Raw genomic sequence first — 55,288 nt, 5'->3', positions numbered from 1 at the left:
CGCTCCGGTACCCTGACCTATGAGGCGGTCAAGCAGACCTCGGATGTGGGTCTGGGCCAGTCTTCGGCCGTGGGCATCGGCGGCGACCCGATCAAGGGGATGGAACATATCGACGTGCTGCGCATGTTCCTTGACGATCCCGAGACCGAGTCGATCATCATGATCGGCGAGATCGGTGGCTCTGCCGAAGAAGAAGCGGCCGAGTTCCTGGCCGAGCAGAAGAAGAAGGGCAAGTGGAAGCCCACCGCCGGCTTCATCGCTGGCCGCACGGCTCCTCCGGGTCGGCGCATGGGCCATGCAGGCGCCATCGTCTCGGGCGGCAAGGGTGACGCGGAATCGAAGATCGAGGCCATGAAGAAGGCCGGTATCGTCGTCGCCGACAGCCCGGCAGGTCTGGGCGAAGCCGTTCTGAAAGCCATTAAGGGCTGATGATTTGACATGCCGCATCCCCATCCTAACTATGGGGATGCGGAAAATTTGTGCAGCAGGTTGAGATGACCGAAGCCAGCCACGCTTATGCCGACACCTCCCCCGCGCATGCGGGCGGGCGGCTTGCGCCCTCGGCGCTGATCGCGGCGACGTTGCTGGCGCTGACCGCCTGCGGGCCGCGCAATACCGACGAGATCCTGCGCGGCGGCGTCCCTGCCCGTACCAACCTGCCCCACGCGACCACCCTGCCGATCGAGGCTGTGCGCACCGTCTCGCGCCGGGATTTCGGCTGGCGGGTGATCTACCATCCGGTTTCGGCACCGAGGGATGCCGATCAGCAAGCGGCCTATGCCCTGTGCCGTCTGGAAAGCCGGCGCGTGGACCGCATCGAACACGTCCCCTCGACCGCACCCCAAGACGACCCCGGCACCCGCATGATCGACATTTTCTGTGCGTGAGGCCTGACATGACCTACGCCACCCGACCAAACCAAAACACCTACGGACCCAACCCCTTCGAGGTTCATCAATGAACGAGCAACCCAAAAACGTCGATTTCCACGACACGTCCTTCCTGCAGGGGCACAACGCAACCTACGTGGAACAGCTGCACGGCCAATGGGCCCGCGACCCGCAGGCGGTGGATGCAGCCTGGGACCGTTACTTCGCCGCCCTCGGCGACAGCGCCGCCGATGCCGTGGCCGAAGCCGAAGGCCCCAGCTGGAAGCGCAGCGACTGGCCGCCGATGCCGGCGGGCGAGAATATCTCGGCGCTGACCGGCGAATGGCCGATGACCTCGAAGGCCGAGGCCAATGCCGCAATGGAAAAGATCGCAGCCAGGGCCGCGGAAAAGGGTAAGGAGCTGGACCCCGAGCAGATGCGTCAGGCAGTGATGGATTCGATCCGCGCGCTGATGCTGATCCGCGCCTATCGCATCCGGGGCCACCTGCATGCGCATCTGGACCCGCTCGGCCTGCGCGAAGTTCCCTATCCGGGGGAGTTGCTGCCGGAAACCTTCGGCTTCAACGCCAGCGACATGGACCGCCCGATCTTCATCGACAATGTGCTGGGCCTTGAACTCGCCACGATGCGCCAGATCAAGGAGATCATGGACCGCACCTATCTGGGCACCTTCGCGCTGCAATACATGCATATCTCGAACCCCGAGGAAGCCGCCTGGCTGAAAGAGCGGATCGAGGGCTATGGCAAGGAAATCGAGTTCACCCAGAACGGCCGCCGCGCCATCCTGAACAAGCTGGTCGAGGCCGAAGGTTTCGAGAAGTTCCTGCATGTCAAATACATGGGGACCAAGCGTTTCGGTCTGGACGGCGGGGAATCCCTGATCCCGGCGATGGAACAGATCATCAAGCGCGGCGGCGCGCTTGGCGTGCAGGAAGTCGTCATCGGCATGCCCCACCGCGGCCGTCTGTCGGTGCTGGCAAACGTGATGTCAAAGCCGTTCCGCGCCATCTTCCACGAATTCCAGGGCGGCAGCTACAAGCCCGAGGACGTGGACGGTTCGGGCGACGTGAAATATCACCTCGGCGCGTCGTCTGACCGCGAATTCGACGGCAATAACGTCCACCTGTCGCTGACCGCCAACCCTTCGCACCTGGAGGCCGTGAACCCCGTCGTGCTGGGCAAGGCCCGCGCCAAGGGCGACCAGCTGGGCGACCGGGGCGAACGTACCGCCGTGCTGCCGATCCTGCTGCACGGTGACGCGGCATTCGCCGGTCAGGGCATCGTCGCCGAATGTCTGCAACTGTCGGGCATTCGTGGCCACCGCACCGGCGGGACGATCCACATCGTCGTGAACAACCAGATCGGCTTTACGACCGCGCCGCATTTCAGCCGCACCTCGCCCTATCCGACGGATATCGCGCTGATGGTCGAAGCGCCGATCTTCCACGTGAACGGCGACGACCCCGAGGCGGTCGTCCACGCCGCCAAGGTGGCGACCGAGTTCCGCCAGCAATTCCACAAGGACGTAGTCATCGACATCTTCTGTTATCGCCGCTTCGGCCATAACGAAGGCGATGAGCCGATGTTCACCAACCCGATGATGTACAAGGAAATCAAGGGTCACAAGACGACCCTGCAATTGTACGCCGAACGGCTGACAAAGGACGGGCTGATCCCCGAAGGCGAGATCGAGGACATGAAGGCCGCCTTCCAGGCGCACCTGAATGAAGAATTCGAGATAGGCAAGAACTACAAGCCGAACAAGGCCGACTGGCTGGACGGCAAGTGGTCGGGCCTGGAAAGCGAAAGCGCCGAATATGTCTCTGGCCAGACCGGCATCCCGGCCGCGGACATGGCCCAGATCGGTCGGGCGCTGACCACGCCGCCCGAAGGCTTCAACCTGCACAAGACCGTGGGCCGCCTGATCGAGGCCAAGAAGGAAATGTTCGAAACCGGCAAGGGTTTCGACTGGTCCACCGGCGAGGCTTTGGCCTTTGGTTCGCTGCTGCTGGAAGGAAAGCCGGTCCGCCTGACCGGGCAGGATTCGACCCGCGGCACCTTCAGCCATCGCCACTCGGCCTTCATCGACCAGATGAACGAACAGCGTTACTATCCGCTGAACAACATCCGCGAAGGTCAGGCCGCCTACGAAGTCCACGACTCGATGCTGTCGGAATATGCGGTATTGGGCTTCGAATACGGCTATTCGATGGCCGAACCGAACGCACTGACACTGTGGGAAGCGCAGTTTGGCGACTTCGCCAATGGCGCACAGATCATGTTCGACCAGTTCATCTCCTCAGGCGAGAAGAAATGGCTGCGCATGTCCGGTCTGGTGATGCTGCTGCCCCATGGCTTCGAGGGTCAGGGGCCGGAACATTCCAGCGCCCGTCTGGAACGCTTCCTGCAGATGTCGGCCGAGGATAACTGGATCGTCGCCAACGTCACCACGCCGGCGAACTATTTCCACCTACTGCGCCGCCAACTGCATCGCAGCTTCCGCAAGCCCTTGGTCATCATGACGCCGAAATCGCTGCTGCGTCACCCGCTGGCGGTTTCCACGGCAGAAGAGTTCCAGACCGGTTCGACCTTCCACCGGGTCCTGCACGATGACGCCGAACGCGGCAATTCGGCGACCGAACTGGTCAAGGACGACAAGATCAAGCGCGTGGTGATCTGCTCGGGCAAGGTCTATTACGACCTGCTCAAGCAACGCGACGAACGCGGCATCAACGATGTCTACCTGATGCGTCTGGAGCAGTTCTATCCCTTCCCGCAGCAGTCGCTGTTGAAGGAAATGGGCCGGTTCAAGAATGCCGAATTCGTCTGGGCTCAGGAAGAACCGAAGAACCAGGGCGCCTGGAGCTTCGTCGAGCCGAACCTTGAATGGGTGCTGGACAAACTGGAACACAAGCACAAGCGCGCGCGTTACGCGGGGCGGGCTGCGGCGGCTTCGGTCGCGACGGGCCTGGCTTCGCGGCACAAGGCGGAACAGGACGCGCTTGTGAACGATGCACTGACCATCGGGGGGGGGAAATGACGACCGAAGTACGCGTGCCCGCACTGGGCGAATCCGTCACAGAGGCCACCGTCGCCACCTGGTTCAAGAAACCCGGTGACGCCGTCGCCGTGGACGAGATGCTGTGCGAGCTGGAAACCGACAAGGTGACTGTCGAGGTTCCCGCCCCCGCAGCCGGCGTCCTGGCGGAAATCATCGCCACCGAAGGCACCACGGTCGCGCCCAACGCGCTGCTGGCGCAGATTGACGAAACCGGCAAGGGCGCAACCCCCGCGCCCGCAGCCGAAACCCAAAAAGCTGCCGAGCCGGCCGCGAAACAAGAACAGGCCGCAGCAACGCCGGCCAATGCTCAGGAAGGACAGAAGATGAGCGGTAAATCAGTTGACGTGATGGTCCCTTCGCTGGGTGAATCGGTGACCGAGGCCACCGTCGCCACCTGGTTCAAGAAAGTTGGCGACGCCGTCGCGCAAGATGAAATGCTGTGCGAGCTGGAAACCGACAAGGTGTCCATCGAAGTGCCCGCCCCTGCCGCTGGCGTCCTGGCCGAGATCCTTGCGCCCGAAGGTGAAACCGTCGATGCCAAGGCGCGTCTGGCGATCATCACCGAAGGCGGCGCGGCGTCGGCCTCTGCCAATACTCAGCAGCCGAAGACCGAGGACCCAGAGGTCAAGGAAGCTGGTGAAGTCGGTTCTCCGGGTGCAGGCCCCGAAGATGTGAAGCCGCGCGGCGATGTCGAAGACGCGCCCTCGGCCAAGAAGGCCATGGCCGAAAAGGGCATCAGCCGCGACGCCGTGCAGGGCTCGGGCAAGGATGGCCGGGTGATGAAGGAAGACGTGGCCCGCGCCGCTTCTGCCCCGGCAGCAGCCCCGGCACCCTCTGCCGCACCCCGCGCGCCTTCCGCCCCGCAGGACGCGGCGCGTGAAGAACGCGTCAAGATGACCCGCCTGCGCCAGACCATCGCCCGCCGCCTGAAAGACGCGCAGAACACCGCCGCCATGCTGACCACGTATAACGAGGCAGACATGAAGGGCATCATGGACCTGCGCAACGAATACAAGGACGCGTTCGAGAAGAAGCACGGCGTCAAGCTGGGCTTCATGTCCTTCTTCGTGAAGGCCTGCGTCCATGCGCTGCATGAAGTGCCGGAAGTGAACGCCGAAATCGACGGCACCGATGTTGTCTACAAGAACTTCGTCAACATGGGCGTGGCCGTCGGCACCCCGTCCGGTCTGGTCGTCCCGGTCGTGAAGGACGCCGATCAGAAAAGCTTCGCCGAGATCGAGAAGGAAATCGGAGAGCTGGGCAAGAAAGGCCGCGACGGCAAGCTGACCATGGACGAGATGCAGGGCGGCACCTTCACCATCTCGAACGGCGGCGTATACGGCTCGCTCATGTCCTCGCCGATCCTGAACCCGCCGCAATCTGGCATCCTTGGCATGCACAAGATCCAGGACCGCCCGGTGGTCGTCGGCGGCGAGATCGTCATCCGCCCGATGATGTATCTGGCGCTGAGCTATGACCACAGGATCGTCGACGGCAAGGGTGCGGTGACATTCCTCGTGCGCGTCAAGGAAGCGCTGGAAGATCCGCGTCGCCTGCTGATGGATCTGTAAGCAGAGAAATTATACACGTTTAGGTTGCAAGCTATTGTGTGGCTTGCAACCTATAGTTATAGGCTGACGCTATCTGACCGTTATCAGTGAAAGCCTATAAATGTATCGTTTTGTTGCCGCTCTTCCTCTGTTTTCACTTCTTGCTGCCTGTTCATCTTCGCTGGAAATCACCCAGCCGCCCGTTGCATACAAGACCGTCAAGCAACTGCCCGCCCAAAGCTATCGCGGCGACGCGGAAACGACGATCCGCACCCGGACGAAAACGAATGAAGGCACCCGCGAACTGGCCGGTGCCAGCTGCACCCTTTCCACCACCTACACGGAATCGCAGTTTCAGACGCCTGCCCGCGTCCTGACACCGAATCTCGGCCCCGCGACACCGACGGCGCATCTCAAATGCAGCACCGGTGAGCGCGCGGTCCAGAAGAACCTCAGCTCTCATAATATCTCGATGGCCGAAAGGTCGTCGAAAGTGCGCGCATCCGGCGCCGGTGCAGGCATCATCGGCGCAGTCGTCAGCGGCATCGTCGCCGGGGTCAATGAAGGCAGGGGCGACCAGCCGACGGATGTGCATGGTTACGCATCGACCACGCTGGACATGAGTGCGACGGCTGATGCCGGGGTGAAATGATCCTGCAGCCCATCGCCCGGCGGCACCGCCGGGCAGCCCCTGCCATGGGGGCGGGCGGGGGCAGCCCTCTGCTCTGCGAACCTGTTGCCCCCTGCCCCCTCCAAAACCCTCAGAGATCCTCTGCCAGCCGTTTCGCATCCCCCATCTGATACAGCTTCACCTCGCGCCAAGCGTTCAGTGTCGGTTTGATTGCGAACACGACAGAGCCGAAGATGAACATCCACGTCGTCAGCGTTCCGGTCGAGGGCCAGAACGCCATGATCGACCCGATCAGGAAGAAAATCGCCGCAACGAAATTCGCAATCGTATAGGCCACCTCGACTTTGGCCTTGAGGATTCTGGCCTCTTCAGACCGGGCATTCAGGTCGGGCCGAAAGGCTTGGTCCCAGAATTTCATACATCCTCTCCTTCAGGTCAAACTTGCGTTTAATCAAAGGCGAACGCGACATCAGCACGCTGCGTTCCGCCCGGCCGACTGCCCGCAACGCCGCTACTCCCTGCTTGGGGCAGTGCCGCCCACGTGATTTTGGTAAGCTTGAAGACGCGGTGACCTTCCACGTGGGGGTCAAGGAAGCGCTGGAAGATCCGCGTCACCTGTTGATGGACATCTGACGCAGGGAAGAAAGCCTGACCCGTTCAGTGCAGCCCGGCGAAATTTTCGCCGGACTTTATTCATCGCGAACAATTTTCTTCGACTTCTTGCTTCCGCCAAAACCCGCGACTACATTTTGTTCAATTTGTAACCCGTAAAACTAAAGACCGAGTCCCATGCCAGACCGCCCTACACGCAGCCACTATAATGACCACAGCCCTGGCGGCTTCAGCCCGTCGATCGCGGCGATGAACGCCGATACCCGCAGCGGCATCGCCGATCCAAACGATACCCCGAGGTTCATCATTGGCAGCTGGCTTGTGCGGGTGGCGTTCATGGCGGTGGCTATTTGGCTGGTGAACTGTGCCTTCGGACCGTTTGGATGGAGCTGGGCGGCGTTGGTGGCCTATGCCATCATGTCGCTGGCCTTGAACCTGGCGCCGAGCAGGTTGAAGGACAGCCAGGTCGACCGGATCGGACATGGCTACTTTCAGGACGACGCCCGCCACCCGCGCTGAGGAGTTCCGCAGATGCGTTACTGGGTCGGGACCGTTAGCCGCGAACACGTGCTGATCGGTGTGGCGGGCGGGTTTGCGATGATAAATCACGGCAAACTGACGCCCCTGCAGCGGCTTAGCCCTGGTGACGGACTGGTCTATTACTCGCCCCGGACCGCCTATCCTGACGGCGCGCCGCTGAAAGCCTTCACCGCCATCGGCCTTGTGCGCGACAAGGATCCCTACCCAGCGATGATGCCAACCGGTCAAACCGGGTTTCGGCGCGATATCGACTGGATGACGGCAACCGAAACGCCCATTCAGCCGTTATCCGAAGGGCTTGAATTTACCCGGGGAAACTGGGGTATGCTGGCCCGCAGAGGGCTGTTTGAAATCAGCGGCGTCGATTTTCAGACCATCCGCGCCGCCATGATGAAGGATTGAAAGATGCAGATGCTCGTTCACTACACCGTCGCCGATTACGCGACCTTCAAACCGGCATTCGACAGTGATGCCGAGGATCGCGGCAATAACTCGCTGAACCTTCTGCAACTGTGGCGTGAAAGCGATACCAGCGCCTGGGCCCTGTTCGACGTGGCCGACCCCAAGAAGGCCCGCGCCTATCTGGACGGGGCCGCCGGCGTGTTCAACTCGCTCGGCGGGGTCAGCAAAGCGGACGCGCACCTGCTTGAAACCGCCTGATGCGTCGGCGCCTGATTGGCGTGGTCCTGCTGCTGGCCGCGATCCCGGTCGCGGCGGCAGCATATACCCGCGCCATGCGGGCCGCGCACGGAATCCCTCCCGCCATGGCAACGGCCACGGCGCAGGCTGATCGGATCGTCGTCGACAAACCTGCGCGGCTGATGCAGCTGATGCGCGGGGACGAGGTGATCGGCAGCTATGCGATCAGCCTTGGCGCCGCGCCCGAAGGCCATAAGACCCGTGAAGGCGACGAGAAAACGCCCGAGGGCAGCTATGTCATCGACTGGCGCAATGACAGATCGGCGGCGCATCTCAGCCTGCATATCTCCTATCCGAACGCGGCGGACAGCGCGGCCGCGGACGCACGCGGCGAAAGCCCCGGCGGGGCAATCATGATCCACGGTATGCTGAATGGCTGGGGCTGGCTTGGCGGCCTGCATCGTGCCTGGGACTGGACCAACGGCTGCATTGCCGTCACTGATGCCGAGATACGCGAAATCTGGTCGCTGGTGCCCAACGGCACCCCGATCGAAATCAGAGGTGCGACGTGACCCCAGAACTGACGGTATTGGCGCTGGCAGCGATTCTTCAGGCGCTGCAGATCGGGCTGGCGGCAGTGGTGATGAATTCCGATGTCGGCGCGCAATGGAATGCCGGGCCGCGCGACCATCAGCCGGATTTCTCGCCAATGACTGGTCGCTTGCGGCGGGCGGTGAACAACCATTTCGAATCGCTGGCCTTCTTTACCGTCGCGGCACTGGTGACCAGTGTGTCGGGGCAAGGGACGGCGCTGACGGCCTGGGCGTCCTGGATCTATCTGGGGGCGCGGATCCTGTATGTGCCGGCCTATGCGCTTGGCTGGACGCCATGGCGTTCGGTCATCTGGGGCGTGGGCTTTGTGGCGACGATGATCATCATCGTTGCTGCGCTGTTCTGACCGGCAGATATGCGCGCCGCGCCTGCGTTTTCCGGGTGAATCCGTGCCCAAGCTTGTGTATGCCGAGGTATATCTTCGCCGCCTCGCCGCGGCTGCCGAATTCTGAAGGAGACTTGAATGTCCAGCTATGACCTCATCGTTATCGGCGCCGGTCCCGGCGGCTATGTCTGCGCCATCCGCGCCGCCCAGCTGGGCCTGAAGGTCGCCGTGGTCGAAGGCCGCGCCACGCTGGGAGGGACCTGCCTGAACGTGGGCTGCATCCCGTCCAAGGCGCTGCTGCATGCCTCGCATATGTATCACGAGGCCGGGCATAACTTCGAAAAGATGGGCCTGATGGGCGAGCTGCCCGCGATCGACTGGACGGTCATGCAGGGCTACAAGGCTGAAACGGTCGAGACCAATACCAAGGGCATCGAGTTCCTGTTCAAGAAGAACAAGATCGACTGGATCAAGGGCTGGGGCGTGATCGAAGGCCCGGGCAAGGTCAAGGTCGGCGACGAAACCCATGACGCGAAAAACATCGCCATTGCCACCGGGTCCGAACCGAGCCCGCTGAAGGGCGTCGAGGTCGACAATGATGCTGGCGTGATCGTCGATTCGACCGGCGCGCTGGTGCTGGCCAAGATCCCGGAAACCATGGTGGTGATCGGCGCGGGCGTGATCGGGCTGGAACTGGGTTCCGTCTATGCCCGCCTTGGCACGAAGGTCACGGTGATCGAATATCTGGACGCGATCACGCCGGGCATGGATGCAGACATCCAGAAGCAGTTCCAGCGGACGCTGACCAAGCAGGGCCTGACCTTTGTGCTGGGTGCTGCCGTGCAATCGGCCACCGCCAAGGACGGCCAGGCGACCGTCACCTACAAGCTGCGCAAGGATGACAGCGAACAGCAGGTCGAGGCCGATGTCGTCCTGCTGGCCACCGGTCGCCGTCCCTTCCTGAACGGGCTGGGGCTGGAAGCCGCGGGGGTTGCGCTGACCGATCGCGGCCAGGTTGCGATCGACGATCACTGGCGCACCAACGTGCCGGGCATCTATGCCATCGGCGACGCCGTGGCCGGGCCGATGCTGGCCCACAAGGCCGAGGACGAAGGCATTGCAGCCGCCGAGGTTATCGCCGGCAAGGCGGGCCACGTGAATTACGACGTCATCCCGGGTGTGATCTATACCAGCCCGGAAGTCGCCAGCGTCGGCCTGACCGAAGCGGCGGCAAAGGAAACCGGTCGCAAGGTCAAGGTCGGCAAGTTCCCCTTCATGGGCAATGCTCGCGCCAAGGCCTTGTTCCAGGGCGACGGCTTCGTCAAAATCATCGCCGATGCGGACACCGACCGGGTTCTGGGCTGCCATATCATCGGCCCCAATGCCGGCGAGATGATCCACGAGGTCTGCGTGGCAATGGAGTTCGGCGCCTCGGCCGAGGATATCGCAATGACCTGCCACGCGCATCCGACCACCTCGGAAGCGGTGCGCGAGGCGGCGCTGGCGCTTGGTGGCGGCGCGATTCATGTCTGACGGTCTGGACAGGGGGGCGCTGCCCCCCACCGGCCTTGCGGCCGCCCCCCGGGATATTTCAGCCAGAATGAACGGCATCTCGCGGCGCGGGGCGCTGTTGGGGGTGTTGGTGCTGGCCGCTTGTGGCGGCAGCCCGGCGCGTCGGGTCGAGGATACCCCGCCCGCTGATCTTTATGCCGGCGAGACGCCCGAGATGCGCCGCAAGATCAATTACTGGGCGGCGCGGCACCAGATCCCCTCTACGCTGCTGCACCGCGTCGTGCAGCGCGAGTCGGGATACAACCCGTCGGCGCGGAATGGCCCTTATTACGGCTTGATGCAGATCCTGCCGCAGACGGCGCGGACCATGGGCTATCGCGGATCGCCGGCCGGATTGCTGGATGCCGATACCAATCTGGAATTTGGCGGCCGCTATCTGCGGGGGGCTTATCTGGTCGCGGATGGAAATCACGACAAGGCGGTTCAGTGGTATGCGCGCGGCTATTACTATGAGGCCAAGCGCAAGGGACTGCTGGAAGAAACGGGGCTGCGGAGCTGATGCGCCTGTGGCCCGCCCTGATGCTGGCCCTGACCCTGCTGGCACCTCCGGCGGGCGGCCAGGAGGTGACATTTTTCCGTATCGGCAATGGCTCGACCGCGGGGACCTATTACCCAATCGGGGGGATCATCGCGACGGCGATTTCGAACCCGCCGGGGGGCGCGCCTTGCGCCGAGGGCGGGGCCTGCGGGGTGCCGGGGCTGCTGGCCTCCGCCGTGGCGTCGGCCGGATCGGTCGAGAATGTCGAGAATGTCGGCAAGGGCGCGTTGGAATCGGGCTTTGCCCAGGCCGATGTCGCCTATTGGGCGCAGACCGGGACGGGGAATTTCGCCGGCCTTCCCGCGATCGAGAACCTGTGCGCTATCGCCAGCCTGTATCCTGAGGCGCTGCATATCGTGGCCCGGCGCGAGGCCGGCATCGACAATATTGCCGATCTGCGCGGCAAGCGGGTGTCGCTGGACGAGCCGGGCTCTGGCACATTGGTCGATGCGCGGCTGGTGCTGGATGCGGCGGGGCTTGGTGATGCCGACCTGACTGTCATGCATCTGCCCGCAACCCGCGCCGCCGCTGCCATGCGCGAGGGCAAGCTGGACGCCTTCTTTTTCGTTGGCGGTTATCCCTCGCCTGCGATCAGTCAGCTTGCAGGACAGGCCGAGGTCAAGTTGATCCCCATCGACGACGCCATCGCCACCAAGCTGACCGGGGCCGAGACCTTCTTCATCCGCGACATCGTGCCGCAAGGCACCTATCGCGGGATGGAGGAGGATGTCAGCACCCTGTCGGTCGGTGCGTTGTGGATCACGCGGGCAGACCAGCCAGAGGATCTGATCCATGCCGTCACCCGCGTGTTATGGAACGACAACACCATGCGCCAGCTGAGCTATGGCCATCCGATCGGCCGCCGCATCCTGCGCGAGAATGCGTTGAAAGGCGTCGCCATCCCGCTGCATCCGGGCGCCGAGCGGTACTATCGCGAGGCAGGTTTGCTGCGCTGAAAAAGCCGCTTGCCGACTTGCATGTTTGCGCTATCTGGGCCTATTTTCACCCATCCCAAAGGAGATCCTGCCATGATCCCGCAAACCCAATCCGAACGGACCCGCGCGCTGAGCGCGCTTGCCCCCGTCATTCCGGTTCTGGTCATTGACGACGCCGCCCGTGCCGAACGTCTGGCCGAGGCGCTTGTCGCCGGCGGGCTGCCCGTGCTGGAGGTGACCCTGCGCACCGATGACGCCCTTGCCGCCATCAAGGCGATGTCGCGTGTGGCGGGCGGTCATGTCGGCGCCGGCACCGTTCTTACGCGCGAACAGGTTTACCGCGCCAAGGATGCAGGCGCGTCCTTTGCCGTTTCGCCCGGCGCGACCGAAACACTCGTCCGCGCCTGCGAGGATGCCTCGCTGCCGCTGCTGCCGGGCGCGGTCACGGCGTCCGAGGTGATGCTGGCAGCCGAGTATGGCTATGACATGCTGAAATTCTTCCCGGCAGAGACCTCGGGCGGGGCGGCGGCACTGAAGGCACTGGCGGCGCCCCTGCCGCATATCAGCTTCTGCCCGACCGGCGGCATCACCCCGGCAAATGCCGACAGCTACCTGTCGCTGCCGAATGTGGTTTGCGTGGGATCGAGTTGGGTTGCCTCGGCGAAAGCCGTGAGCGAGGGCGATTGGGCCGGGATCGAGGAGCGCGCCCGCGCTGCCTTCCAACTGCGCGGCTGACATGACTGACGCGCCTGCCCCGAACATGCTGCGGCAGGCGCAGCGCAATCTGGCGGTGCTGGTCACCGCACAGGCGCTTCTGGGCGCCCAGATGTCGATGATCTTCATCTTTGGCGGGCTGGTCGGGCAGACGCTGGCCCCCAATCCCTGCCTTGCCACCCTGCCCTTGTCGATGATCGTGCTGGGATCGGCACTGACGGCGCGTCCGCTGGCGGGCTTCATGCAACGCCATGGCCGCCGGGCCGGATTTCAGCTGGCGGTGCTGGCGGGGGCACTGGGGGCGGCCATATGCTTTGTCGCGATGGCGCTTGGCAGTTTCGCGCTGTTCATGCTCGGCTCTGGCCTGACCGGCATCTATATGTCAGCGCAAGGCTTTTACCGTTTCGCGGCGACCGATACCGCGCCCGAGGCTTTCGAGGCCAAGGCGATTTCATGGGTCATGGCGGGCGGGCTGCTGTCGGCGATCATCGGGCCGGCACTGGTGCGCGCAACGGGCGAGCTGACGGCGGTGCCTTTCATGGCCAGCTATCTTGCAATCGTTGGGCTAAACCTTGTCGGGCTGTGGCTGTTCATGGCGCTGGATATTCCAAAGCCGCAGCAGGCCACCGCGCAGGCGGGTCAACCGGGTCGCCCCATCGGGCAGATCCTGCGTGACCCGGTCATTGCCGTGGCGATGGTCTGTGGCATGGTCAGCTATGCGCTGATGAACCTGGTCATGACCTCCACCCCGCTGGCCATGGTCGGCTGCGGGATGAGCAGCAATGACGCCGCCAATGTCGTATCGGCCCATGTGCTGGCGATGTTCATTCCTTCGTTCTTCACCGGCCATCTGATTGCGCGCTTTGGCGCGCCGGTGATCGTCGGCCTTGGCCTGACGATCCTTGCCGCCTCTGGTGCCGTGGCGCTGAGCGGGGTCGCGTTGGGTCAGTTCTTTGCCGCGCTGATCCTGCTGGGCATCGGCTGGAACTTCGGCTTTATCGGTGCCACCGCCATGCTGACCCGCGCCAGCCCGCCGCAGGAACGCGCCCGCATTCAGGGGGTGAACGATCTGGTGGTGTTCGGCGGGGTGTTCCTGGCCTCGCTGTCATCGGGCGGGTTGATGAACTGCGCGGGCGTCACCGATGCGGCCGCGGGGTGGAGCGCGGTCAACCTGGCCATGGTGCCATTCCTAGTCCTGGCCGGCGGTGCGCTGATCTGGCTGGTCCTGCGCCCGAAGGCGGCCTGAGGACCGGACTTCGCCCCGGTCCTCAAGGTATTTGTCACACTGAGGCTGCGCGCATTTTCAGGATGTCACCTGCCAAGGCGAGCGTCGATGGATCGTGGCCGGGCGCGTCCTTGCCATCCAACAGCGGTGCAACCGTCAAGGCCAGTTCCTTGCCCAGCTCCACGCCCCATTGGTCAAAGCTGTTAATGCCGAAGATCGCCCCTTCGACGAAGACGCGATGTTCATACAGCGCCACGATCTGACCCAGCGTGAAGGGCGTCAGCTGTTCGATCAGCAGCGTGGTTGACGGCCGGTTGCCGGGGAAGACGCGGTGGCGGGCCTGACGCTCCAGTTCATCGCCGGTCAGCCCTTTCTTTTCCATCAAGGCGCGGGCGGCATCCAGACTGCGGCCGCGCATCAGCGCCTCGGATTGGGCAAGGCAATTGGCCAGCAGCAGCTTATGGTGGTTGTCGAGGCCCGGTTCATGGCCGCGTGCGGCGGCGATGAACTCGCAGGGCACGACCTGCATGCCCTGATGGATCAGCTGGTAAAATGCGTGCTGGCCATTGGTCCCGGGTTCGCCCCAGACGACGGGGCCAGAGGGGCGCGGCAGGTCGTTGCCGTCCATATCGACGCGCTTGCCGTTCGATTCCATTTCCAGCTGTTGCAGATAGGCCGGAAGGCGCGACAGGCGGTTGTCATAGGGCAGCACCGCGCGGGTCGGATAGCCATTGATCTGGTAGTGCCAGATGCCGACAAGCGCCAGCATGACGGGCATGTTCTGCGCCAGCGGCGCTGTACGGAAATGCGCGTCCATCGCGGCTGCCCCGCGCAGGAACTCGCGGAAATTTTCCGGCCCGATGGCGATCATCACCGGCAGGCCGATCGGTCCCCAAACCGAATAACGCCCGCCGACCCAATCCTCGAATCCGAAAACGCGGGCGTCATCAATGCCCCAGGCGGCGGTCTTGTCTGTCGCCGAGGACAGCGCCGCGAATTGCGCCGCCGGATCCTTGACCGAAGCCTTCATCCAATCCAGCGCGGTCTGGGCGTTGGTCATCGTCTCGATGGTGGTGAAGGTTTTCGAGGCCACGATCACCAGCGTGGTTTCCGGGTTCAGCCCGGCCAGCACATCGGCAATATCTGCGCCGTCCACATTGGACACGAAATGCGTGCGCGGCCCGTCGTGATAGGGCGACAGCGCAATCGTCACCATTTTCGGCCCAAGGTCCGAGCCGCCAATGCCGATATTGACCACATCGGTGATCTTGCCGCCCTGCCCCTTGAAGCTGCCATCGCGCACCGCCGCCGCAAATGCCGCCATGCGGTCCAGCGTGGCCGAAACCTCGACGCTGATATCCTTGCCTTCGACCGCCAGCGGCCTGTCGTAATTGCGCAGGGCGGTGTGCAGGACGGAACGGTCCTCGGTCTCGTTGATGCGGTCGCCGGCGAACATCGCGTCACGCTTGGCGGCAACGCCCTGCGCCAGCTCCAGCAACTCTGCCCGGCTGGTCGCGTCGATATTGGTCTTGGAATAGTCGAAGATCAGCCCGTCAGCGCGCACGGTAAATTCCTGCGCGCGTTCCGGATCGGCGTCGAACAGATCGGTGATCCGCCGCTCGCCCGAGGGCAGGCTGGCGTGAAGGCGGGTCCAGACTGGGGAAAGGTCATTCGGCATAATGCACCACCGCGTTGCGAAGGAAGGCTGAAATCGGGGCCGTGACCGGGTCGGCCCCGGTCGCAGCTTCAAGGGCGGCGCGTTTCTGCGCGCCCTTGATCATGATGTGGATATTCAGCGCCGATTGCAGCGCCGGCGCGGTCAGCGTGATGCGGGGTTCCGCCCCACCTGCCGCCGCCATGACCGGGGGCGCGTCGCTGGCCAGCAGCGCCTCCAGCCCCGGGGCTTGGGGGAACAAGCTGGCCGTGTGCATGTCATCACCCATGCCCAGCACCAGGACGGTGATCGGCAAATGCGGCTTGATCTGTTCGGATAGCGCCGGCGCCGCCCCTTCGGGCGTCGGATCGCCGGTATACAGATCCAGATAGGTTGCCGCCGCTGCCGGACCCACCAGCAGCGACTTGCGCAGCATGGCCGAGTTCGAGCGCGGGTTATCCCCCGGCACCCAGCGTTCATCGTTCAGGAACACCGTGACCTTGTCCCAGTCCAGCGGCAGGCCCGAAAGCGCCCGAAACATCCCCGCAGGGGTAGAGCCGCCCGGCACACACAGACTGGCCGGGCGCTGCGCGTCCAGATTCACCCGCAACTCGCCCGCGATGCGGTCGGCCAGCGACAGCGCCATCAGCTCGGCATCGGGATAGGTGACGATCTCGGCGCTCATGCCCGGATCTCCCGCCAGCGACGATTGTCGCGATGCATCAGGCGCAAGGCTTCTTCGGGGCCGGAGGAGCCCGGGTCGTAGGGTTCGGGCCGGGCCTTTCCGGCCTCCCATGACTTGATGATCGGATCGGCCCAGGCCCAGGCGGCTTCAACCTCGTCGCCGCGCATGAACAGGGTCTGGTTGCCCCGGATCACATCCATGATCAGGCGTTCGTAAGCATCGGGCATGTCGACGCCTTCGGGGCCGACCGCATCGGCAAAGGACATGTCCAGCGGCACCTGCATCAGGCGCATGCCGCCGGGGCCGGGTTCCTTGATCATCACCGTCAGGATCATGCCTTCATCCGGTTGCAGCTTGATGACCAGCTGGTTCGGCTTCTGGCTGCTTTCGTCAAAGATCGAATGCGGCGGTTCGCGGAAGGTGATGACGATCTCGCTGGTGCGGGCGCGCAGTTTCTTGCCCGTGCGCAGGTAGAAGGGCGTGCCCTGCCAGCGCCAGTTCGAGATACGGACCTTCAGCGCCACGAAGCTTTCGGTGCGGCTGTCGGGGTTTTCGGCATCGTCCAGGTAGCCCTGCGTGCCGTTTTCGGCCTGGTATTGGCCGCGCACGATTTCAGCTTCAGATACCGGCTCCAAGGCGCGGATAACCTTCAGCTTTTCATCGCGGACGGCGTTTGGATCAAAGTGATACGGCGGCTCCATCGCGATCAGGCAGAGAAGCTGCATCAGGTGGTTCTGCACCATGTCGCGCATCGCACCGGACTGGTCGTAATAGCCGCCGCGCCCGCCGACGCCCACGGTTTCGGCCACGGTGATCTGAACGTGGTCGACATATTGCGCGTTCCAAAGCGGTTCGAACAGGATATTGGCGAAGCGCACGGCCATCAGGTTCTGGACGGTTTCCTTGCCCAGATAATGGTCGATCCGGTAGATTTGACGTTCGGCGAAATGGCGTGCCAGCACGTCGTTCAGCGCACGGGCCGATTCCAGATCGCGCCCAAAGGGCTTTTCCACCACGATCCGGCTTTCGCCATCGGCGATCCCGTAATCCGAGAGGCGCTGCGCCAGATCCCCGAACAGCGACGGCGCGACCGAGAAATAGAAGGCCCGCACCACGCCCGGGCGCATGATCTCTTTCAGCTTTTCCCAGCCGCCGGTGCCCTTGGCGTCAATGGCGACGTAATGCAGTTCAGCCAGAAACGCCTCCAACTGCGAGGTGTCGATGCCGGGCGCGAATTCGTCGATCGCGGCGCGGGTTTCATCGCGGAACTGCTGCTCTGTCAGGTCAGAGCGCGCCGCCCCGATGATCCGCGCGGAAGACGGCATCTGCCCCGCCAGAAAGCGACGATACAGGCCCGGAAGGATCTTGCGCCGGGCCAGATCGCCCGTTGCGCCAAAAATCACCAGGTCGAAATCATCAACGGGAATGACACGCACTACCATGGGCACCTCCTGAGAAATCGAAGTTTGACTAACCGATGTTAGCGGTATCAGCAAGTCTGCTGACTGTGGCGGAACGGTGCACGACCGCGGATCAGCGCGCAAGGGCTCGTCCCAATCGCGGCAGTCGCGCGCGTTTCATCAGCGCACGAAATTCGATTTGCCCGCCAAGCGCCACGGCCTTGGCATGGGCGGCATGGGCAGCATGGGCCACGGGATCGGGGTCATGGGCCCACAGATCGGTCAGGAATGCGTCGGGATGGACGGCCTGCAGCCCCACGGCCGCCAAAGCCCTGCGCGGAAAATCGCGCAGATTGACGGTCACGATGATCTGCGCGCCGCCGTTCAGCGCTGCCTCGATCACATGGGCGTCGTCGGGATCGGGCAGATCCAGCCCGGCGCTGCGATGACCCGCCTCATCGGCGAGGGCGGCAGGGAAGCGTTCGGTCAGCAGGGCGATTTCGGCGCTGGCAATGCTGCCCAGATCCTCGCCTTGCCGGGCGGCGGCGCGGCGCCATTCCTCAAGGAGGCGTGCCGACCATAACGGGCGGAACAGCCCGGCCTGCGCGACATCGGCGAGGATTTCGCGCAGGACGGTCGGGAACAGCACATTCGCGTCCAGAACGGCAGTCTGCGGCCCTGTCATCAGCCGTCCAGCCGGAAGAACAGCGCCTTCAGATAGCCGGTTTCGGCCAACTGCGGCAGGGTCGGATGGTCTGGCCCCGCCTGCCCGCTGTGGATCAGTTGCCCGCGCCGTCCGCCCCGCCCGATGCCACGGGCCGAAGCGTTGCGGAAGCTGGTCAGATCCGCCGCATGACTGCAGGAACACAGGCCCAGATAGCCCCCAGGTGCCACCAGCGGCGCGGCCAGCTTGGCCACGCGTTCATAGGCGCGCAGACCTGCTTCCAGTGCTTGCTTTGACGGCGCGAAGGCCGGCGGATCGCAGATCACGACATCGAACTGCGCGCCCTCTGCCGCAAGCGCTTCCAGGGCAGCAAAGGCATCTTCGCGCCGGGTTTCCAGTTGATCTGCCTTGCCCATCGCCTCGGCACCTTTACGGGCAAGCGCAAGCGCGGGTTCGGATCCGTCGATGCAGGTCGCGTGGTCCGCCCCCGCCGCCAGCATGGCCAGACCAAAGCCGCCGACATGGCTGAACACGTCCAGCACCCGGCCACCACCAACCAGCCGCTGCGCAAAGGCATGATTCGGCCGCTGGTCATAGAACAGTCCGGTTTTCTGGCCGCCCATCACATCGGCCATATAGGTCGCCCCGTTCATGGGCACCTCGATCGGCGCGGTGGGCGCGCTGCCGACGATGACCTCGGTCCGCTCATCCAGACCTTCAAGGCTGCGGGCCCGGCCCTGTCCGTTCAGCACCACGGTTTTGACGCCTGCGACGGCGACCAATGCATCGGCGATCTGCGCAGCCATGGCGTCGGCCCAAGCGGCGTTGGGCTGCATCACCGCAGTGTCGCCAAAGCGATCAACGATCAGCCCCGGCAGGCCATCGGCTTCGGCATGAACCAACCGATAGAATGGCGCGTCATACAACCGCTCGCGCATCGCCAGGGCTCGCGTCAGCCGGGCGCGCAGCCATTCCGGGTCGATCCGCGCTTCGGGATCGGCGTCCATGACCCGGCCGATGATCTTTGAGTTCGGGTTCACCGTCACCAGTGCCAGCGGCTTGCGTTCGGGGTCCTCCAACACGGCGAAGCTTCCCGGCTGGATGGCGCGGGTACGGCGGTCGGCGACGACCTCATCGGCGAAGACCCAGGGGAAGCCGTGGCGGATCGCCTGAGGTTTGGTCTTGGGACGCAGGCGGATTACGGGCAAGCTCGTCATGGAGGTATCCTTTCAGTCGCGCCCGATGTGGCACGCCCCCGCCCCCGCGGCAAGAGTATCCAACCCCCGTTGCGCCGTTACCGCTAACAGTGTATACCGAGATCATCCCGACATCAGGAGGCCAGCCATGACCCTGCACGCCACCATCGACCGCGTCACCGACCGCATCCGCAACCGTTCGCTGCACAGCCGCGCAGCCTATCTGGACCGGATCGCCAAAGCCGCCGAAGAAGGGCCGCGCCGCGCGCATCTTTCCTGCGGGAATCAGGCCCATGCCTATGCGGCAATGCCCGACAAGGAAGAACTGGCCCATGGCCGCAAGCCCAATCTCGGCATTGTCACCGCCTATAATGACATGCTGTCGGCGCATCAGCCTTACGAGCGCTATCCGGGCCTGATTCGCGAATATGCCGCACGTCATGGCGCCACCGCGCAGGTCGCGGGCGGCGTGCCGGCCATGTGCGACGGCGTCACCCAGGGCCGCGCCGGGATGGAGCTTTCGCTGTTTTCCCGCGACGTGATCGCGCTGGCTGCAGGCGTGGCCATGTCGCATGATACCTTCGATTCGGCGCTGTATCTGGGCGTCTGCGACAAGATCGTGCCGGGACTGATCATCGCGGCCGCGACTTTCGGGCATGTGCCCTCGGTCTTCGTGCCGGCCGGGCCGATGCCTTCGGGTCTGCCCAATGACGAAAAATCCAAGGTCCGCCAGCAATTCGCCAGCGGCGAGGTCGGCCGCGACAAGCTGATGGAGGCCGAGATGGCATCCTATCACGCACCGGGCACCTGCACCTTCTACGGCACCGCGAATACCAACCAGATGCTGATGGAATTCATGGGCCTGCATCTTCCGGGCGCCAGCTTTGTAAACCCCAATACCGAAATGCGCGACGCGCTGACTGGCGCGGCGGTGGAACGCGCCGCCGCGATCACTCGCCTTGGCAACGAATTCCTGCCCGTGGGCGAGGTTCTGGACGAACGCGCCTTCGTCAACGGCATCGTCGGGCTGATGGCGACCGGCGGCTCGACCAATCTGGTGCTGCACCTGCCAGCCATGGCGCGGGCGGCGGGCGTTCTGGTCGATATCGAGGATTTCAGCGACATCTCGGATTCGGTGCCGCTGATGGCGCGGGTCTATCCGAACGGGCTGGCCGATGTGAACCATTTCCACGCGGCGGGCGGGCTTGGCTATATGATCCGCCACCTGCTGGAGGCCGGGCTGCTGCATCAGGACGTGCGCACCATCGCCGGCGGCGGGCTGGAGCGGTACATCACCGAACCCAAGCTGAAAGACGGCCGCATCCAGTGGGAGGACGGCCCGCGCGAATCGCTGAACGAAAAGATCGTGCGCCCGGCCTCGGATCCCTTCGCCCCGACCGGCGGGCTGAAGCAGCTGGCCGGCAATCTGGGCCGCGGCGTCATCAAGGCCAGTGCCGTCGCACCCGAGCGTCACATCATCGAGGCCCCTGCCCGCGTCTTCACCGATCAGGAACAGGTAAAGGCCGCCTTCAAGGCGGGCGAGTTCACCAGCGACACCGTGGTCGTCGTCCGCTTTCAGGGTCCGCGCGCCAATGGCATGCCCGAGCTGCATTCGCTGACCCCGATCCTTGCGGTCCTGCAGGATCGCGGCCTGCGCGTGGCGCTGGTGACGGATGGGCGGATGTCGGGGGCATCCGGCAAGGTGCCGGCGGCGATCCATCTGGCCCCCGAGGCCGCAAATGGCGGCCCCTTGGCCCGCGTTCAAGATGGCGACATGATCCGGCTGGACGCGGTCAACGGCACCATCGACTGCCTCGCCAAAGATTTCGACGCCCGCGACCCGGTCAGCATCGACCTGAGCCACAACCATTTCGGCATGGGCCGCGAGATGTTCGGCCTGTTCCGCGCGGCAGCGGGGGATGCGACGGAAGGGGCCTGCGGGATCGTGTGACTGCGGGCCGGCCCCGGGCGACACGGCGCGAGGGCACCATCTGTCCGAATGTGAGCTGTGCGGGACGCACGCGCCGTTTCGCCGCGGCTGCGCCAATGACTGCTTCTGATGGTCAAAGTCCCCTCCGTCCAATGAACCGTAGTTGTGCGGAATTACTTGAGAGGCTCGTCAGAGTAGTCGGTGAATATTCCCTCGGCACCCTTTCGACTACTGGCACGACCTCGCCGTACAAATTCACAATCGGCGGCCCTGTTTAAAAGATTAGTCGCAGATCCGGGCAACCTGGAAGATCGGCCGAAGCAGGGAGATGCCAGACAATACGCACGCGAGAAATTAATTGGCGCGAGCCAGCACCACGGCTACTCTCCACGACGTTGATTGCGCACTCCAAAAATCTGAATCTGAGATGGATATTGACGCAATACCGGCTGCAATGTTTAAATGGCCAATAGTTCGACTTTGATGATCCGTTAAGACTGAGCGTTAGAAGTCTGATGGGTTCAACGAATGGAGCATGCCGAAATGAAAGCTTCTTGCTTGTTTTTTGCAGTGTTGACTAGCTTGCCAGTTGCGTTGCATGCACAGGTCTTCGAAGTAAGGCCGCCCGAGGTAACCGTGGACGCCGAGACAGTTGTCATTCTCAGTTGTGTTGAGGTGGATGAAGTCCCGGCAGAATATCGCCATAATCCTATAAGTCTTCCACAGCCTGCACCAGATGCCGGATTGGCTCTCGCGTTCTTGGAAAAACCGACTATTATTTTGACGAAGGAAGAATGCATCTATGCCGTTAAGGCCGGTTTTTCATCATTTGGCGACCCAACCACCCTGTTGATAACGCAAAAATAAGTTGAAGTTTCATTAACTTTGGCGAGGCCGCTCTGCTAGAGCGGGGATTTTGTTTTTCTATTTGAACAACGTGCCGTGGTCGGGTCCAATCAGCACCTAAAGTTCTCGAACAACAACTTGAGGCAGGTCCTCGCGGCTTACGCACAGGAAAGTAAAATTGCGCAAGCGGTATTTTCATCCATATAATTGATTAAATTTTTATTTAAAACAATGGCGTAATTGACGCTTTGCATTCTGGTCAAACGCAGCTTGATATTTATGCGTTGTGGCAGCCCTTAAATAAGCGGACATTCGTATACAACGCGGCATCTGTCAGATTGGGCTGCGAAGCCGACATTGCGCCTACCCGTCAGTCCAGCCTTCGGCTTTAAAAACCACCCTTACGAACAGCCTTCGCCTATCCCGCCCCCCTCACGCAAACCGCTCTACCGCCATCGCCGTCGCCTCGCCGCCGCCGATGCACAGGGACGCCATACCCTTGTCCATGCCATGCGTCTCCAGCGCCGCCAGAAGCGTGACCAACACCCGCGCGCCAGATGCGCCGATGGGATGGCCAAGCGCGCAGGCGCCGCCGTGGATGTTCACCTTGTCATGCGGCAGGTGCAGGTCGTGCATCGCGGCCATGGTGACGACGGCGAAAGCCTCGTTGATCTCAAAAAGGTCGGTCTCGGGGAAGGTCCAGTCAACGCGCTCGACCAGCTTCTTCATCGCGCCGACCGGGGCGGTCGGGAACAGCGAGGGCTTGTCGGCAAAGGTCGAATGCCCCCGGATCACGCCGCGCGGCACCAGACCAAGCGCCTTGGCCCGGCTGAGCCGCATCAGCACCAGTGCCGCCGCCCCGTCCGAGATCGACGAGGCATTCGCCGCTGTCACCGTCCCGTCCTTGCGGAAAGCGGGTTTCAGGTCGCGGATCTTCGCGGGATTGGCCTTGCCGGGCTGTTCGTCGGTGTCGACCACCACCTCGCCCTTGCGGGTGGTGACGGTGACAGGCGCGATTTCGGCCTTGAAGTGCCCGCCCGCAATCGCGTCGCGCGCGCGGGTCAGCGAGGCGATGGCGAAATCGTCCTGCTTTTCGCGGCTGAAACCATAGGCGCCGGCGCAATCCTCGGCGAAGGTGCCCATCAGGCGGCCCTTGTCATAGGCGTCTTCCAGCCCGTCCAGGAACATATGGTCCATGACCTGACCGTGACCCATGCGCATCCCGCCCCGCGCCTTCGGCAGCAGGTAAGGCGCGTTCGACATGCTTTCCATTCCGCCTGCGACGACGATATCGGCGCTGCCGGCAAGGATCGCGTCATGGGCCTGCATCACCGCCTTCATGCCCGATCCGCACATCTTGTTGATGGTCGTGGCCCCGGTGCCCACAGGCAGACCCGCGCCAAGCGCTGCCTGCCGCGCCGGCGCCTGCCCCTGCCCGGCGGGCAGGACGCAGCCCATGATGACCTCGTCGACCATGTCGAGGCGCAGGCCGCTGCGATGGACGGCGGCGCGGATGGCGGTCGCGCCCAGCTCGGCCGCGGTCACGCCGGCGAAATCGCCCTGAAAGCCGCCCATCGGCGTGCGAGCGAAATCGACGATGACAACGGGATCGTGGGTGTCGGACATGGTTTCCTCCCTAGAAACATGGCCCGCAGGGGCGGGCATCAGACGGCCGCGGTCGGCGGGCCGAAGCGGTCAATCATGCGGGCGCGGATCATGTCGCGCGTCTCGCGGTATTTCTGCAGCACGGCCTCGCGGCCCTCGGCCAGGCCGGTCGGATCCATGACCGGCCAGTATTCGATATCCAGATGGGCGTGGCGGGTCAGTTCCATCGCCTGCCGCTGGGACGCGGGCGACAGCGCCACGACCAGATCGAAGCTGCCCAGATCATCGCCCCAGCTTTGCATCTCTTCGAAACTGCGCGAGCGGTGGCGCGACAGTTCGATCCCCCATTCCTGACAGACCGCGACGGCGAAGCCGTCAATCTCCAGGTCATTCTTGACCCCCGCCGATTGCACATAGGCGGCATGGCCATAGAGTTTCTTCATCATCCCCTCGGCCATGGGTGAGCGGACGGCATTGTGGTCGCAGCAGAACAGGATGGAATGAGGGATCTGCCCGGCCATGTCAGCCCTGCGGGATCAGCGCGCAGATCAGTGTGAACAGCCTGCGCGCGGTATAGGTGTCGACCTCGGCCTTGCCCTCCAACCGTTCCTGCAGCGTACGCGCGCCCTCATTGTGAATGCCGCGCCGGGCCATGTCGATCGCCTCGATCTGGGCGGGGGGCATGGTCTTCACCGCGTCGTAATAGCTGGCGCAGATCTGGAAGTAGTCCTTGACCACCTGCCGGAACGGTCCCAGCGACAGGTGAAATTCGCCCACCTTCTCGCCCCCTTCGGTCGAGATGTCGAAGACCAGCCGACCGTCGCGAATTGCCAGCAGCAGCGCATAGGGGCCGGTTGGCGCGGGCTGGCCGTCGCGGCCCGGCAGGTCGAAATTGTTTTCCTCCAGAAGGTCGTAAATGGCGACCTTGCGTTCCTGGATCACCATGGCCGAGGCCGGTGGGATGGCGCTGTCGTCGATATTGATACGGGAAATCCGGTTCGCGTTCATGCGCCGCTCCTGTCATTCAAACCCGCCAGCCGGGCAGAAACCGATCGGCCATGCGCCTGCAGCCCTTCCGATTCCGCCAGCCGCACGGCCGACGGCCCGATGGCCGCCAGCGCCGCCGGCGTCAGCCGCGCCACTGTGGTTCGCTTGAGAAAATCCATCACCGAAAGACCCGATGAAAACCGGGCCGAGCGCGCCGTCGGCAGCACATGGTTCGGGCCGCTGACATAATCGCCCACGGCTTCGGGCGTGTAGGCGCCAAGGAAGATCGCGCCCGCGTGGTGGGTCTTTTCCGCCAGCGCTTCGGGGTCGGACACGCAAAGTTCCAGATGCTCCGGCGCGATGAGGTCGGACAGCGCGGCCGCCTCGTCCAGATCACGGGTCACGATGATGGTGCCATAGTCGCGCCAGCTGGCGCCGGCGATTTCGGCGCGCGGCAGGGTCGGGATCAGCGCCTCGACCGAGGCGGCAACCGCGCGCGCCATGGCCGGATCGGGGGTAATCAGGATGGACTGGGCGTCGGCGTCATGTTCGGCCTGCGCCATCAGATCCAGCGCCAGCCAGTCGGGGTTCTGGTCGCCATCGGCGATGATCAGCACCTCGGACGGGCCGGCGATCATGTCGATGCCGACACGCCCGAAGACCTGCCGCTTGGCCGCCGCGACATAGGCATTGCCCGGCCCGGTGATCTTGTCGACGGGCGCAATGGTCGCGGTGCCATACGCCAGCGCCGCAATCGCCTGAGCGCCGCCGATGCGGTAAATTTCATCCACGCCCGCCAGCTCGCAAGCCAGCAGGACCAGCGGATTGACCTCACCGCGCGGGGTCGGCACGCAGACGACCAACCGCCCCACCCCCGCCACACGGGCCGGGATCGCGTTCATCAGGACTGAGGACGGATAGCTGGCCTGCCCGCCCGGCACATACAGCCCTGCCGCCGAAACCGCCCCCCAGCGCCAGCCAAGCGTTGCCCCCGCCGCATCGGTCCAGCTTTCGTCCCTGGGCATCTGGCGGCTGTGATAGGCGCGGATCCGTTCGGCGGCCAATTCCAGCGCGGCGCGATCTTCGGGCGCGACCCGCGCCGTCTGTTCGGCGATTTCCGCCGCCGAGAAGCGCAGCGTTTCAGGCGTCAGCGGCAATTGATCGAAGCGCGCGGTATAGTCGATCACCGCCGCATCGCCGCGCGCCCGCACATCGGCGATGATCGCGGCCACGGTGTCGGACACATCGGTCGAATCCTCGCGCTTGGCAGACAGCATCCGCGCAAAGGCGGCTTCGAAATCGGCTGCGGCGGTGGTCAGTTCGACGGGCATGTGCGGCTCCTTCTGCGAAGACTGTCTAGCGGGCCGCCGCGCCATGCTCAAGCGCGCAGCGCCCGCAGGCGGTAGCGCAAGGACGGGCGCAGCATGCGGCGCATCTCAATTTCCCAGAAACCGCGTTCGTTGCGCATCGGCGGGCCGCCCGTGGCGACGAAACCGGCACGTTCGTAAAGCGCCTGCGCGGCAAGGTTGTTCTGGCCGACATGCAGGCCCAACCGGGTCATGCCGGCACGCGCGGCATCGGCGATTAGTCGGGAAAAGATCGCATCACCCAGACCCTGCCCGCGCGCCGACGGCCGGACATAGACCGACATGACCCAGCCCAGATCCGGTTCGGCGGGCGACATATCGGGCTCCCAGCTTGCCACCGCCTGCGGTTGGCCGGGCGTGGTGCCCGCCGCCCACATGCTGCACCCCGCCAACCTTGCGGCGAAATCTTCCAGCGGGCGGCCGTCCCAGTCGTCGATGCTGGAACCGAAGGCCTCCGGCGCGGTGCGCAACGCCTCCAGCCGGATGGCCATCCATTCAGCCGCCCGGTCAGGGGTCAATTGCCACAGGCGGATCGGGGCAGTGGTCACGCGTCGTCGTGATGCGGGATATGACCCGAGACCGCCGCATAGGGCCGGGTCACGTCGCGCAGGTCGACGGCGACGGTTTCAGCGTCAATCTGGATGGTGCCGTCACCGGCGAAATCCAGTTGCAGCCGCCCGGTGCCATCGTCGCCCGGCACCCAGGTCATCGCCAGCAGCGACAACACCTCATCGCTATCGCCCCGGTCGATGCCATCGCTGCGAATGCCGGTGATGTCTGACACCACCAGCACCGCGCGGACGCGTTCGAAATCGCGGCCCTCGCGCGCTGCTGCCTCGGCGTCTTCCCAGCGGAAGCGGTTGATCAGCATGGCCAATTGGCGACGCTTGCGGTCAAAGGTGATATCCGCGGCGGTCAGTACCGCGTCCTGTACCAGCATGGACAGGACGGCGACATCCTCGGCCCCTTCGGCACGCAGCATCAGCGGGCCGGGGTCAACATCGTGAAAGCTGGCGTCACTCATCGGGATGGGCCTCCTTGATGCGTTTCAGGTTCGCGCCGACGCCGCGCAGCTTGCGGACCACGCGTTCGTAACCGCGATCGAGGTGATAGACGCGGCTGACCACGGTTTCGCCTTCTGCAGCCAGACCGGCGAGGATGAGACTGATCGAGGCGCGCAGATCGGTCGCCATCACCGGCGCGCCGCGCAGCTTGTCGACGCCGTGGACGGTGGCATGGCCGCCATGGACCTCGATCCGGGCGCCCATGCGGGACAGTTCCGGGGCGTGCATGAAACGGTTCTCGAATATCTTTTCTTCCAACACCGAGGTTCCTTCGGCGGTGCACATCAGCGCCATCATCTGCGCCTGAAGATCGGTCGGGAAGCCCGGAAAGGGTTCGGTGATGACGTCGACGGCGCGGACCCGGCCGGTCTTGTGGCTGGTCTTGATGCCGCGTTCGGTCTGGGTGACGGAGACGCCGGCCTCGTCCAGCTTGGCGGCGAAGGCCTCCAGCAGGTCCAGACGGCCGCCAAGGCATTCGACCTCACCGCCGCAGATCGCCGGCAGCAGCATATAGGTGCCCAGCTCGATCCGGTCGGTGACGACCGGGTGGGTCGCGCCATGCAATGCGTCGACGCCCTGAATGGTGATGGTGCCGCTGGCCTCGCCCTCGATCTGCGCACCCATGCGGCGCAGGCATTCGGCCAGATCGACGATTTCTGGTTCGCGCGCGGCGTTTTTCAGGACCGTCGTACCCTTGGCCAGCGTCGCCGCCATCAGCGCGTTTTCCGTCGCGCCCACCGAGACGATGGGGAAGTCGATCACCGCGCCGCGCAGCCCACCCGCTGGCGCCTTGGCATGGACATAGCCGTCGCGCAGGTCCAGCTCGGCCCCCATCGCCTCGAACGCTTTCAGGTGCAGGTCAACGGGGCGCGCGCCAATGGCGCAGCCGCCGGGCAGCGAGACCGCCGCATGACCGAAGCGCGCCAGAAGCGGGCCCAGCACCAGGATCGAGGCGCGCATCTTGCGCACGATCTCGTAATCGGCCGTCTGGCTGGTCAGGTCATGGCTGGACATCGCCAGCACGTGACCGTCCTGCATCGACACCACCTCGGCCCCGAGCGAGCCCAGCAGGTCGGTCATCGTGGTGATGTCCGACAGGCGCGGCGCGTTGGTCAGCGTCAGCGGCTCGTCGGTCAAAAGCGTCGCCGGCATCAGCGTCAGGCAGGCGTTCTTGGCCCCGGTGATCGGGATTTCGCCATACAGCGCGCCACCGCCCTGCACGATGATCTGATCCATCATTCCTCGCTTCCGGACGCTTCCCCGGTTTCCGGGCCGTCCTGTTCCTGTTGCTGCTCTGCCTGTTCCGCACGCCCGCGCGCCTGCGCCTTGCGCCGGGCCAGGTTGGCTCTCAGCGCCGCGCCCAGCCGGTCTTCGCGGCTGTTGGGCGTCTTGGCATCGGGTTTGCGGCTTTTGCACATTCGGTTCTGTTAGCGCTTTGCCCCGGCGAGGTCTAGCGCCGGGTCAATTGACGCAGCATCCCGTGCAGCACCTGCACATCCGCCTTGGTCAGCGCCATCCGCGACCACAGGTTGCGCAGGTTGAGCTGCATGTTTGGGGCCTTTTCGGGCGGGAAGAAATAACCGGCCTCTTCCAGCTTTGCCTCGTAGTGATCGGCCAGCTTCTCGATTTCCACGCGGTCGGCCACAACCTCGCCCACGGGTCGCCGTCCGGTCGGCATCGGCTGATCCGGCAGACGCCCCTGCGCCCATTCATAGCCCAGCAGCAGCACCGCCTGACCAAGGTTCAGCGACGGAAAGTCCGGGTTCACCGGCACCGTCAGGATCGCATTAGCCCGCGCGATGTCATCATTTTCCAGCCCCGCGCGTTCGGGACCGAAGATGAAGGCGACGCGCCCGCCTGCCGCAATCTCCTCGCGGCCCTGCGCTGTCGCAGTCGCGGGGGTAAAGACGGGCTTGGTCAGTTCGCGGCCGCGCGCGGTGGTGGCAAAGGCATAGGTGATGCCCTCCATCGCCTCGGCCAGCGTCGGGAAGACCCGCGCCCGGTCCAGCACCTGCCCCGCGGCGCCCGAGGCCATGGCCACGGCGCGCGGATTGGGCCAGCCGTCGCGCGGCGCGACCAGCCGCATCTCGGTCAGGCCGAAATTCAGCATGGCGCGAGCGGCGGCGCCGATGTTCTCGCCCATCTGCGGGCGGGTCAGGATGATGACGGGTTGGGGCGCATTGTCAGACATGCCGCGGCTGTTATCGCCCGGCAGGCCGTCCCGCAAGCGAAACTCTGGCATGATGGGGTTTGCGCTGCTATGGCAAGGGCAAACAAGGATAATGCCATGACTGACCTGCCCGCCACGCCCGACGATGCACCCAGCGCCCCGCAGCTTTACCTGATTGCCCCGGTGGGTGCCGACCCGGATGCCTATGGCCCGCGCCTGGCCGAGCTGCTGGAACGCTATCAGGTCGCCTGCATCCGCATCCCCGGTGCGGGCGACGAAGCGCGCCTTGGCCGCATGGCCGATGTGGTGCGCGACATTGCCCATGCCCATGATGTCGCCGTGGTGATCGAAGACCATATCCAGATCGCGCAAAGCCACGGGCTGGACGGGGTGCATCTGACCAGCGGCGCCAAGCAGGTCCGCTATGCCCGCAAGGAACTGGGCGAGGACGCCATCGTCGGCGCCTATTGCGGTGCCTCGCGCCATGACGGGATGAGCGCGGCCGAAGCCGGCGCCGATTATGTCAGCTTCGGCCCCGTCGGTGCCACCGGACTGGGAACGGGCGAAGAAGCGCCGCTGGATATCTTTGCCTGGTGGTCCGAGATGATCGAGGTGCCGATCGTCGCCGAAGGCGGACTTGACGCGGTGCTGATCGGCAAGCTGGCCCCGATTACCGACTTCTTCGCGATCGGCCCCGAGATCTGGACCAAGGAAGACCCGATGGACGCGCTGTCCCACCTGTGGCGCCAGGACAAATAACAACTAAATCAACAGACTGCATAAAATATCCGATACGCCACCTCAGCACTCGGACCACCACGACCATTAAGAAAAGGGGGCCAGGACCGCCCCCTTTTTTCATTCTGGTTCAAATATCCCGGGGGTCCGGGGGCAGCGCCCCCGGCCTGTCCGATCCCGCCGATCAGCCGGCCTTGGTTTGACGGCTCGGTTCGGCGACGCGACGGGCGCGCAACTCCTCGGCCACCAGGAAGGCCAGTTCCAGAGACTGGCTGGCATTCAGGCGCGGGTCGCAGGCGGTGTGATAGCGATCCGACAGATCTTCGTCGGTCACAGCGCGTACACCGCCCGTACACTCGGTGACGTCCTTGCCGGTCATCTCGAAATGCACACCGCCGGGGATGGTGCCCTCGGCCTTGTGGACGGCGAAGAACTCGCGCACCTCGCGCAGCACCGATTCGAAGGGCCGGGTCTTGTAGCCAGAGGCCGACTTGATCGTGTTGCCGTGCATCGGGTCGCAGGACCAGACGACGTTGGCCCCTTCTTCCTGCACGGCCTTGATCAGGCGCGGCAGGTGATCGCCCACGGTGCCCGCCCCGAAACGCGCGATCAGCGTCAGCCGGCCGGCTTCGTTTTCCGGGTTCAGCTTGGCCATCAGCACCTTCAGATCCTCGGCCGTGGTCGACGGGCCGGTCTTCAGACCGATCGGGTTCTGCACGCCGCGGGCGAATTCCACATGCGCCCCGTCCGGCTGCCGGGTGCGGTCGCCAATCCAGATCATGTGACCCGAACCGGCCACCGGCAGCCCAGTGGTCGAATCGGTACGCGCCAGCGCCTGTTCATATTCCAGAAGCAGCGCTTCGTGGCTGGTATAGAATTCGACCTGCCCCAATTCGTGCGCGGTTTCCGAGGTCACCCCCGCCGCCTGCATGAAGGCCATCGCATCGCTGATCCGGTCGGCAATGTCGCGGTAACGCTGCGCCTCGGGACCCGAGGTGAAATCGGCGATCCAGCTTTGCACCCGGTGGATATCGGCATAGCCGCCGGTCGAAAACGCGCGCAGCAGGTTCAGAGAGGCTGCGGCCTGAGTATAGGCCGACAGCATCCGCTGAGGATCGGGAATCCGCGCCTCGGCGGTGAAGTCGAAGCCGTTGATGATGTCACCGCGATAGCTGGGCAGCTCGACCCCGCCCACGGTTTCGGTGCCGGCGCTGCGCGGCTTGGCGAACTGGCCGGCCATGCGGCCAACCTTGACCACCGGAAGCTGGGCGCCCCAGGTCAGCACAACCGCCATCTGCAACATCACCTTGAACGTGTCGCGGATGTTGTCGGCGCTGAATTCGGCGAAGCTTTCGGCGCAATCGCCGCCCTGCAACAGAAACGCGCGGCCCGCCGCCACATCGGCCAGATGGGCGCGCAGCCGGCGCGCCTCGCCGGCAAATACCAGCGGCGGATATTTGGCCAGTTGCGCCTCGACCGCGTTCAATGCGGCAGTGTCGGGATAATCCGGCATCTGGATGCGCGGATAGGCGCGCCAGCCGGCTTTTTCCCAGTTCTGGGTTGCGGCGGGGGTCGTGCGCTGATCCTGCGTCATGGCGAGGCTCTCCTGAGTGTTTCGTGCATGTATATAGGCCCGAAGCCGCCCAAGCGGAAGCCCAGCCGTTCCGCCGCCAGAACCGCGCCCGACCTATACGACAATTGCCTTTACTTTTGCGGGGCTGCTTCGCTAACCTCGCCCCCACCAACAAGACCAACAGGGGAAATAACAATATGAAACGTCTGCTTCTCGCTTCCGCCGCCACCGCGCTTCTTGCCGGGGCCGCAGGCGCCGAAGACGTCAAGCTGGGCCTGCACCTGGGCTTTACCGGGCCGCTGGAATCCATGGCGCCGAATATCGCCGCCGGGGCCGAGGCCGCTGCCAAGGAAGTCAGCGATTCCGGCAAGTTGATGGACGGCTCGACCGTCACCACCTCGCGTTCGGACACCACCTGCACCGACGCCGCTGCCTCGGTCGCGGCGGCAGAACGTCAGATCGCCGATGGCGTGAAGGTTCTGGTCGGCGGGCAGTGCTCGGGCGAAACCATCGCGACGCTGGAACGTGTGGCGATTCCGAATGGCGTGATGATGATCTCGCCCTCGGCCACCTCGCCGGCGCTGTCGACCATCGAAGATCAGGGCCTGTTCTTCCGCGCCGCGCCTTCGGACGCGCGTCAGGGTGAAGTCATGGCAGAGCTGGCCAAGGCGCAGGGCATCGAATCGGTCGCCATCACCTATACCAACAACGACTATGGCAAGGGTCTGGCCGACAGCTTCCAGGCTGCGTTCGAAGCGGCTGGCGGCACCGTCACCACCTCGGCCGCGCATGACGACGGCAAGGCCGACTATTCGGCCGAGGTTGCCGCACTGGCCGCCGCTGGCGGCGACGCGCTGGCAGTCGTGGGTTACGTCGACCAGGGCGGTTCGGGCGTGACCCAGGGCGCGCTGGATACCGGCGCCTTCGAGAAGTTCATCTTCCCGGACGGCATGATCGGCGAGGCGCTGGTTTCGCGCTTTGGCACCGGCATCGAAGGCTCGATCGGCATCAACCCGGCCGCCGAAGGCGACGGCCGCGCCAAGTTCGAGGAACTGGCCGCCGCAGCCGGCTTCGACCCCTCCTCGCCCTACTCGGCCGAGGCTTATGACGCCGCCGCGCTGATCCTGCTGTCCATGCAGGCCGCGAAATCGTCGGATCCGGCTGCTGCCAAGGACAAGGTGATGGAAGTCGCCAACGCGCCGGGCGAACAGATCCTGCCGGGCGAACTGGCCAAGGGCCTGGAGCTGCTGGCCGCCGGCACCGACATCGACTATGTCGGCGCCTCGTCGGTGGAACTGGTCGAGCCGGGCGAAAGCGCCGGGTCGTTCCGCGAAACCACCATCAAGGACGGCAAGCTGGAAGTCGTGGGCTTCCACTGATCGTCTGACATCGAACTTGGCCCGGCGCCCCATGCGCCGGGCCTTTTTGTAAGGGTGCCTTGCGCAAGATCGGTGTAGAATGGCCGACAGACAACAAAGGCAAGCGCCTGATACTGACATGATCTGACGCGACAGGGGGCGTGATGATCCGGGTCGAGAACCTGCATAAGAAATTTGGCGGCTTTTCCGCCGTAGACGGCGCCAATCTGACCATCGAGACCGGTTCGATCACCGGGTTGATCGGTCCGAACGGCGCAGGAAAATCAACACTATTCAACGTCATAGCCGGTGTTTATGCGCCGACTTCGGGCCGCGTCATCATGGATGGCGAGGATATCAGCGGGCTGCCCCCGCATGATCTGTTCCACAAGGGCCTGCTGCGCACCTTCCAGCTGGCGCATGAATTTGCGTCCATGACGGTGCGCGAGAACCTGATGATGGTCCCGCCACGCCAGACCGGCGAGACGCTGGCAAACACCTGGTTTGCGCGCGGCCGCATCCGCGACGAAGAAAAGGCCCTGCGCCAGAAGGCCGACGAGGTGCTGGACTTTCTGACCATCAGCCATGTGGCCGATGAAAAGGCCGGCAACCTGTCGGGCGGTCAGAAAAAGCTGCTGGAGCTGGGCCGGACGATGATGGTCGATGCCAAGGTCGTCTTTCTGGACGAGGTCGGCGCCGGCGTGAACCGCACGCTGCTGATGACCATTGCCGACGCCATCGTGCGGCTGAACAAGGAACGCGGCTATACCTTCTGCGTCATCGAACATGACATGGATTTCATCGGCAAGCTTTGCGACCCGGTCATCGTCATGGCCGAGGGCAAGGTTCTGGCCGAAGGCAGCGCCGACAGCATCATGCAGAACGAAGCCGTCATCGAGGCCTATCTGGGCCGCGGCCTGAAGAACAAGGAGATGGTCGGCGCATGAGCGACAGCAACACTTTTGGCGGGCGCGGCAACCGCGACGCCTCTATCGTGAACACCAAGGGCCGGGGCGAGGTTGACGGCACCCGCCGCTCTGGTCCGACGGGCGTGGGCAAGGCGGGCGACCCCTTCCTGATCGGTGAAAACATGACCGGCGGCTATGGTCGCGGTCCCGACATCCTGCACAATTGCACCATTGCCGTCGAACAGGGCGAGATCGCGGTGATCGTCGGCCCGAACGGGGCTGGCAAATCGACCGCGATGAAGGCGCTGTTCGGCATGTTGAACCTGCGCGAAGGCTCTGTCCGGCTGAACGGGCGCGACATCACCCAGCTGAACCCGCAGGACCGGGTAAAGGCGGGCATGGGCTTCGTGCCGCAGGTCAACAACATCTTCCCCTCGATGACGGTCGAGGAGAACCTGGAAATGGGCGCCTTCATCCGCGAGGACGATTTTCGCGAGACGATGGAACAGGTCTATGAGCTGTTCCCGGCCGTCGCCGACAAGCGCAAGCAGGCGGCGGGCGAATTGTCGGGCGGGCAGCGTCAGCAGGTCGCGGTCAGCCGCGCGCTGATGACCCGGCCCAGCCTGCTGATGCTGGACGAACCCACCGCCGGCGTCAGCCCCATCGTCATGGACGAGCTTTTTGACCGCATCATCGCCATCGCCCGCGGCGGTCTGCCGGTGCTGATGGTCGAACAGAACGCCAAGCAGGCCATGAACATCGCCGACAAGGCCTATGTTCTGGTCCAGGGCGCCAATGCCCATACCGGCACCGGCAAGGAGCTGATGGAAAATGAAGAGGTGCGCCGCACCTTCCTGGGGGGCTGACATGAAAAGCCTGCCCCTGACCATTGCCGCAGTTTTGCTGGCCCTGCCCGTCTTTGCACAGGATGCGGCCCCGGATGAGCCCCTGCCCCCGACCACCGTCGAAGACCTGCCACCCGGCGGTCAGGCGCCGGTGGACCAGATCCCCGCGATTTCGGATGTCGCCCCGGATGGCGGCGTACCCGATGCAACAGCAACCGCGATGAGCTGCAGTTTCCAGACGGAATGCGTTGATGCCGAATGCGCCGAATCTGGCTTTGCCGGTCGGCTGACAGTCATCAGTGACGGTGCCGGAATGGCCGAGGCGGAATGGGATGACGATGCCGAATCGCTGGCGTTTTCGGCGGTGCTGAACAATGGCAGCATCCTGGCATCCTCGACCACGACCGAGCCGCCCGGTCAGCGCTTGCTGACCATCCTCGCCAACGGCGAGGCGCGTTATACCACCCATCTGACCGATCCGATCCACGCGATCAGCTATGTCGGCACCTGCGAGGTCGCCCAATAATGGATATCCTGAACGCCCTCGTGGCATTTCTGAACTTCGTCTTCATCCCCGCCGCCGCATACGGCGCGCAGCTGGCGCTTGGCGCGCTGGGGGTTACGCTGATCTATGGCATCCTGCGGTTTTCGAACTTCGCCCATGGCGACACGATGGCCTTTGGCGCCGCGATGACCATCTTCGCGACCTGGGCCCTGCAGGCGATCGGGGTCAGCATCTATCCGCTGCCCACGGCCCTGCTGGCCCTGCCCTTCGGCATCGCCGCCACTGCGCTGCTGGCCCTTGGCACGGACCGGGTGGTTTACCGCTATTACCGGCAGAAGAAATCCGACCCGATCATCCTGGTCATGGCCTCGGTCGGGGTCATGTTCATCATGAACGGCCTGACCCGTGTGCTGATCGGCGTGGACGAGATCCGCTTTGACGATGGCGCGCGCTTCGTGATCGACGTGCGCAGCTTTCGCGAATGGACCGGCCTGACCGAAGGCCTGGCACTGCGCACGACCCAGCTGATCACGCTGGTGGTGGCGGTGCTGGTGGTCTGGGCGCTGTTCTGGTTCCTGAACCGGACCCGTTCGGGCAAGGCCATGCGCGCCTATTCCGATAACGAGGATCTGGCCCTGCTGTCGGGGATCGACCCCGAACGCGTCGTCCGCATGACCTGGATCATCGCGGCGGCGCTGGCAACCATCGCCGGCGCGCTCTATGGGCTCGACAAGGCGTTCAAACCGTTCAACTACTTCCAGATTCTGCTGCCGATCTTTGCCGCCGCCATCGTCGGCGGTCTGGGCAGCCCGATCGGCGCCATTGCCGGCGGTTTCATCGTGGCCTTTTCCGAGGTTGCGATCACCTATCCCTGGAAAAAGGTTGCGGAATATCTGGGCTTCGATACCGGCTCGGCGATGCTGCAGCTGATGTCCACCGAGTATAAATTCGCGGTCAGCTTCGTCATTCTGATCGTGGTGCTGCTGTTCCGGCCGACCGGCCTGTTCCGCGGCAAAGCCTATTAAGGGGGTCTGATCATGGCAACGTCTCGTCAAGCCGAAGCCGCGAGCCCCTGGCGCGCCCCGATCCTGCTGGCCGTGCTGGTGGTGCTGTTCGTGCTGGAAGGCACGATGCGCAACGCGCTCTTCTCGGGTTCCTGGAACACCTCGCTTGCGATCCTGAACATGGGGCTGATTTCGGCCATCATGGCGCTGGGGGTGAACATGCAATGGGGCTATGCGGGCCTCTTCAACTCTGGCGTGGTGGGTTTCCTCGCGCTCGGCGGGCTGGCCCCGGTGCTGATCTCGGTCGCGCCGGTGCAAGGCGCGTGGAGCGCAGGCGGCCTGCGCGTTCTGGCGGCGCTTGTCGTCGGGCTGGGCACGCTTGGGCTGGCCGCCATCGTCTGGCGGCGGCTGCCAAAACGGTCGCGCGTCCTTGGGCTGCTGGCGGTTCTGATCGTCGGCTTCGTCGCCTATCGCTGGCTGTTCGACCCGGCCGTGAACGCGATCGAGGCCAACCAGTCCGCGCAATTTGGCAACCTTGGTGGGCTTGGCCTGCCCGTGCTGCTGTCCTGGCCGGTGGGTGCCGCATTCGCCGCCGCGGCCGCCTGGGGCGTGGGCAAGGTCGCGCTTGGCCTGCGCTCGGACTATCTGGCCATTGCCACGCTGGGCATTGGCGAGATCATCGTCGCGGTGCTGAAGAACGAGGAATGGCTGGCCCGTGGCGTCAAGAACGTCACCGGCATTCCGCGCCCGGTCCCTTACGAGATCAACCTGCAACGCGATCCGGCCTTCATCGAACGCGCCGAAAGCTGGGGCATGTCGGTGGCCGAACTGTCGGGGATCTGGGTCAAGCTGTGCTATGCCGGGCTGTTCATCGTCGTTCTGCTGCTGCTGATCCTGCTGGCCGAGCTGTCGCTGAAATCGCCCTGGGGCCGCATGATGCGCGCCATCCGCGACAACGAGGTCGCGGCCGAGGCGATGGGCAAGGACGTCACCGGCCGGCATCTGCAGATCTTCGTGATCGGCTGCGCCGTGATCGGTCTGGCCGGCGCGATGATGATCACCCAGGACGGGCTGATGGCGCCGACGCAGTACAACCCCCTGCGTTACACGTTCCTCATCTGGGTGATGGTGATCGTCGGCGGGTCGGGCAACAACTGGGGCGCAGCCCTTGGCGCGATACTGATCTGGTTCCTGTGGATCAAGGTCGAGGTCTGGGGTCCGCAGTTGATCGGCTTCCTCACCCTGCCGCTGCCGGACGGCTCGCTGAAACAGCACTTGCTGGACAGCTCTGCCCATATGCGCTTCATCGCCATGGGGCTGATCCTGCTGCTGGTCCTGCGCTTTTCCCCGCGCGGGCTGGTGCCCGAGAAATAGGCGCCGCGCGCAGACTTCAGGGGGGGCCTTCGGGCCCCTCTTTTCATTTGGCGATGAGGTGAGCGGTGTTCTGCTTCATCAGCGAAGGATGGCAGACAGACAAGGATATGACGCCCGGAACCTGAAGCTTTGCGCGGCCGAGTTTGATCAGCCGCAGCTGTCGGCCATCACCACCGACCACCAATAGCTGCCGCCCATCTGCACGACGCCCACGCCGGCATCGTCGAACTTGTTGTGGACGATGATCTCCTCATCGGGGTCATGCGCCATCCACGCCGCGACCTGGGCAAATCCATCGCCCGCGCGGCCGATCAGCTGAGCAGAGGAACAGGCCCCGTACTCCACCGCCCGCACCCGGTGCACCACCGAAGACCCGTTAGAGCCGACCACCGAAAGCCGGCCCATCGTCGCCATGTCGCAGGCTTGGGACTGGGCGGCAAAAGTCAGGTTTTCCTTGAACTTCAGCGGCTTTCGGCCACGCGCCTCGCGTTCGGTGTTCAACTGCTGCTGGACTTGTTCGATCAGCGCGGCATTGGGGGCGGAACAGATCGGGGCAAGCTCTTGCTCGATAGGGTCAGGCAGGGACTGGTTGGCGATCGGCACGATTCCAACAGCCTGGGAACTGTCGCCCGCAGATGCCAGATTGTCGGGCGAGCAGGCACCAAGCGCCAGTGCCGCAGCCGTGACGGTCAGGAACGGTGCGGCGTATGCCGTGCGGAACATGCGTGCCTCCTGCAATTCAAGCGGTTGTTTCAGTGGGTGAAATCGCAACGCCGCCCGCCCGGCTGCGGTTCCCGCGCAGCCTTCCCGGCCCTGCACCCTTGCCAGCCCGCGCGCTGCGCCGTAAATGCCTGACATGACCCAGCATCAGCGCCTTCTCATCATCGATTTCGGTTCCCAGGTGACGCAACTGATCGCGCGCCGCCTGCGCGAGTTGAACGTCTATTGCGAAATCCACCCCTATCAGAACGTCACCGACGCGTTCCTGAAAGAGTTCGATCCGCAAGCCATCATCTTCTCGGGCGGTCCCGACAGTGTGACCCGCCCCGGATCGCCCCGCCCGCCCGCCGCTGCCTTCGACATGGGCGTGCCGATCCTTGGCATCTGCTATGGCCAGCAGGTGATGATGCAGGAATTGGGCGGTGTGGTCGAAAGCGGCCACGGCACCGCCGAATTCGGCCGCGCCTTCGTCACCCCCACCGACGAACGCCTGTCCCTGCTGGACGGCTGGTTTGTCAATGTCGACAGCCGCGAGCAGGTCTGGATGAGCCATGGCGACCATGTCTCGAAGATCGCGCCCGGTTTCCAGGTCTTCGGCACCTCGCCCGGTGCGCCCTTCGCCATCACCGCCGACCCCGCCCGCCGCTTCTATGCCGTGCAGTTCCACCCCGAGGTGCACCACACCCCGAACGGCGCCAAGCTGTATGAAAACTTCGTCCGCGAGGCAGGATTTACCGGCGACTGGACCATGGCCAGCTATCGCGACGAGGCGATCCGCAAGATCCGCGAACAGGTCGGCGACAAAAAGGTCATCTGCGGGCTTTCGGGCGGCGTCGACAGCAGCGTCGCAGCGGTCCTGATCCACGAGGCCATCGGCGACAACCTGACCTGCGTTTTCGTCGATCACGGCCTGCTGCGCCAGAACGAGGCCGACGAAGTCGTCACCATGTTCCGGGATCACTACAACATCCCGCTGATCCATGCGGACGAGGCCGATCTGTTCATCGGCGCGCTGGAAGGCGTCAGCGACCCCGAGGTCAAGCGCAAGACCATCGGCAAGCTGTTCATCGACGTGTTCCAACGCGAGGCGGCCAAGATCGAAGGCGCCGAGTTCCTGGCCCAGGGCACGCTGTACCCTGACGTGATCGAAAGCGTGTCCTTCAGCGGCGGTCCGTCCGTCACGATCAAGTCGCACCACAATGTCGGCGGCCTGCCCGAAAAGATGGGCCTGAAACTGGTCGAGCCCCTGCGAGAACTGTTCAAGGACGAGGTCCGCGCCCTCGGCCGAGAACTTGGCCTGCCCGACAAGTTCATCGGCCGCCACCCCTTCCCTGGCCCCGGCCTCGCCATCCGCTGCCCCGGCGAGATCACCCGCGAAAAGCTGGATATCCTGCGCAAGGCCGACGCCGTCTATATCGACCAGATCCGCAAGCACGGGCTTTACGATGAGATCTGGCAGGCCTTCGTGGCCATCCTGCCGGTCAAGACCGTGGGTGTGATGGGCGACGGGCGCACCTATGACTATGCTTGTGCGCTGCGTGCAGTGACCTCGGTTGATGGGATGACGGCGGATTACTATCCGTTCAGCCACGACTTCCTTGGCGAAACCGCGACCCGGATCATCAACGAGGTCAAGGGCATCAACCGGGTGACCTATGACATCACCTCGAAGCCGCCCGGCACGATCGAGTGGGAATAGCCCGGTCAGGCGCAGCACCGCAGACGCAACGCGGTTGATTGTTGCAGCATTTGAGGCAAGGATGAACCGGCGCAACCCGTAAAACTGCGCCGGTTGCCGATCATCCATGCCAGAGGAGAATGCTGTGCCCAAGATCAGCCGCCGTCGCCTGCTAGGAACCGCCCTTGTCGCCACAGCCCTGCCCGTGATGCCGGGCATACTGCGCCGGGCCGAAGCTGCCTCGACCTATGCGCCGCAGCTAAGCGATTGGCGTGGCTTCAGCCTGCGAACCACCGTGCGATTGAACCAGCCCGGAGCCGCGCAGATCTGGCTGCCGGTGCCGTCGATCGACAGCGATTATCAGCGCAGCATTGACAACGCATTCACCGGCAATGCTGCGGAGGCCTCGATCGTCACCGATCCTTCCAGCGGCGCGCGCTATCTTCACGCGCGTTTCGATGCTGAAACGACCCAACCAGAGATCGAACTGATCAGCCGGGTCGAAACACGCAACCGCGTTACCGACATGAATGCGTCAATTGACGCAGCGGAGGAAGATCCTGCGGTCCTGCAGGCCGCGCTGCAGGCATCCAGCCTGAAACCGCTTGGCGGTATCGTCGTGGACCGCGCCCGTGAGATTACCGGCGATGCCACCTCGGACCGGGAAAAAGTCGCAAAAATCTATGCGTGGATCGTCGAAAACTGCCACCGCAACCTCGACACGCCGGGCTGCGGTCCGGGCGATATTCGGGCGACGCTGACGACGGCCGGCCTTGGCGGCAAATGCGCCGATCTGAACGGGCTGTTTGTGGGTCTGGCCCGCGCATCCGGCGTTCCCGCGCGTGATATCTACGGCGTGCGGGTAGCCCCTTCCGAGTTCGGCTATAAACAGCTTGGCGCCAACAGCCCAACCGTCACGGGCGCGCAGCATTGTCGTGCCGAGGTCTGGCTGGCCGGCTTGGGCTGGGTGGCAATGGACCCGGCCGACGTGCTGAAAGTCATGCGTGCCGAAACCGACCGCTGGATCAAGGATCCCAGCGATCCGCTGGTGGCCCCCGTCAACGCCGCATTGTTCGGCAGCTGGGAAGGCAACTGGATCGGATTCAACCACGCAAGCGATGTCACGCTGGCCGGGACCACGCAGGCCGCGCCGCTGCCCTTCCTGATGTATCCGCAGGGACAAGCCAGCGGGCGCAGCTTTGACGAACTGAACGCAAAAGCGTTCACTTATGAAATGACCGCCGAAGAAGTCTGACGGCAGCGTTCGACCCGTGACCGGCCAGTGGGCATGCATCGCTGTGCCCGCCACGAAAGGCACAACTTTGCCAAGCTTGCACGGGGCGCTGCGGCGCCCCTTCCCCTTATCAGGAGGCTGACATGATCCGCATCGGCATTGGCGGCTGGAACTTCCCGGAATGGCGCGGCGGGGTCTTCTATCCCGAGGGCCTGCCGCAGCGGCGAGAGCTGGAATTTGCCAGCCGGGCGCTCACCACAATCGAGATCAACGCGACCTATTACGGCAGCCAAAAGCCCGAAAGCTTCCAGAAATGGCGCGACGAAACACCCGATGATTTCGTCTTCGCCGTCAAGGCCAGCCGGTTTGCCACCAATCGCAAGGTGCTGGGCGACGCGGGCGAAAGCGTCACTCGCTTCCTCAACTCGGGCATTACCCGGCTTGGACCGAAACTCGGCCCCATCAACTGGCAACTGGCCGAAACAAAGAAATTCGACCCGCAGGACTTCGCGGCCTTTCTGGCGCTGCTGCCGGGCGAACAGGACGGCATTCCCCTGCGCCACGCCATCGAGGCCCGACATGACAGCTTCGCCGCGACAGAGGCCGCCGATCTGTGCCGCGCGCGAAACATCGCGCTTGTCCGCTCGGGCGACAGCAAATTCCCCGATATCGACGCCGAAACCGCCGATTTCGGCTATCTGCGTGTCATGGGAACCGCAGATATCGAAAACGGCTATGACGAAGACGGGCTGGCGAAATGGAGCGCCGAGGCGCAACGCATGTCCAAGGGTCGCGATTTGTATCTCTATGTTATCTCAGGCACAAAGCGCCGCAACCCGGCCTGCGCAATGGCCCTGATGGAGAGGCTGAAATGACCTGCAGCTGCGGACAAGACCACCGGGCCGACGCGAAGCTTGCCCGGCCTGCGCCCGGCCCCGGCCAGATCGCGCTTTCCGGTCGCCTGATCTGCGCCGATGCGGCCCAGCTGATGGTCGTGCTGGAATTCCTGCCCGCTCACATTGCCCTCAGCCGGGCAGAGCCGGGCTGCCTGTTCTTCGATATCCAGCAAACAGAGGATCCGCTGATCTGGCAGGTCGAAGAACTTTACAGCGACGAGGCCGCGCTCAAGGCGCACAAGGCAAGAACCGCTGCCAGCATCTGGGCTGAACGGACTGCCGCGCTTGAACGCGACATTCACCTCATCAACGGCTAACGCGCCAGCGCACAGATCCGGCGCACCGCAGCGGCGTAACCATCGACCCCCAACCCCGCGACCACCCCATCGGCGCGCTTGCTGACATAGGAGTGATGGCGAAAAGGCTCGCGCTTGTGGACCTGGCTGATGTGAACCTCGATCACCGGCCCGTCAAAGGCGTTCAACGCATCCAGCAGCGCCACAGAGGTATGGGTCAGCGCGCCGGGATTGATGACGATCCCCACCGCCTGCCCGCGCGCCTCGTGGATCCAGTCAATCAGCTGACCTTCCCAGTTCGATTGCCGCGCGTCGATGGCAAAGCCCTCGGCGCATGCCGCCTGCGCAAGCGTCTCGACATCGGCCAGAGTCTCATGGCCATAGATCTCGGGCTGACGCTGCCCCAACAGGTTCAGGTTCGGCCCATTCAGCAACAGGATCGTCTTCATTTCCGCCTCCGTCAGCCCAGATCGCGCTGATACTTGATGAAGGGCGTGCGCGTGGCAACCTTGTCATACAGCATCCGCCCGGCATAATTGTCCTCGGCTGTCAGCCAATATACGGCCTCGGCCCCGCTTGCGGCAGCCTCTGCCGCAACCGCCTCGATCAGGGCACGCCCGACACCCTTGCCCCGCGTTTCTGGCAGGGTGAAAAGATCCTGCAAATAGCAGACGCCGCCGGGCCGCCACAGGTTCGGGTGCATGACATAATGCGTCAGCCCCAGCAGCCGGCCCCCGTCATCAGCAACAAAACCCTGAAACTCGCCCGGCTTCCCGGATGTCAGCCGCGCGAATGCCATGTCGAAGAAATCCTGCGGCCGGTCCGGATGGCCATAAAACGTCTGATACCCGTCCCACAGCGCCTGCCACTGATCCCTGTCACCGGCGACAATTGGCCTGATCTCCATCGCATAACCCTTCATTCTGGCCCAAATATCCCGGGGGAAGGCCGCAAGGCCTGGGGGCAGCGCCCCCCCTTTTATCTCGATTGCCGTCGCGCCATGAAGGCCAGCTTTTCGAACAGCGCCACATCCTGTTCGTTCTTCAGCAACGCCCCGTGCAGTTTCGGCAGCATCTCACCCGGCGCCTTCTTCAGATCCTCGGCCGCAAGATCCTCGGCCAGAATCAGCTTCAACCAGTCCAGCAGTTCGGATGTCGATGGTTTTTTCTTCAGCCCCGGCACCTCGCGGATCTCGAAGAATTGATGCAGCGCCTCCTCCAGCAGGCGCGGCTTCAGGCCGGGGTAATGGACCTCGACGATCTGTTTCAGCACCTCCGCATCGGGGAAGCGGATATAATGGAAGAAGCAGCGGCGCAAAAACGCGTCCGGCAGTTCCTTTTCATTGTTCGAGGTGATGATGACCACCGGCCGGTGCAGCGCCTGCACCGTCTCGCCGGTCTCATAGACATGGAACTCCATCCGGTCGAGTTCCTGCAGCAGATCGTTCGGAAACTCGATATCGGCCTTGTCGATCTCGTCGATCAGCAGCACCACCTTGCCCGGCGCCTCAAAGGCATTCCACAGCTTGCCCTTACGGATGTAATTGGCCACGTCATGGACCCGCGCCTCGCCCAGCTGGCTGTCGCGCAAGCGACTGACGGCGTCATATTCATACAGCCCCTGCTGGGCCTTGGTGGTCGACTTGATGTTCCATTCCACCATCGGCAACCCCAGCGAGGCCGCGACCTGCCGCGCCAGCTCGGTCTTGCCCGTCCCCGGCTCGCCCTTGACCAGCAGGGGCCGCTCCAATGTTACGGCGGCATTGACGGCAATGGTCAGGTCTGGCGGGGCGACATAGCTGTCGGTCGACGAAAAACGCATCACGGCATCCTTTGCTTTCGCCCGCGACCCTAGCGGGGTGCGCAACCGTCGACAAGAAACCTTGCCCCGAAGGAACGGCGTTCAAGGTAGTGACATCCCCCGGCGCATCCGCTAATGGGGGCGGAACGGGCCGGGGAACAGGCACCCCGATCTGTCGGAGGAAGCATGAAACCGCAGATTTTCCTGCCAGATGACTATCGCCCAGCAGAAGACGAGCCGTTCATGAACGAGCGTCAGCTGGAATATTTCCGTCGCAAACTGGAAGCATGGAAGGCCGAACTGCTGGAGCAATCCGCAGAGACGCTGGAAGGCTTGCAGGACAGTGCCCGCAACGTGCCCGATCTGGCCGACCGCGCCTCGGAAGAAACCGACCGAGCGCTGGAGCTTCGGACCCGTGACCGCCAGCGCAAGCTGGTCGGCAAGATCGACGCGGCGCTGCGCCGGATCGTGAATGGTGAATATGGTTACTGTGAAGTGACTGGCGAACCGATCAGCCTGAAGCGGCTGGATGCGCGCCCCATCGCCACCATGACCGTCGCCGCCCAGGAAAAGCACGAACGCCGCGAGCGCGTGCACCGCGACGACTGATCGCATCGCGGCCCGCGTGGTCCCGATCTACCCTGCCGGCCTTTCATAAAGGAGGGTCGCCATGGGCCATCTGACGAACCGCGACATCACCATCATTGGCGCCGGCGTGGCCGGGCTGACAGCCGCGTTGGCACTGGCACAGCGCGGCGCGCGGGTGCAGGTCCATGAACGCGCGGGCGCCCTGCGCGAGGTCGGCGCGGGCTTGCAGATCTCACCCAATGCCGGCCGGGTGCTGGACGCCCTTGGCCTTTCCGCGGCGCTCGATGCGGTCTCGGCCCGCTCCGAAGGGGTGGTTTTGCATGACAGCCATGGCCGGCAGGTCGCCGCCATGCCGCTGGCCGCGCACCGGCCCGGCCAGCCCTTCCGCTTCATCCATCGTGCCCGGCTGGTCGAGGTGCTGGAACAGGCAGCCCGCGCCGCTGGCGCCGACATCATCCTGAATGCCGAGGTCACCGAGCTGCCCGAATCGCCGCTGCTGATCGGGGCTGACGGGCTGCACAGCCGCGTCCGCAGCGCGCTGAACGGGGCCGAGACACCTTTCTTCACCGGTCAGACCGCCTGGCGGGCACTGATCCCTGATACCGCGCCCGACCCCTTCGCACGTGTTTTCATGGGACCGGGCCGGCATCTGGTCAGCTATCCGCTGGGCGCCGGGCTGCGCAATCTTGTCGCGGTGATCGAGCGCCCAGACTGGACCGCCGAAGGCTGGTCGCATGAAGATGACCCCGCCCATCTGCGCGCCGCCTTCGCACGCTTCGGCGGACCGGTTCCGGGCTGGCTGGCGCAGGTGGACCGGGTCGGCGTCTGGGGCCTGTTCCGCCACCAGATCGCCGCACGATGGCAGGACGACCGGCGGGTGATATTGGGCGACGCGGTGCACCCCACCCTGCCCTTCATGGCCCAGGGTGCGGTCATGGCCATCGAGGACGCCTGGATCCTGACGGAATGCCTGGACCGTATCGCCGATCAGCCGGCGGCGCTTGCCCGCTATCAGGCCTTGCGCGCGCCCCGCGTCGCCCGCGTCATTCAGGCCGCCAACGCCAATGCGCGCAACTATCACCTTTCGGGTCCGGCGCGACTGATCGGCCATACCGGGCTGCGGGCGATGTCCAAGCTGGCACCGGGGGCGCTGCTGGGGAAATTCGACTGGATCTATGACTATGATCCGCTGGCCGAGAAGGTCGCCTGAGGCACCGCAGGCCTACCGCCCCCCAAAAAATGCAAAAGGCCGCGCCCGAATGCTCTGGCGTGGCCCTGTTTCCCGGATCTGCGAAAAGCCTCAGACCGCGTCCTGCACGGCCGAGACGATGCTTTCGACCACCTCTCGCAGGACAGTCTCGTCCTCGGCCTCGGCCATGACGCGGATCAGTGGTTCGGTCCCGGATTTGCGGATCAGCACCCGACCGGTGCCGTTCAGCAACGACTCGCCATCCGCGATCGCCTTCTGCACCGCGCCGACCGCCAGCGGGTCAGCGCCTGCGGCATAGCGGACATTCTGCAGCAGCTGCGGCACCGGATCGAACTGGTGCACCAGTTCGGAGGCGCTGCGCCCGGTATCGGCCATGGCGGCCAGGAATTGCAGCCCGGCAATCAGCCCGTCGCCGGTGGTGGCGTAATCGGTCATCACGATATGGCCCGACTGTTCACCCCCAAGGTTAAAGCCACCCTCGCGCATCCGCTCGACCACATAGCGGTCGCCGACCTTGGTGCGTTCCAGCCGCAGACCACGCCCCTGCAGGAAGCGTTCCAGCCCGAGGTTTGACATGACCGTGGCCACCAGCGCGCCGCCTTTCAGCCGGTCCTGTTCGGCCCAACGCGCGGCCAGCAGCGCCATCAGCTGATCCCCATCCGCGACCCGGCCCTTGTCGTCGATCAGCATGATCCGGTCGGCATCGCCATCCAGACAGATCCCCAGATCGGCGCGGTGATCCAGCACCGCCTGCGCCGCTGCCTCGGGATGGGTGGAACCCACACCGTCATTGATGTTGCGACCATCGGGATCGACGCCGATACGCACCACCTCGGCGCCGAGTTCATACAGCACATCCGGCGCGGCGCGGTAGGCGGCACCATTGGCGCAATCGATCACCACCTTCAGCCCGTCCAGCCGCTGACCGGCCGGGAAGGTCGTCTTGGCATATTCGACATAGCGCCCGCGACCGTCCTCGATACGCTTGGCGCGGCCGATATTGGCGGGTTCAGCCGGGCGGATCTGGCCGGAAACGATGCGCTCGATCTCTGCCTCGGCCTCGTCCGACAGCTTGAAGCCGTCGGGGCCGAAGAACTTGATGCCGTTGTCGTCAGCCGGGTTGTGGCTGGCCGAGATCATGATCCCCAGATCAGCCCGCATCGAGCGGGTCAGGAAGCCAACCGCCGGCGTCGGCACCGGCCCCAGCAGAAGCACATTCATGCCGGTGCTGGTCAGCCCTGCGGTCAGCGCATTTTCCAGCATATAACCCGACAGGCGCGTGTCCTTGCCGATCACCACCCGATGCCCGTTACGGCCATCGCGGCGGAAATACCGCCCCGCCGCAGCACCCAGCCGCAGCGCCATTTCCGCCGTCATCGGATCGGTATTCGCCCGTCCCCTGACCCCGTCCGTCCCGAACAGCTTCCGCGTCATCCTGTCGTCCTTTCCGTCACTGCGCGCCACAGTGCCAATCCCTGCACGGCAGCTGCAACATCATGTACCCGATGCATCTGCACCCCTTGACCGACCGAAGCAAGCGTCACCGCCAGCGTCCCCGGCATTCTTCCGCGCGCATCCGGCTGGTTCGCGACCTGCCCGATGAAGCGTTTGCGCGAAACCCCCAGCAGAATGCCGCAGCCAAGTGCATGAAACAGGCCGATCCGCGCCAGGATCGTCAGGTTGTGATCCAGCGTCTTGCCAAAGCCGATGCCCGGATCAACCAGGATCCGCGCGCGCGGAATGCCAGCCGCCTCTGCCCGGGCGATGCGGGCGGCAAGCGCGTCGTAAACATCCAGCAGGACATCGTCGTAATGCGGATCGTCCTGCATGGTCGCAGGCACGCCCTGCGCATGCATCAGGCAGACCGGCACGCCTGCATCCGCGACCACCCGCGCCAGACCGGCATCGAAATCAAAGCCCGAGACGTCGTTGACCAGCCCCGCCCCCGCCGCCAGCGCGGCCTGCGCGACGCCCGCCTTGCGCGTGTCGATCGAGATCGGCGCCGAAGCGCGCAGCGCCGCGATCACCGGGGCGGTTCGGGCGATCTCATCTGCCTCGGTCACATCCTCGGCACCGGGACGGGTCGATTCGCCGCCGATATCCAGCAGATCCGCCCCTTCTGCGATCAGGGCGCGGCCATGCGTGGTCCCGTCATAGCTGCCGCCATCGGAAAAGCTATCCGGCGTCGCGTTCACGATCCCCATGACCGAGGGCTGGTCAAGCGTGACACCCATCACAGCAGCGCGCGGGGCGGTCAGCGCCGCCAGAACTTCGGGCGGGGCAGCATCGGCGAGCAGGATTCGCGGCGGCACTCCACCGCGTTCCAGCCGTTCGACCCGCGAGAAACGCAGCCAGCCCCCCGCCAGCCGCAGGCCGCCGCCCTCTTCGGGGATCGGACGCCAGTAAACGCTCATGCGTCGATCCGGCGCAGAGGGACAAATGTGTCGGGTTCTGGCATTGCCGCATCGACCGCATAGGCCAGATCCAACCGGCTGGCGCGCATCTTTTCGGCCAGCCAGATCGCCAGCATCAACGGGTCGGCGTCCAGCCCGCCCACATCAGCGACCATGCGCGCCGGGGCCCAGACCACAGGGCGCGATTCTTTCACCGCCCAATCCAGTTCAGTCCGGTTGTCGACCACGTCCAGCCCCAGCCGGCCGCCAAGCGCCCAAGCCGCCTGATCCAGCGCCAGCAGCGCCACCCGGCGCGGATTGCCCCCCGGCGGCAATGGCAGGCCCGGCGCGTCCGGGGTCAGGATCACCGCATCTTCGGGCAGCGCGACCTCGGCCCCGTAAAACAGCACCACCGGCGACAGGACCGCGCCATCGGCCTCGACCCTGCCCTTGCGGCGGGTGATGCTGACCCCAAGGGCACCCGGCACCCGGTCCAGTTTCTGGACAGAGACATGGACCCGCGCCGCACGCGGATGGGCCAAAACCTCGGCCGCGATCTTTTCCGCAAGCGTTTCCAGCAGGTTGAGACGTTCATCCCCAAGCCCTGCCGCGACCGCATCGGTCAGCACGTCATAGGACAGGATCCGGTCAACATCGTCATCAACGCCGGTCACCGGCTGGGCAAGGTCGACGGTCACATCGAAACGCAACCGCTGGCTAAGGCCGCGTTCGCTTTGAAAGGCGCCGATCTCTGTTTCCACGAGATAGTCGCGCAGGTGTATCTGATCTGGTTCGTCCATGGCCCCAATTTCCAAAGAAAAGGCCCCGCCGCAAGGGGCGGGGCTAGTTGAGGCAGGAAGAAAGGGCAGCAGGCCGGGGCCGGCCGCCTTCCAAGCCTGTACAGGCGTCAGTTGGTCGCGACGCGACGGCCCTGGCGATAGAAGATGTGGCTGCCGATCTTGGTGGTGCGGGTAAAGCGCTTGGACCAGGACGGACGGACAGCAGTGGTGTGGAAATAGGTCGCGCCGTTGGTCAGCTCGCGCGGGGCACCGGCCAGCAGATCAGCAGCGATCTGGCGGGCACGGGCAGCAGCAGCGGCATTCGACATGCGGCGACCCTTGTTATAGGTGAACTGCCCACGCTGATGGATGACACCGCAAACCGAATTCGGGAAGGCCCGGCTGTCGACGCGGTTCAGGATCACCTCGGCCACGGCGCGCTGACCGTTGCGGCCTTCGCCACGGGCTTCGAAATACAGCGCCTCGGTCAGGCAGGCGAGCGAGTCGGCCCCACCATAGCGGGTCTGAGTGACGGTTTCGGGGCCTTTTGCCGGGTCGGCCTGGGCGGCCAGCGGCAGTGCAAGCGACAAACTCACAGCGATCGCGGCCAGTTTACGGGTCAGCGTAAGCATACAGCAGTTTTCCTGTCTCATGGGTCGCCGGGCCGAGCAGAGGCCGACGGGTTGAGGGGGAAACTACACAAAGCGTTTCAGCCGCCGCCACGCGCGTCATCGCAAGGTTCCAGAATCCAGCGGATTAACCATCATTCCGGCAAAATCTCGCCGAGGGCTCGCGGCGAATCTGGCGGAATCACGCCATCTCGCACTTGCAGCATTGCCGGAGATCGCGCAGCAAGCGCCCCGAATCAGGCGCTTTTCTCGTGACGGTTGCGAATCGATTCCTGCGCTGCAGCAAGACGCGCCACCGGCACCCGGAAGGGTGAACAGGAAACGTAATTCAGTCCGGCACGCTGGCAGAAGGCGATAGATTGCGGGTTGCCGCCATGTTCGCCGCAGACGGCGATGGTGATTTCGGGCTCGGCCGAGCGTGCCCGCTGTGTGCCGGTCAGCAGCAATTCGCCAACCCCTTCCTCGTCAAGAATATGGAACGGATCCTCGGAATAAACGCCCTGCTGGACATAGGCGCCCATGAAACGGCCGGCATCGTCGCGCGACAGGCCATAGGTCATCTGCGTCAGGTCGTTGGTGCCGAAAGACAGGAAAGCGGCGTGACGCGCGATGTCGCCGGCGCGCAGGGCAGCGCGCGGCGTTTCCACCATGACCCCCAACCGATAGGCAAAGTCGCGCCCCGTTTCGTTGCGCAGCGCGGCGGCGACCGCATCGACGCGGGTCTTGACGATTTCCACCTCGCGCCGGGCCGAAACCAGTGGGATCATGATTTCCGGCACCACGGCGGCACCAGCGGCGGCGCTGGCAATCGCGGCCTCGAAAATGGCGCGGGCCTGCATGTCATAGATTTCGGGGACGGTGATCCCCAGCCGTACCCCGCGCATGCCCAGCATCGGGTTGAACTCCGACAGCGCCTCGATCCGGCGGGTCACGTCGGACAAGGGCAGGTCCAGCGATTCGGCCAGCTCGCGCATCCCCTCGCGGTCCTGAGGCAGGAATTCGTGCAGGGGCGGGTCGAACAGGCGAATAGTGACCGGCAGGCCAGCCATGATGCGGAAAAGCTCGGTGAAGTCCTGCCGCTGGATCGGCAGCAGCCTTTCCAGTGCCACGCGGCGATCCTCGGGCCGGTTGGCAAAGATCATCTCGCGCATGATCGGCAGGCGCATCTCGTCAAAGAACATGTGCTCGGTCCGGCACAGCCCGATGCCCTGGGCCTTGAACATGCGCGCGGTGCGGGCGTCCTCGGGCGTATCGGCATTGGCGCGCACGCCCATGTCGCGGAAGCCGTCGGCCCAGTCGAGAAGCTGGTTGAAGCTTTCATCAAGGGCCGGTTCCAGCAATTGCGCGGACCCTGCCAGCACCTCGCCCGAGGTCCCGTCGATGGTGATTTCCTCACCCTCGCGGAAACTGCGGCCGCCGGCACGCAATTCGCGCGTGCGGGCGTCGATGCTGATGCCGTTGGCGCCAACGATACAGGGCAGCCCAAGGCCCCGCGCGATCACCGCCGCGTGGCTGGTCATGCCGCCGCGTTCGGTCAATACGCCGACAGCGGCGTGCATGCCGCGAATATCTTCGGGCACGGTCTCGCGGCGGACCAGAATGCAATCCTCATCCCGCGCCGCCGAAGCCTGTGCGGCAGCGGCGGTGAAAACAATCCTTCCGGTGGCAGCGCCCGGGCTGGCGTCGATGCCGCGCGCGATGATGTCGCGGGGCGCGCGCGGGTCGATCTGGTAATGCATCAGTTCGGAAAGCGCGCGCGGTTCAACCCGCATCACAGCTTCCTCGGTCGGGATGATGCCGTCATCAGCCAGCGAGACCGCGATCCGCACCGCCGCGCGCGAGGAACGCTGCACCCGCAGCGCGTCGATGATCGCCAGTTCTCCGTCAGATACCACGAATTCGATCTGCATCTCGTCACGCAGCCGGGTGCGCGCGGCCAGACAGTATCCGACCAGATCGGCAAAGACCTCGGGCGCGACATCTTCCAGTGACGGGCCGCGTTCGTCGCGGGTCAGGTACAGCGTCTCTGCCCCCTGCGCGCGCGTGCTGCCCTGCACCTGCCCCTTGAAGCGCCCGGTCATGCGGCGCAGGCCGGTCACGCTGTCGATCATCTGGATCGTGCCCGAACCGGTCAGCCCCGGCCCGATCGCCAACGCCATCTGCTGAACGACCAGACCCAGCGGCGCATCTTCGGGCGCGCCCTTGGCCTGACGCAGCAGCCGCGCGGTCGGCGCGTCCCAGGCCCGCGCCATGGACCGCAGCACCTCGGTCAGCTGGCGCACCGGATCCTGGGGAAAATCCTCGTCCATTTCGGCCTGATAGGCGGCAAGCGCACGCGGCAGCGCCCCCTCGCCATCTTCAGAAAACATGTCCGGGTCCAGCCGGGCCACGTTGATTGCATAGGACTGCACGAAGCCCAGATAGATCGCATCGGCAGCAATCTTGCCGCGCGTCTCGATCAGGCGGCGATAGGAAACGTCGTTGATGCCGACATTCAGCACTGTCCCCGGCCCGCCCCATTCGGGTTTCACCGCCGAGGGCCGCACGCTGACCAACCCGTCACCGACGGCGAACAGCGCCGCCAATGCCTCGGTATCCGGCGTAGCGCCCTGCGCCATCGCCCGCACTGCCCGCGCCGAAATCGCATGCGAACATGGCACCGGCAATTCCATCCGCACCAGCCGTTGCAGGCATTTCGCCCGCCACCCATGAACAGACGTATCAACCCCGGCAGCCGAGGTGATTTCAACGATGTCCCTGGGGTCGATGCTGCGTGTCATAATCCGCACATCATGCACGGGTCCGCATTTGCTGCAAGTGCGAGATAACGGTTGTTATACGCATTTCGGCGCAGATATGATGCCGCGAAACATGACGGAGGCGGCAATGAGACTGACCGAACTGGCGCATGGTGGCGGCTGCGGGTGCAAGCTGGGCCCGGCGGTCCTGCGCGACATCCTGCGGGATCAGCCGATCGGACAGGTCTTTCCGCAATTGCTGGTTGGCAATGCCGAATCCGACGATGCGGCTGTCTGGCAGATCGACGATGCCACCTGCCTGATCGCCACCACCGACTTCTTCATGCCGATGGTCGACGATGCGCGCGATTTCGGCCGCATCGCCGCCACCAATGCGATTTCCGACATTTACGCCATGGGCGGCCGGCCGATCATGGCGCTGGCGATCCTGGGCATGCCGATCAACAGCATGGACCCCGCGACCATCCGCGAGATCCTGAGCGGCGGTGCCGATATCTGTGCCGAGGCCGGCATCCCCATCGCCGGCGGCCATTCCATCGATTCGCCCGAACCGATCTATGGCCTTGCCGTGATCGGCCTTTGCGCGCCGGAAAACGTGCGCCGTAATGGTGGCGCACTGCCGGGCGACGCATTGATCCTGACCAAGCCTCTCGGCGTCGGCATCTATTCAAATGCCATCAAGAAGGGCAGCGCGACGGATGCCGACATCGCCGAGATGATCGCCTCTTGCACGACACTGAACCGAATCGGCCAGGATCTCGCCGCCCTGCCCGAGGTCCACGCGCTGACCGACGTGACCGGTTTCGGCGTGCTGGGGCACGGAATGGAAATGGCACGCAGCGCCGGCTGCGGCTTGCAGATCGACCGCGCGGCGCTGCCGCTGCTGGATCGCGCGGCGGAACTTGCAGCCTCAGGCCACGGGACCGGGGCCAGCAGCCGCAACTGGGATGCCGTGGGCACAGAGGTGACGCTGCCCGCCGACATCACCGATCAGGAACGGATGATCCTGACCGATCCGCAGACCTCGGGCGGGCTGCTGGTGGCGGTCGCACCCGAGGCCGCCGACCGCGTTCTGACGCAGATCCGCGAACGCCATCCCAAGGCGGCCATCATCGGCCGCGCCGTTGACGGGGCGGGGATCGAGGTCATCTGACACCCGATTGGCAAAAGGCGGCGCAGATGCGCCGCCTTTCCTTTTCGTGACCAAGTAACATCGCGGCTCAGGCCGGGGCGGCGCAGCGGAAATAGCGCAGGTTGATGCCTTTTTCTTCCAGCTGCATAACGCCGGGCGACAGGCGCAGATTGACCAGGCGGTTGAAGCCCTGACCGCCTTCGCCGTTGCACGACAGCTCGGTTTCGGTCGAATCGGCGCCGACCGTGCTTCTCACGGCCGTGCACTGGCTTTCATAGAACTGGAACTGGTTGCCCTGAATGGTCAGCGCACCTTCGCTGGCGGCCTGTCCGCATTCGGTCGTGCGCAGGTTATAGACGCCATTAAGGCTGTTCGAAGGCTCGACCGGCCCCGACGCCGCTTCAGGTGCCGGCGGCGCGACGGTCTCGTCCAGCTGAACCTCGGCCTCGGTCTTGGTAATGACTTCCTCTTCGGGGGTGCAGCCGGCAAGGGTAATAAGGGTGGCGCCTACGGCACCAAAAATCGCGAAACGGTTCATGTTGCTCCTCCTGCTATGGGATCCGCGGCGGTCAAATCAACCCGCGGCCTGTTAACAAAGGCGCAACCCCCGGCATTCGTTCCCTAAATTCGATCCAAAGTTGATCCGCTGGTGCCGATCCGCCACGCGAAAGGATGGATTTTTCCAGTCTCCGCGCCGTTTCCGGGTCAAAAACATCGCCAGCCTCGCGAAAAGCCTCGAAGGCGTCGGCATCCATGACCTCGGACCAGAGATAGGAATAATAGCCCGAGGAATAGCCGTCGCCGGTGAAGACATGCGCGAAATGCGGGGTTGCGTGACGCATCGGAATGGCCACAGGCGCATCCAGAGCGGCCAGAACTTCTGCCTGCCGCGCCATTGGATCGGCGGGGGGTGCGCCGCGGTGAAAGGCCAGATCGACAAGCGCGCTTTGCAGATATTCCAGCGTCGCAAAACCCTGATCGGCATTGCCCGCCGCAATGATGCGGTCGCGCAGATCGGCGGGCAGCGCCGCGCCGGTTTCGGCATGGCGCGCATGGCGGTCCAGCACCTCTGGCTGTTCCAGCCAATGTTCGTAAAGCTGGCTGGGCAGCTCGACGAAGTCCCGCGCAACCGAGGTCCCAGAGATCGACGGCCACGCCACATCGGACAGGATATGATGGAGCGCATGGCCGAATTCATGGAACAAGGTGTGCGCGTCATCCCAGGACAGGAAGGCCGGCGCACCGGTTTCGGCCGGCGGGGTGAAGTTGCAGACATTGGTGACGATGGCCCGCTGGCCCGCCCCGATCTTGTGCTGATAGCGCAGAGCCCCGCACCACGCGCCCGACCGCTTTGAGGGCCGAGCGAAGAAATCGCCTAGGAATATCGCCATTTCCTGCCCGTCGCGGGTGATCCGCCAGGCGCGGACATCGGGCGACCACAAGGGCGCATCGAAGGC

Annotated in this window: 58 protein-coding genes (2 of these 58 cut by a window edge); 31 read left to right on the top strand and 27 right to left on the bottom strand. The window is 64.4% G+C overall.

Annotated elements, in window-relative coordinates; translation table 11 throughout:
- The 5 genes from sucD to G7044_RS01690 all read left to right on the top strand — a co-directional run.
- Positions 1-429: the 3' portion of a succinate--CoA ligase subunit alpha gene (sucD, locus tag G7044_RS01710; RefSeq protein ID WP_166325036.1), read on the top strand. 456 nt of this gene lie to the left of the window's left edge; the window shows 429 of its 885 coding nt (coding positions 457-885); its start codon lies beyond the left edge, outside the window; it ends in the stop codon at positions 427-429.
- Positions 430-494: 65 nt separating this feature from the next.
- Positions 495-887 carry a hypothetical protein gene (locus G7044_RS01705; RefSeq protein WP_166325033.1) on the top strand — a complete coding sequence of 131 codons (393 nt, stop codon included), beginning with the start codon at positions 495-497 and terminating at the stop codon, positions 885-887.
- Between the two features lie 70 nt (positions 888-957).
- Entirely contained in the window at positions 958-3,930 is a 2,973-nt protein-coding gene (locus G7044_RS01700) for a 2-oxoglutarate dehydrogenase E1 component (protein WP_166325030.1), read from the top strand.
- Positions 3,927-5,522, top strand: coding sequence for a 2-oxoglutarate dehydrogenase complex dihydrolipoyllysine-residue succinyltransferase (gene odhB / locus G7044_RS01695; protein WP_166325027.1), 1,596 nt, complete (start codon positions 3,927-3,929; stop codon positions 5,520-5,522). The genes G7044_RS01700 and odhB overlap by 4 nt, the downstream gene beginning before the upstream one ends.
- 100 nt (positions 5,523-5,622) lie before the next feature.
- Positions 5,623-6,153 carry a hypothetical protein gene (locus tag G7044_RS01690; protein ID WP_166325024.1) on the top strand — a complete coding sequence of 177 codons (531 nt, stop codon included), beginning with the start codon at positions 5,623-5,625 and terminating at the stop codon, positions 6,151-6,153.
- Between the two features lie 109 nt (positions 6,154-6,262).
- Here G7044_RS01690 and G7044_RS01685 read toward each other — a convergent pair whose 3' ends face one another.
- Positions 6,263-6,550, bottom strand: a complete 288-nt coding sequence (locus G7044_RS01685) for a YrhK family protein (RefSeq protein WP_166325021.1) — start codon at positions 6,548-6,550, stop codon at positions 6,263-6,265.
- Between the two features lie 443 nt (positions 6,551-6,993).
- On the opposite strand from G7044_RS01685, the gene G7044_RS01680 reads away from it, so the two are divergent.
- The 10 genes from G7044_RS01680 to G7044_RS01635 all read left to right on the top strand — a co-directional run bounded on the left by G7044_RS01680 (position 6,994) and on the right by G7044_RS01635 (position 13,865).
- Positions 6,994-7,263, top strand: coding sequence for a hypothetical protein (locus G7044_RS01680; protein WP_166325018.1), 270 nt, complete (start codon positions 6,994-6,996; stop codon positions 7,261-7,263).
- A 12-nt stretch (positions 7,264-7,275) separates the two neighbouring features.
- Complete coding sequence (locus G7044_RS01675) at positions 7,276-7,686, top strand: EVE domain-containing protein (RefSeq protein ID WP_166325015.1); 411 nt, start codon at positions 7,276-7,278, stop codon at positions 7,684-7,686.
- A 3-nt stretch (positions 7,687-7,689) separates the two neighbouring features.
- Entirely contained in the window at positions 7,690-7,944 is a 255-nt protein-coding gene (locus G7044_RS01670) for a hypothetical protein (protein ID WP_166325012.1), read from the top strand.
- Positions 7,944-8,495: a L,D-transpeptidase family protein gene (locus G7044_RS01665; protein WP_166325009.1), complete on the top strand. Its 552-nt coding sequence runs from the start codon at positions 7,944-7,946 to the stop codon at positions 8,493-8,495. Before G7044_RS01670 ends, G7044_RS01665 begins: the two co-directional genes overlap by 1 nt.
- A complete protein-coding gene (locus G7044_RS01660) occupies positions 8,492-8,881 on the top strand; it encodes an MAPEG family protein (RefSeq protein ID WP_166325006.1) in 390 nt (129 codons plus the stop codon). The genes G7044_RS01665 and G7044_RS01660 overlap by 4 nt, the downstream gene beginning before the upstream one ends.
- 117 nt (positions 8,882-8,998) lie before the next feature.
- Positions 8,999-10,393, top strand: coding sequence for a dihydrolipoyl dehydrogenase (gene lpdA / locus G7044_RS01655; RefSeq protein WP_166325003.1), 1,395 nt, complete (start codon positions 8,999-9,001; stop codon positions 10,391-10,393).
- Positions 10,394-10,460: 67 nt separating this feature from the next.
- Entirely contained in the window at positions 10,461-10,931 is a 471-nt protein-coding gene (locus tag G7044_RS01650; protein ID WP_166327242.1) for a lytic transglycosylase domain-containing protein, read from the top strand.
- Complete coding sequence (locus tag G7044_RS01645; protein ID WP_166325000.1) at positions 10,931-11,926, top strand: TAXI family TRAP transporter solute-binding subunit; 996 nt, start codon at positions 10,931-10,933, stop codon at positions 11,924-11,926. Before G7044_RS01650 ends, G7044_RS01645 begins: the two co-directional genes overlap by 1 nt.
- Before the next feature lie 72 nt (positions 11,927-11,998).
- Positions 11,999-12,640, top strand: coding sequence for a bifunctional 4-hydroxy-2-oxoglutarate aldolase/2-dehydro-3-deoxy-phosphogluconate aldolase (eda, locus tag G7044_RS01640; protein WP_166324997.1), 642 nt, complete (start codon positions 11,999-12,001; stop codon positions 12,638-12,640).
- A 1-nt stretch (position 12,641) separates the two neighbouring features.
- Positions 12,642-13,865 (top strand): MFS transporter, encoded by a 1,224-nt coding sequence (locus G7044_RS01635; protein WP_166324994.1) that lies wholly within the window; start codon positions 12,642-12,644, stop codon positions 13,863-13,865.
- Between the two features lie 34 nt (positions 13,866-13,899).
- On the opposite strand, the gene pgi is transcribed toward G7044_RS01635, so the two are convergent.
- From pgi to G7044_RS01610, 5 genes are all read right to left on the bottom strand, one after another.
- The gene (pgi, locus tag G7044_RS01630) at positions 13,900-15,522 is read right to left on the bottom strand and encodes a glucose-6-phosphate isomerase (protein WP_166324991.1); all 1,623 of its coding nucleotides are present in this window, start codon (positions 15,520-15,522) and stop codon (positions 13,900-13,902) included.
- Positions 15,512-16,183, bottom strand: coding sequence for a 6-phosphogluconolactonase (gene pgl, locus G7044_RS01625; protein ID WP_166324988.1), 672 nt, complete (start codon positions 16,181-16,183; stop codon positions 15,512-15,514). The genes pgi and pgl overlap by 11 nt, the downstream gene beginning before the upstream one ends.
- Positions 16,180-17,625, bottom strand: coding sequence for a glucose-6-phosphate dehydrogenase (gene zwf / locus G7044_RS01620; protein ID WP_166324985.1), 1,446 nt, complete (start codon positions 17,623-17,625; stop codon positions 16,180-16,182). Before zwf ends, pgl begins: the two co-directional genes overlap by 4 nt.
- Before the next feature lie 91 nt (positions 17,626-17,716).
- A complete protein-coding gene (locus tag G7044_RS01615) occupies positions 17,717-18,268 on the bottom strand; it encodes an RSP_2648 family PIN domain-containing protein (protein WP_166324982.1) in 552 nt (183 codons plus the stop codon).
- Positions 18,268-19,464 carry an RSP_2647 family RNA methyltransferase gene (locus tag G7044_RS01610; protein ID WP_166324979.1) on the bottom strand — a complete coding sequence of 399 codons (1,197 nt, stop codon included), beginning with the start codon at positions 19,462-19,464 and terminating at the stop codon, positions 18,268-18,270. The genes G7044_RS01615 and G7044_RS01610 overlap by 1 nt, the downstream gene beginning before the upstream one ends.
- A 127-nt stretch (positions 19,465-19,591) precedes the next feature.
- Between G7044_RS01610 and edd the strand changes: the two genes are divergently transcribed.
- Both edd and G7044_RS01600 read left to right on the top strand, forming a co-directional pair.
- Complete coding sequence (gene edd, locus G7044_RS01605; protein WP_166324976.1) at positions 19,592-21,394, top strand: phosphogluconate dehydratase; 1,803 nt, start codon at positions 19,592-19,594, stop codon at positions 21,392-21,394.
- A 507-nt stretch (positions 21,395-21,901) separates the two neighbouring features.
- Positions 21,902-22,240 (top strand): hypothetical protein, encoded by a 339-nt coding sequence (locus G7044_RS01600; protein ID WP_166324973.1) that lies wholly within the window; start codon positions 21,902-21,904, stop codon positions 22,238-22,240.
- A 411-nt stretch (positions 22,241-22,651) separates the two neighbouring features.
- Here the strand turns inward: G7044_RS01600 and G7044_RS01595 are convergent, their stop codons facing one another.
- From G7044_RS01595 to G7044_RS01555, 9 genes are read right to left on the bottom strand one after another with little or no spacing between them, the layout of a single operon-like run.
- Positions 22,652-23,845: an acetyl-CoA C-acyltransferase gene (locus tag G7044_RS01595; RefSeq protein WP_166324970.1), complete on the bottom strand. Its 1,194-nt coding sequence runs from the start codon at positions 23,843-23,845 to the stop codon at positions 22,652-22,654.
- A gap of 38 nt (positions 23,846-23,883) precedes the next feature.
- Positions 23,884-24,345: an arsenate-mycothiol transferase ArsC gene (locus tag G7044_RS01590; protein WP_166324967.1), complete on the bottom strand. Its 462-nt coding sequence runs from the start codon at positions 24,343-24,345 to the stop codon at positions 23,884-23,886.
- Between the two features lies 1 nt (position 24,346).
- Positions 24,347-24,832 carry a UPF0262 family protein gene (locus G7044_RS01585; protein ID WP_166324964.1) on the bottom strand — a complete coding sequence of 162 codons (486 nt, stop codon included), beginning with the start codon at positions 24,830-24,832 and terminating at the stop codon, positions 24,347-24,349.
- Positions 24,829-26,142, bottom strand: a complete 1,314-nt coding sequence (gene hisD, locus G7044_RS01580) for a histidinol dehydrogenase (RefSeq protein ID WP_166324961.1) — start codon at positions 26,140-26,142, stop codon at positions 24,829-24,831. Before hisD ends, G7044_RS01585 begins: the two co-directional genes overlap by 4 nt.
- Positions 26,143-26,189: 47 nt before the next feature.
- Positions 26,190-26,726 (bottom strand): GNAT family N-acetyltransferase, encoded by a 537-nt coding sequence (locus G7044_RS17915; RefSeq protein WP_166324958.1) that lies wholly within the window; start codon positions 26,724-26,726, stop codon positions 26,190-26,192.
- On the bottom strand, positions 26,723-27,202 hold the full coding sequence (locus G7044_RS01570; protein WP_166324955.1) for a DUF2948 family protein: 480 nt from the start codon (positions 27,200-27,202) through the stop codon (positions 26,723-26,725). The genes G7044_RS17915 and G7044_RS01570 overlap by 4 nt, the downstream gene beginning before the upstream one ends.
- Entirely contained in the window at positions 27,195-28,478 is a 1,284-nt protein-coding gene (murA, locus tag G7044_RS01565; protein ID WP_166327240.1) for a UDP-N-acetylglucosamine 1-carboxyvinyltransferase, read from the bottom strand. Before murA ends, G7044_RS01570 begins: the two co-directional genes overlap by 8 nt.
- On the bottom strand, positions 28,478-28,660 hold the full coding sequence (locus tag G7044_RS01560) for a hypothetical protein (protein WP_166324952.1): 183 nt from the start codon (positions 28,658-28,660) through the stop codon (positions 28,478-28,480). The genes murA and G7044_RS01560 overlap by 1 nt, the downstream gene beginning before the upstream one ends.
- Before the next feature lie 32 nt (positions 28,661-28,692).
- On the bottom strand, positions 28,693-29,433 hold the full coding sequence (locus G7044_RS01555) for an RNA methyltransferase (RefSeq protein WP_166327238.1): 741 nt from the start codon (positions 29,431-29,433) through the stop codon (positions 28,693-28,695).
- A 96-nt stretch (positions 29,434-29,529) separates the two neighbouring features.
- Here G7044_RS01555 and G7044_RS01550 point away from each other — a divergent pair, with 96 nt between their 5' ends.
- Entirely contained in the window at positions 29,530-30,171 is a 642-nt protein-coding gene (locus G7044_RS01550) for a thiamine phosphate synthase (RefSeq protein WP_166324949.1), read from the top strand.
- A gap of 163 nt (positions 30,172-30,334) precedes the next feature.
- Here G7044_RS01550 and G7044_RS01545 read toward each other — a convergent pair whose 3' ends face one another.
- Positions 30,335-31,744 (bottom strand): class II 3-deoxy-7-phosphoheptulonate synthase, encoded by a 1,410-nt coding sequence (locus tag G7044_RS01545; RefSeq protein WP_166324945.1) that lies wholly within the window; start codon positions 31,742-31,744, stop codon positions 30,335-30,337.
- A 176-nt stretch (positions 31,745-31,920) separates the two neighbouring features.
- Here G7044_RS01545 and G7044_RS01540 point away from each other — a divergent pair, with 176 nt between their 5' ends.
- The 6 genes from G7044_RS01540 to G7044_RS01515 all read left to right on the top strand — a co-directional run bounded on the left by G7044_RS01540 (position 31,921) and on the right by G7044_RS01515 (position 37,717).
- Positions 31,921-33,102 (top strand): ABC transporter substrate-binding protein, encoded by a 1,182-nt coding sequence (locus G7044_RS01540; protein ID WP_166324942.1) that lies wholly within the window; start codon positions 31,921-31,923, stop codon positions 33,100-33,102.
- Positions 33,103-33,245: 143 nt separating this feature from the next.
- Positions 33,246-34,028, top strand: a complete 783-nt coding sequence (locus G7044_RS01535) for an ABC transporter ATP-binding protein (RefSeq protein ID WP_166324939.1) — start codon at positions 33,246-33,248, stop codon at positions 34,026-34,028.
- Positions 34,025-34,855 (top strand): ABC transporter ATP-binding protein, encoded by an 831-nt coding sequence (locus tag G7044_RS01530; protein ID WP_166324936.1) that lies wholly within the window; start codon positions 34,025-34,027, stop codon positions 34,853-34,855. The genes G7044_RS01535 and G7044_RS01530 overlap by 4 nt, the downstream gene beginning before the upstream one ends.
- 1 nt (position 34,856) lies before the next feature.
- Entirely contained in the window at positions 34,857-35,360 is a 504-nt protein-coding gene (locus G7044_RS01525; RefSeq protein WP_166324933.1) for a hypothetical protein, read from the top strand.
- The gene (locus G7044_RS01520) at positions 35,360-36,364 is read left to right on the top strand and encodes a branched-chain amino acid ABC transporter permease (protein ID WP_166324930.1); all 1,005 of its coding nucleotides are present in this window, start codon (positions 35,360-35,362) and stop codon (positions 36,362-36,364) included. Before G7044_RS01525 ends, G7044_RS01520 begins: the two co-directional genes overlap by 1 nt.
- 12 nt (positions 36,365-36,376) lie before the next feature.
- Positions 36,377-37,717 carry a branched-chain amino acid ABC transporter permease gene (locus G7044_RS01515; RefSeq protein ID WP_166324927.1) on the top strand — a complete coding sequence of 447 codons (1,341 nt, stop codon included), beginning with the start codon at positions 36,377-36,379 and terminating at the stop codon, positions 37,715-37,717.
- A gap of 147 nt (positions 37,718-37,864) precedes the next feature.
- Here the strand turns inward: G7044_RS01515 and G7044_RS01510 are convergent, their stop codons facing one another.
- The gene (locus tag G7044_RS01510) at positions 37,865-38,440 is read right to left on the bottom strand and encodes a CAP domain-containing protein (RefSeq protein WP_166324924.1); all 576 of its coding nucleotides are present in this window, start codon (positions 38,438-38,440) and stop codon (positions 37,865-37,867) included.
- Positions 38,441-38,573: 133 nt separating this feature from the next.
- Between G7044_RS01510 and guaA the strand changes: the two genes are divergently transcribed.
- The 4 genes from guaA (at position 38,574) to G7044_RS01490 (ending at position 42,562) form a co-directional block, all read left to right on the top strand.
- Entirely contained in the window at positions 38,574-40,136 is a 1,563-nt protein-coding gene (gene guaA, locus G7044_RS01505; RefSeq protein WP_166327236.1) for a glutamine-hydrolyzing GMP synthase, read from the top strand.
- Between the two features lie 124 nt (positions 40,137-40,260).
- Positions 40,261-41,370, top strand: coding sequence for a transglutaminase-like domain-containing protein (locus tag G7044_RS01500; protein ID WP_328803787.1), 1,110 nt, complete (start codon positions 40,261-40,263; stop codon positions 41,368-41,370).
- A 122-nt stretch (positions 41,371-41,492) separates the two neighbouring features.
- Positions 41,493-42,224, top strand: a complete 732-nt coding sequence (locus G7044_RS01495; protein WP_166324918.1) for a DUF72 domain-containing protein — start codon at positions 41,493-41,495, stop codon at positions 42,222-42,224.
- The gene (locus G7044_RS01490; RefSeq protein WP_166324915.1) at positions 42,221-42,562 is read left to right on the top strand and encodes a putative quinol monooxygenase; all 342 of its coding nucleotides are present in this window, start codon (positions 42,221-42,223) and stop codon (positions 42,560-42,562) included. The genes G7044_RS01495 and G7044_RS01490 overlap by 4 nt, the downstream gene beginning before the upstream one ends.
- Here G7044_RS01490 and aroQ read toward each other — a convergent pair.
- The 3 genes from aroQ to G7044_RS01475 all read right to left on the bottom strand — a co-directional run bounded on the left by aroQ (position 42,559) and on the right by G7044_RS01475 (position 44,362).
- The gene (gene aroQ, locus G7044_RS01485) at positions 42,559-42,990 is read right to left on the bottom strand and encodes a type II 3-dehydroquinate dehydratase (RefSeq protein ID WP_166324912.1); all 432 of its coding nucleotides are present in this window, start codon (positions 42,988-42,990) and stop codon (positions 42,559-42,561) included. The genes G7044_RS01490 and aroQ overlap by 4 nt on opposite strands.
- Positions 42,991-43,001: 11 nt before the next feature.
- Complete coding sequence (locus tag G7044_RS01480; protein WP_166324909.1) at positions 43,002-43,448, bottom strand: GNAT family N-acetyltransferase; 447 nt, start codon at positions 43,446-43,448, stop codon at positions 43,002-43,004.
- Positions 43,449-43,519: 71 nt separating this feature from the next.
- Positions 43,520-44,362 carry an AAA family ATPase gene (locus G7044_RS01475; RefSeq protein WP_166324906.1) on the bottom strand — a complete coding sequence of 281 codons (843 nt, stop codon included), beginning with the start codon at positions 44,360-44,362 and terminating at the stop codon, positions 43,520-43,522.
- Positions 44,363-44,527: 165 nt separating this feature from the next.
- Here G7044_RS01475 and dksA point away from each other — a divergent pair, with 165 nt between their 5' ends.
- Both dksA and G7044_RS01465 read left to right on the top strand, forming a co-directional pair.
- On the top strand, positions 44,528-44,950 hold the full coding sequence (gene dksA, locus G7044_RS01470; protein ID WP_166324903.1) for an RNA polymerase-binding protein DksA: 423 nt from the start codon (positions 44,528-44,530) through the stop codon (positions 44,948-44,950).
- 61 nt (positions 44,951-45,011) lie between these two features.
- Positions 45,012-46,139 (top strand): FAD-dependent monooxygenase, encoded by a 1,128-nt coding sequence (locus tag G7044_RS01465; protein ID WP_166324900.1) that lies wholly within the window; start codon positions 45,012-45,014, stop codon positions 46,137-46,139.
- Positions 46,140-46,229: 90 nt separating this feature from the next.
- Here G7044_RS01465 and glmM read toward each other — a convergent pair whose 3' ends face one another.
- The 5 genes from glmM to G7044_RS01440 form a co-directional block, all read right to left on the bottom strand.
- A complete protein-coding gene (glmM, locus tag G7044_RS01460; protein ID WP_166324897.1) occupies positions 46,230-47,573 on the bottom strand; it encodes a phosphoglucosamine mutase in 1,344 nt (447 codons plus the stop codon).
- Entirely contained in the window at positions 47,570-48,553 is a 984-nt protein-coding gene (gene folP, locus G7044_RS01455) for a dihydropteroate synthase (protein ID WP_166324894.1), read from the bottom strand. Before folP ends, glmM begins: the two co-directional genes overlap by 4 nt.
- Positions 48,550-49,332: a dihydroneopterin aldolase gene (locus G7044_RS01450; RefSeq protein WP_166324891.1), complete on the bottom strand. Its 783-nt coding sequence runs from the start codon at positions 49,330-49,332 to the stop codon at positions 48,550-48,552. The genes folP and G7044_RS01450 overlap by 4 nt, the downstream gene beginning before the upstream one ends.
- 107 nt (positions 49,333-49,439) lie before the next feature.
- Positions 49,440-49,943, bottom strand: coding sequence for a cell wall hydrolase (locus G7044_RS01445; protein WP_235931105.1), 504 nt, complete (start codon positions 49,941-49,943; stop codon positions 49,440-49,442).
- 233 nt (positions 49,944-50,176) lie between these two features.
- Positions 50,177-52,720 carry a putative PEP-binding protein gene (locus G7044_RS01440; protein WP_166324885.1) on the bottom strand — a complete coding sequence of 848 codons (2,544 nt, stop codon included), beginning with the start codon at positions 52,718-52,720 and terminating at the stop codon, positions 50,177-50,179.
- A gap of 106 nt (positions 52,721-52,826) precedes the next feature.
- Between G7044_RS01440 and selD the strand changes: the two genes are divergently transcribed.
- Positions 52,827-53,852: a selenide, water dikinase SelD gene (gene selD / locus G7044_RS01435; protein ID WP_235931104.1), complete on the top strand. Its 1,026-nt coding sequence runs from the start codon at positions 52,827-52,829 to the stop codon at positions 53,850-53,852.
- Between the two features lie 67 nt (positions 53,853-53,919).
- Here the strand turns inward: selD and G7044_RS01430 are convergent, their stop codons facing one another.
- Together G7044_RS01430 and G7044_RS01425 are read right to left on the bottom strand one after the other, a co-directional pair.
- Positions 53,920-54,369 carry a hypothetical protein gene (locus G7044_RS01430; protein ID WP_166324879.1) on the bottom strand — a complete coding sequence of 150 codons (450 nt, stop codon included), beginning with the start codon at positions 54,367-54,369 and terminating at the stop codon, positions 53,920-53,922.
- A gap of 31 nt (positions 54,370-54,400) precedes the next feature.
- A protein-coding gene (locus G7044_RS01425; RefSeq protein ID WP_166324876.1) for a M3 family metallopeptidase crosses the window boundary here: on the bottom strand, positions 54,401-55,288 show its 3' end. Its footprint extends 1,137 nt past the window's final position; 888 of the gene's 2,025 nt are visible here — the last part of the coding sequence; the start codon falls outside the window, past its right edge — the gene reads right to left on this strand; its stop codon occupies positions 54,401-54,403.

Origin of the sequence: Paracoccus xiamenensis (genome assembly GCF_011308835.1) — a bacterium.
In the GTDB taxonomy this organism is placed as follows: Bacteria; Pseudomonadota; Alphaproteobacteria; order Rhodobacterales; family Rhodobacteraceae; genus Paracoccus; species Paracoccus xiamenensis.
The sequence above is the reverse complement of the archived record's forward strand: the minus strand, read 5'-3'. Positions and strand labels throughout refer to the sequence as shown.

Excerpts from the sequence above, each read along its gene's own strand:
- G7044_RS01635 (WP_166324994.1), top strand. The coding sequence starts at position 12,642 with ATGACTGACGCGCCTGCCCCGAACATGCTGCGGCAGGCGCAGCGCAAT.
- G7044_RS01535 (WP_166324939.1), top strand. The coding sequence starts at position 33,246 with ATGATCCGGGTCGAGAACCTGCATAAGAAATTTGGCGGCTTTTCCGCC.
- murA (WP_166327240.1), bottom strand. The coding sequence starts at position 28,478 with ATGGATCAGATCATCGTGCAGGGCGGTGGCGCGCTGTATGGCGAAATC.
- G7044_RS01555 (WP_166327238.1), bottom strand. The coding sequence starts at position 29,433 with ATGTCTGACAATGCGCCCCAACCCGTCATCATCCTGACCCGCCCGCAG.
- G7044_RS01550 (WP_166324949.1), top strand. The coding sequence starts at position 29,530 with ATGACTGACCTGCCCGCCACGCCCGACGATGCACCCAGCGCCCCGCAG.
- glmM (WP_166324897.1), bottom strand. The coding sequence starts at position 47,573 with ATGACGCGGAAGCTGTTCGGGACGGACGGGGTCAGGGGACGGGCGAAT.
- pgi (WP_166324991.1), bottom strand. The coding sequence starts at position 15,522 with ATGCCGAATGACCTTTCCCCAGTCTGGACCCGCCTTCACGCCAGCCTG.
- G7044_RS01430 (WP_166324879.1), bottom strand. The coding sequence starts at position 54,369 with ATGAACCGTTTCGCGATTTTTGGTGCCGTAGGCGCCACCCTTATTACC.
- aroQ (WP_166324912.1), bottom strand. The coding sequence starts at position 42,990 with ATGAAGACGATCCTGTTGCTGAATGGGCCGAACCTGAACCTGTTGGGG.
- G7044_RS01510 (WP_166324924.1), bottom strand. The coding sequence starts at position 38,440 with ATGTTCCGCACGGCATACGCCGCACCGTTCCTGACCGTCACGGCTGCG.
- G7044_RS01680 (WP_166325018.1), top strand. The coding sequence starts at position 6,994 with ATGAACGCCGATACCCGCAGCGGCATCGCCGATCCAAACGATACCCCG.
- G7044_RS01480 (WP_166324909.1), bottom strand. The coding sequence starts at position 43,448 with ATGGAGATCAGGCCAATTGTCGCCGGTGACAGGGATCAGTGGCAGGCG.
- G7044_RS01595 (WP_166324970.1), bottom strand. The coding sequence starts at position 23,845 with ATGTCCGACACCCACGATCCCGTTGTCATCGTCGATTTCGCTCGCACG.
- G7044_RS01495 (WP_166324918.1), top strand. The coding sequence starts at position 41,493 with ATGATCCGCATCGGCATTGGCGGCTGGAACTTCCCGGAATGGCGCGGC.
- lpdA (WP_166325003.1), top strand. The coding sequence starts at position 8,999 with ATGTCCAGCTATGACCTCATCGTTATCGGCGCCGGTCCCGGCGGCTAT.
- G7044_RS01585 (WP_166324964.1), bottom strand. The coding sequence starts at position 24,832 with ATGAACGCGAACCGGATTTCCCGTATCAATATCGACGACAGCGCCATC.
- folP (WP_166324894.1), bottom strand. The coding sequence starts at position 48,553 with ATGAGCGTTTACTGGCGTCCGATCCCCGAAGAGGGCGGCGGCCTGCGG.
- G7044_RS01540 (WP_166324942.1), top strand. The coding sequence starts at position 31,921 with ATGAAACGTCTGCTTCTCGCTTCCGCCGCCACCGCGCTTCTTGCCGGG.
- G7044_RS01650 (WP_166327242.1), top strand. The coding sequence starts at position 10,461 with ATGAACGGCATCTCGCGGCGCGGGGCGCTGTTGGGGGTGTTGGTGCTG.
- G7044_RS01530 (WP_166324936.1), top strand. The coding sequence starts at position 34,025 with ATGAGCGACAGCAACACTTTTGGCGGGCGCGGCAACCGCGACGCCTCT.
- G7044_RS01475 (WP_166324906.1), bottom strand. The coding sequence starts at position 44,362 with ATGCGTTTTTCGTCGACCGACAGCTATGTCGCCCCGCCAGACCTGACC.
- dksA (WP_166324903.1), top strand. The coding sequence starts at position 44,528 with ATGAAACCGCAGATTTTCCTGCCAGATGACTATCGCCCAGCAGAAGAC.
- G7044_RS01670 (WP_166325012.1), top strand. The coding sequence starts at position 7,690 with ATGCAGATGCTCGTTCACTACACCGTCGCCGATTACGCGACCTTCAAA.
- odhB (WP_166325027.1), top strand. The coding sequence starts at position 3,927 with ATGACGACCGAAGTACGCGTGCCCGCACTGGGCGAATCCGTCACAGAG.
- zwf (WP_166324985.1), bottom strand. The coding sequence starts at position 17,625 with ATGGTAGTGCGTGTCATTCCCGTTGATGATTTCGACCTGGTGATTTTT.
- hisD (WP_166324961.1), bottom strand. The coding sequence starts at position 26,142 with ATGCCCGTCGAACTGACCACCGCCGCAGCCGATTTCGAAGCCGCCTTT.
- G7044_RS01515 (WP_166324927.1), top strand. The coding sequence starts at position 36,377 with ATGGCAACGTCTCGTCAAGCCGAAGCCGCGAGCCCCTGGCGCGCCCCG.
- G7044_RS01590 (WP_166324967.1), bottom strand. The coding sequence starts at position 24,345 with ATGGCCGGGCAGATCCCTCATTCCATCCTGTTCTGCTGCGACCACAAT.
- eda (WP_166324997.1), top strand. The coding sequence starts at position 11,999 with ATGATCCCGCAAACCCAATCCGAACGGACCCGCGCGCTGAGCGCGCTT.
- edd (WP_166324976.1), top strand. The coding sequence starts at position 19,592 with ATGACCCTGCACGCCACCATCGACCGCGTCACCGACCGCATCCGCAAC.
- G7044_RS01615 (WP_166324982.1), bottom strand. The coding sequence starts at position 18,268 with ATGACAGGGCCGCAGACTGCCGTTCTGGACGCGAATGTGCTGTTCCCG.
- G7044_RS01665 (WP_166325009.1), top strand. The coding sequence starts at position 7,944 with ATGCGTCGGCGCCTGATTGGCGTGGTCCTGCTGCTGGCCGCGATCCCG.
- G7044_RS01450 (WP_166324891.1), bottom strand. The coding sequence starts at position 49,332 with ATGGACGAACCAGATCAGATACACCTGCGCGACTATCTCGTGGAAACA.
- G7044_RS01690 (WP_166325024.1), top strand. The coding sequence starts at position 5,623 with ATGTATCGTTTTGTTGCCGCTCTTCCTCTGTTTTCACTTCTTGCTGCC.
- G7044_RS01525 (WP_166324933.1), top strand. The coding sequence starts at position 34,857 with ATGAAAAGCCTGCCCCTGACCATTGCCGCAGTTTTGCTGGCCCTGCCC.
- G7044_RS01645 (WP_166325000.1), top strand. The coding sequence starts at position 10,931 with ATGCGCCTGTGGCCCGCCCTGATGCTGGCCCTGACCCTGCTGGCACCT.
- selD (WP_235931104.1), top strand. The coding sequence starts at position 52,827 with ATGAGACTGACCGAACTGGCGCATGGTGGCGGCTGCGGGTGCAAGCTG.
- G7044_RS01600 (WP_166324973.1), top strand. The coding sequence starts at position 21,902 with ATGGAGCATGCCGAAATGAAAGCTTCTTGCTTGTTTTTTGCAGTGTTG.
- G7044_RS01700 (WP_166325030.1), top strand. The coding sequence starts at position 958 with ATGAACGAGCAACCCAAAAACGTCGATTTCCACGACACGTCCTTCCTG.
- guaA (WP_166327236.1), top strand. The coding sequence starts at position 38,574 with ATGACCCAGCATCAGCGCCTTCTCATCATCGATTTCGGTTCCCAGGTG.
- G7044_RS01445 (WP_235931105.1), bottom strand. The coding sequence starts at position 49,943 with ATGCTTACGCTGACCCGTAAACTGGCCGCGATCGCTGTGAGTTTGTCG.
- pgl (WP_166324988.1), bottom strand. The coding sequence starts at position 16,183 with ATGAGCGCCGAGATCGTCACCTATCCCGATGCCGAGCTGATGGCGCTG.
- G7044_RS01685 (WP_166325021.1), bottom strand. The coding sequence starts at position 6,550 with ATGAAATTCTGGGACCAAGCCTTTCGGCCCGACCTGAATGCCCGGTCT.
- G7044_RS01440 (WP_166324885.1), bottom strand. The coding sequence starts at position 52,720 with ATGACACGCAGCATCGACCCCAGGGACATCGTTGAAATCACCTCGGCT.
- G7044_RS01705 (WP_166325033.1), top strand. The coding sequence starts at position 495 with ATGACCGAAGCCAGCCACGCTTATGCCGACACCTCCCCCGCGCATGCG.
- G7044_RS01560 (WP_166324952.1), bottom strand. The coding sequence starts at position 28,660 with ATGTGCAAAAGCCGCAAACCCGATGCCAAGACGCCCAACAGCCGCGAA.
- G7044_RS01675 (WP_166325015.1), top strand. The coding sequence starts at position 7,276 with ATGCGTTACTGGGTCGGGACCGTTAGCCGCGAACACGTGCTGATCGGT.
- G7044_RS01520 (WP_166324930.1), top strand. The coding sequence starts at position 35,360 with ATGGATATCCTGAACGCCCTCGTGGCATTTCTGAACTTCGTCTTCATC.
- G7044_RS01545 (WP_166324945.1), bottom strand. The coding sequence starts at position 31,744 with ATGACGCAGGATCAGCGCACGACCCCCGCCGCAACCCAGAACTGGGAA.
- G7044_RS01570 (WP_166324955.1), bottom strand. The coding sequence starts at position 27,202 with ATGAGTGACGCCAGCTTTCACGATGTTGACCCCGGCCCGCTGATGCTG.
- G7044_RS01610 (WP_166324979.1), bottom strand. The coding sequence starts at position 19,464 with ATGACGAGCTTGCCCGTAATCCGCCTGCGTCCCAAGACCAAACCTCAG.
- G7044_RS01490 (WP_166324915.1), top strand. The coding sequence starts at position 42,221 with ATGACCTGCAGCTGCGGACAAGACCACCGGGCCGACGCGAAGCTTGCC.
- G7044_RS01465 (WP_166324900.1), top strand. The coding sequence starts at position 45,012 with ATGGGCCATCTGACGAACCGCGACATCACCATCATTGGCGCCGGCGTG.